This window comes from Listeria rocourtiae FSL F6-920 (assembly GCF_000525975.1).
In the GTDB taxonomy this organism is placed as follows: Bacteria; Bacillota; Bacilli; order Lactobacillales; family Listeriaceae; genus Listeria_A; species Listeria_A rocourtiae.
Window position 1 is genome coordinate 1 of sequence record NZ_AODK01000015.1, and the last position, 57,671, is coordinate 57,671.

At 39.4% G+C, this 57,671-nt stretch carries 49 protein-coding genes and 10 pseudogenes (1 of these 59 running past the window's edge); 39 read left to right on the top strand and 20 right to left on the bottom strand.

The genetic code is table 11. The annotated features are described in order from the left end of the window. Nucleotides 1–420: 420 nt before the first annotated feature. The 4 genes from PROCOU_RS05955 (at nt 421) to PROCOU_RS05970 (ending at nt 4,435) form a co-directional block, all read left to right on the top strand. Nucleotides 421–1,173, top strand: coding sequence for a DeoR/GlpR family DNA-binding transcription regulator (locus tag PROCOU_RS05955; protein ID WP_036070457.1), 753 nt, complete (start codon nt 421–423; stop codon nt 1,171–1,173). Further along, on the top strand, nt 1,170–2,081 hold the full coding sequence (pfkB, locus tag PROCOU_RS05960) for a 1-phosphofructokinase (RefSeq protein ID WP_036070459.1): 912 nt from the start codon (nt 1,170–1,172) through the stop codon (nt 2,079–2,081). Before PROCOU_RS05955 ends, pfkB begins: the two co-directional genes overlap by 4 nt. Before the next feature lie 19 nt (nt 2,082–2,100). Continuing rightward, nucleotides 2,101–3,978: a PTS fructose transporter subunit IIABC gene (locus tag PROCOU_RS05965; protein ID WP_036070461.1), complete on the top strand. Its 1,878-nt coding sequence runs from the start codon at nt 2,101–2,103 to the stop codon at nt 3,976–3,978. 106 nt (nt 3,979–4,084) lie between these two features. After that, nucleotides 4,085–4,435 (top strand): helix-turn-helix domain-containing protein, encoded by a 351-nt coding sequence (locus PROCOU_RS05970; protein WP_036070463.1) that lies wholly within the window; start codon nt 4,085–4,087, stop codon nt 4,433–4,435. A gap of 44 nt (nt 4,436–4,479) precedes the next feature. On the opposite strand, the gene PROCOU_RS05975 is transcribed toward PROCOU_RS05970, so the two are convergent. Beyond that, a complete protein-coding gene (locus PROCOU_RS05975) occupies nt 4,480–5,130 on the bottom strand; it encodes a competence protein ComK (RefSeq protein WP_376700388.1) in 651 nt (216 codons plus the stop codon). A 261-nt stretch (nt 5,131–5,391) separates the two neighbouring features. On the opposite strand from PROCOU_RS05975, the gene PROCOU_RS05980 reads away from it, so the two are divergent. From PROCOU_RS05980 to PROCOU_RS06030, 15 genes and pseudogenes are all read left to right on the top strand, one after another. Continuing rightward, nucleotides 5,392–5,625 (top strand): IDEAL domain-containing protein, encoded by a 234-nt coding sequence (locus PROCOU_RS05980; RefSeq protein ID WP_036070469.1) that lies wholly within the window; start codon nt 5,392–5,394, stop codon nt 5,623–5,625. A gap of 161 nt (nt 5,626–5,786) precedes the next feature. Then, a complete protein-coding gene (locus tag PROCOU_RS19240; RefSeq protein WP_279625170.1) occupies nt 5,787–5,951 on the top strand; it encodes a hypothetical protein in 165 nt (54 codons plus the stop codon). Then, a complete protein-coding gene (locus PROCOU_RS19245) occupies nt 5,914–6,390 on the top strand; it encodes a hypothetical protein (protein ID WP_279625171.1) in 477 nt (158 codons plus the stop codon). The genes PROCOU_RS19240 and PROCOU_RS19245 overlap by 38 nt, the downstream gene beginning before the upstream one ends. Beyond that, a complete protein-coding gene (gene addB / locus PROCOU_RS05985; protein ID WP_279625172.1) occupies nt 6,374–9,265 on the top strand; it encodes a helicase-exonuclease AddAB subunit AddB in 2,892 nt (963 codons plus the stop codon). The genes PROCOU_RS19245 and addB overlap by 17 nt, the downstream gene beginning before the upstream one ends. Next, nucleotides 9,262–12,989, top strand: a pseudogene (gene addA, locus PROCOU_RS05990) (helicase-exonuclease AddAB subunit AddA). Before addB ends, addA begins: the two are co-directional and overlap by 4 nt. A gap of 2 nt (nt 12,990–12,991) precedes the next feature. Beyond that, on the top strand, nt 12,992–13,852 hold the full coding sequence (locus PROCOU_RS05995; protein ID WP_036070473.1) for a fumarylacetoacetate hydrolase family protein: 861 nt from the start codon (nt 12,992–12,994) through the stop codon (nt 13,850–13,852). 23 nt (nt 13,853–13,875) lie between these two features. Beyond that, nucleotides 13,876–14,235, top strand: a complete 360-nt coding sequence (locus PROCOU_RS06000) for a YisL family protein (protein ID WP_036070476.1) — start codon at nt 13,876–13,878, stop codon at nt 14,233–14,235. 34 nt (nt 14,236–14,269) lie between these two features. Beyond that, nucleotides 14,270–15,175: a YitT family protein gene (locus tag PROCOU_RS06005; protein WP_036070479.1), complete on the top strand. Its 906-nt coding sequence runs from the start codon at nt 14,270–14,272 to the stop codon at nt 15,173–15,175. Nucleotides 15,176–15,535: 360 nt separating this feature from the next. Next, complete coding sequence (locus PROCOU_RS18315; protein ID WP_244266243.1) at nt 15,536–15,796, top strand: FadR/GntR family transcriptional regulator; 261 nt, start codon at nt 15,536–15,538, stop codon at nt 15,794–15,796. 9 nt (nt 15,797–15,805) lie between these two features. Next, nucleotides 15,806–16,222 (top strand): FadR/GntR family transcriptional regulator, encoded by a 417-nt coding sequence (locus PROCOU_RS18320; RefSeq protein ID WP_244266244.1) that lies wholly within the window; start codon nt 15,806–15,808, stop codon nt 16,220–16,222. Nucleotides 16,223–16,679: 457 nt separating this feature from the next. Then, nucleotides 16,680–18,003: pseudogene (locus PROCOU_RS06015) on the top strand (PTS sugar transporter subunit IIC). A gap of 1 nt (nt 18,004) precedes the next feature. Next, nucleotides 18,005–19,425 (top strand): annotated as a pseudogene (locus tag PROCOU_RS06020) (glycoside hydrolase family 1 protein). 185 nt (nt 19,426–19,610) lie between these two features. Beyond that, entirely contained in the window at nt 19,611–19,976 is a 366-nt protein-coding gene (locus PROCOU_RS06025) for an FGGY family carbohydrate kinase (protein WP_036070482.1), read from the top strand. Between the two features lie 25 nt (nt 19,977–20,001). Next, nucleotides 20,002–20,304, top strand: a complete 303-nt coding sequence (locus tag PROCOU_RS19250) for an FGGY family carbohydrate kinase (RefSeq protein ID WP_077913344.1) — start codon at nt 20,002–20,004, stop codon at nt 20,302–20,304. Further along, nucleotides 20,231–21,040 carry an FGGY-family carbohydrate kinase gene (locus PROCOU_RS06030; RefSeq protein ID WP_036070484.1) on the top strand — a complete coding sequence of 270 codons (810 nt, stop codon included), beginning with the start codon at nt 20,231–20,233 and terminating at the stop codon, nt 21,038–21,040. The genes PROCOU_RS19250 and PROCOU_RS06030 overlap by 74 nt, the downstream gene beginning before the upstream one ends. A 107-nt stretch (nt 21,041–21,147) precedes the next feature. Here the strand turns inward: PROCOU_RS06030 and PROCOU_RS06035 are convergent. Then, nucleotides 21,148–21,944 (bottom strand): annotated as a pseudogene (locus tag PROCOU_RS06035) (Cof-type HAD-IIB family hydrolase). Nucleotides 21,945–22,121: 177 nt separating this feature from the next. Here PROCOU_RS06035 and yjfP point away from each other — a divergent pair. Next, nucleotides 22,122–22,876 (top strand): annotated as a pseudogene (gene yjfP / locus PROCOU_RS19045) (esterase). 61 nt (nt 22,877–22,937) lie between these two features. Continuing rightward, on the top strand, nt 22,938–23,246 hold the full coding sequence (locus tag PROCOU_RS06045; RefSeq protein ID WP_036070487.1) for a metal-sulfur cluster assembly factor: 309 nt from the start codon (nt 22,938–22,940) through the stop codon (nt 23,244–23,246). A gap of 65 nt (nt 23,247–23,311) precedes the next feature. On the opposite strand, the gene PROCOU_RS06050 is transcribed toward PROCOU_RS06045, so the two are convergent. Further along, on the bottom strand, nt 23,312–23,659 hold the full coding sequence (locus PROCOU_RS06050) for a PTS sugar transporter subunit IIA (protein WP_036070489.1): 348 nt from the start codon (nt 23,657–23,659) through the stop codon (nt 23,312–23,314). A gap of 149 nt (nt 23,660–23,808) precedes the next feature. Here PROCOU_RS06050 and PROCOU_RS06055 point away from each other — a divergent pair, with 149 nt between their 5' ends. Further along, nucleotides 23,809–24,006, top strand: a complete 198-nt coding sequence (locus tag PROCOU_RS06055) for a hypothetical protein (protein WP_036070491.1) — start codon at nt 23,809–23,811, stop codon at nt 24,004–24,006. A 786-nt stretch (nt 24,007–24,792) separates the two neighbouring features. Further along, complete coding sequence (locus PROCOU_RS06060; protein WP_036070494.1) at nt 24,793–25,311, top strand: type 1 glutamine amidotransferase domain-containing protein; 519 nt, start codon at nt 24,793–24,795, stop codon at nt 25,309–25,311. A gap of 415 nt (nt 25,312–25,726) precedes the next feature. Here the strand turns inward: PROCOU_RS06060 and PROCOU_RS17090 are convergent, their stop codons facing one another. Beyond that, on the bottom strand, nt 25,727–26,149 hold the full coding sequence (locus PROCOU_RS17090; protein ID WP_077913347.1) for a DUF805 domain-containing protein: 423 nt from the start codon (nt 26,147–26,149) through the stop codon (nt 25,727–25,729). A 127-nt stretch (nt 26,150–26,276) separates the two neighbouring features. Further along, the gene (locus PROCOU_RS06070; RefSeq protein WP_036070500.1) at nt 26,277–27,566 is read right to left on the bottom strand and encodes an NCS2 family permease; all 1,290 of its coding nucleotides are present in this window, start codon (nt 27,564–27,566) and stop codon (nt 26,277–26,279) included. Between the two features lie 193 nt (nt 27,567–27,759). On the opposite strand from PROCOU_RS06070, the gene PROCOU_RS06075 reads away from it, so the two are divergent. Together PROCOU_RS06075 and PROCOU_RS06080 are read left to right on the top strand one after the other, a co-directional pair. Next, entirely contained in the window at nt 27,760–28,407 is a 648-nt protein-coding gene (locus PROCOU_RS06075; protein WP_036070502.1) for an HAD family hydrolase, read from the top strand. A gap of 34 nt (nt 28,408–28,441) precedes the next feature. Beyond that, on the top strand, nt 28,442–28,732 hold the full coding sequence (locus tag PROCOU_RS06080; RefSeq protein WP_051994239.1) for a hypothetical protein: 291 nt from the start codon (nt 28,442–28,444) through the stop codon (nt 28,730–28,732). A gap of 107 nt (nt 28,733–28,839) precedes the next feature. Here the strand turns inward: PROCOU_RS06080 and PROCOU_RS06085 are convergent, their stop codons facing one another. From PROCOU_RS06085 to PROCOU_RS06095, 3 genes and pseudogenes are all read right to left on the bottom strand, one after another. Further along, a complete protein-coding gene (locus PROCOU_RS06085; RefSeq protein ID WP_036070507.1) occupies nt 28,840–29,979 on the bottom strand; it encodes a pyridoxal phosphate-dependent aminotransferase in 1,140 nt (379 codons plus the stop codon). 67 nt (nt 29,980–30,046) lie between these two features. Continuing rightward, nucleotides 30,047–30,770 (bottom strand): annotated as a pseudogene (locus PROCOU_RS06090) (amino acid ABC transporter ATP-binding protein). Next, nucleotides 30,763–32,231 (bottom strand): annotated as a pseudogene (locus PROCOU_RS06095) (ABC transporter substrate-binding protein/permease). The pseudogenes PROCOU_RS06090 and PROCOU_RS06095 overlap by 8 nt, the downstream one beginning before the upstream one ends. Nucleotides 32,232–32,479: 248 nt before the next feature. Between PROCOU_RS06095 and PROCOU_RS06100 the strand changes: the two are divergent. Continuing rightward, nucleotides 32,480–32,926: a hypothetical protein gene (locus PROCOU_RS06100; RefSeq protein WP_036070510.1), complete on the top strand. Its 447-nt coding sequence runs from the start codon at nt 32,480–32,482 to the stop codon at nt 32,924–32,926. 59 nt (nt 32,927–32,985) lie between these two features. Here the strand turns inward: PROCOU_RS06100 and PROCOU_RS06105 are convergent, their stop codons facing one another. The 3 genes and pseudogenes from PROCOU_RS06105 to PROCOU_RS06115 all read right to left on the bottom strand — a co-directional run bounded on the left by PROCOU_RS06105 (nt 32,986) and on the right by PROCOU_RS06115 (nt 35,277). Next, nucleotides 32,986–33,504 (bottom strand): hypothetical protein, encoded by a 519-nt coding sequence (locus tag PROCOU_RS06105; protein ID WP_036070512.1) that lies wholly within the window; start codon nt 33,502–33,504, stop codon nt 32,986–32,988. A gap of 137 nt (nt 33,505–33,641) precedes the next feature. Then, on the bottom strand, nt 33,642–34,643 hold the full coding sequence (locus PROCOU_RS06110; protein ID WP_036070514.1) for an inorganic phosphate transporter: 1,002 nt from the start codon (nt 34,641–34,643) through the stop codon (nt 33,642–33,644). A 12-nt stretch (nt 34,644–34,655) separates the two neighbouring features. Further along, a pseudogene (locus tag PROCOU_RS06115) lies at nt 34,656–35,277 on the bottom strand (DUF47 domain-containing protein). Nucleotides 35,278–35,746: 469 nt separating this feature from the next. On the opposite strand from PROCOU_RS06115, the gene PROCOU_RS06120 reads away from it, so the two are divergent. The 3 genes from PROCOU_RS06120 (at nt 35,747) to PROCOU_RS06130 (ending at nt 37,762) form a co-directional block, all read left to right on the top strand. Further along, on the top strand, nt 35,747–36,616 hold the full coding sequence (locus PROCOU_RS06120) for an aldo/keto reductase (protein ID WP_036070516.1): 870 nt from the start codon (nt 35,747–35,749) through the stop codon (nt 36,614–36,616). A 119-nt stretch (nt 36,617–36,735) separates the two neighbouring features. Next, a complete protein-coding gene (locus PROCOU_RS06125) occupies nt 36,736–37,362 on the top strand; it encodes a DNA alkylation repair protein (protein WP_051994240.1) in 627 nt (208 codons plus the stop codon). A 13-nt stretch (nt 37,363–37,375) separates the two neighbouring features. Further along, nucleotides 37,376–37,762: a VOC family protein gene (locus PROCOU_RS06130; protein ID WP_036070520.1), complete on the top strand. Its 387-nt coding sequence runs from the start codon at nt 37,376–37,378 to the stop codon at nt 37,760–37,762. Nucleotides 37,763–37,802: 40 nt separating this feature from the next. On the opposite strand, the gene PROCOU_RS06135 is transcribed toward PROCOU_RS06130, so the two are convergent. The 3 genes and pseudogenes from PROCOU_RS06135 to PROCOU_RS06145 form a co-directional block, all read right to left on the bottom strand. Then, nucleotides 37,803–39,125 carry a hemolysin family protein gene (locus tag PROCOU_RS06135; RefSeq protein WP_036070522.1) on the bottom strand — a complete coding sequence of 441 codons (1,323 nt, stop codon included), beginning with the start codon at nt 39,123–39,125 and terminating at the stop codon, nt 37,803–37,805. Nucleotides 39,126–39,406: 281 nt separating this feature from the next. Then, nucleotides 39,407–40,292 (bottom strand): annotated as a pseudogene (locus PROCOU_RS06140) (cation diffusion facilitator family transporter). A 91-nt stretch (nt 40,293–40,383) separates the two neighbouring features. Further along, the gene (locus PROCOU_RS06145; protein ID WP_036070525.1) at nt 40,384–40,803 is read right to left on the bottom strand and encodes a low molecular weight phosphatase family protein; all 420 of its coding nucleotides are present in this window, start codon (nt 40,801–40,803) and stop codon (nt 40,384–40,386) included. Nucleotides 40,804–41,158: 355 nt separating this feature from the next. On the opposite strand from PROCOU_RS06145, the gene PROCOU_RS06150 reads away from it, so the two are divergent. The 8 genes and pseudogenes from PROCOU_RS06150 to PROCOU_RS06185 all read left to right on the top strand — a co-directional run bounded on the left by PROCOU_RS06150 (nt 41,159) and on the right by PROCOU_RS06185 (nt 52,429). Then, entirely contained in the window at nt 41,159–43,297 is a 2,139-nt protein-coding gene (locus PROCOU_RS06150; protein ID WP_036070528.1) for a transglycosylase domain-containing protein, read from the top strand. A 95-nt stretch (nt 43,298–43,392) separates the two neighbouring features. Further along, nucleotides 43,393–44,733 carry a class II fumarate hydratase gene (gene fumC / locus PROCOU_RS06155; RefSeq protein WP_036070531.1) on the top strand — a complete coding sequence of 447 codons (1,341 nt, stop codon included), beginning with the start codon at nt 43,393–43,395 and terminating at the stop codon, nt 44,731–44,733. A 111-nt stretch (nt 44,734–44,844) separates the two neighbouring features. Next, nucleotides 44,845–45,978, top strand: a complete 1,134-nt coding sequence (locus PROCOU_RS06160; RefSeq protein WP_051994230.1) for a DUF445 domain-containing protein — start codon at nt 44,845–44,847, stop codon at nt 45,976–45,978. Nucleotides 45,979–46,050: 72 nt separating this feature from the next. Further along, nucleotides 46,051–46,404, top strand: coding sequence for a YlbF/YmcA family competence regulator (locus PROCOU_RS06165; protein WP_036070534.1), 354 nt, complete (start codon nt 46,051–46,053; stop codon nt 46,402–46,404). A gap of 455 nt (nt 46,405–46,859) precedes the next feature. Further along, nucleotides 46,860–48,098 (top strand): metallophosphoesterase family protein, encoded by a 1,239-nt coding sequence (locus PROCOU_RS06170; protein ID WP_036070536.1) that lies wholly within the window; start codon nt 46,860–46,862, stop codon nt 48,096–48,098. Continuing rightward, nucleotides 48,095–50,902, top strand: coding sequence for an ATP-binding protein (locus tag PROCOU_RS06175; protein WP_036070538.1), 2,808 nt, complete (start codon nt 48,095–48,097; stop codon nt 50,900–50,902). Before PROCOU_RS06170 ends, PROCOU_RS06175 begins: the two co-directional genes overlap by 4 nt. A 51-nt stretch (nt 50,903–50,953) precedes the next feature. Next, a pseudogene (gene yhaM / locus PROCOU_RS06180) lies at nt 50,954–51,893 on the top strand (3'-5' exoribonuclease YhaM). Between the two features lie 155 nt (nt 51,894–52,048). Beyond that, nucleotides 52,049–52,429: a VOC family protein gene (locus PROCOU_RS06185; protein ID WP_036070540.1), complete on the top strand. Its 381-nt coding sequence runs from the start codon at nt 52,049–52,051 to the stop codon at nt 52,427–52,429. Nucleotides 52,430–52,484: 55 nt separating this feature from the next. Here PROCOU_RS06185 and PROCOU_RS06190 read toward each other — a convergent pair whose 3' ends face one another. From PROCOU_RS06190 to PROCOU_RS06210, 5 genes are all read right to left on the bottom strand, one after another. Continuing rightward, nucleotides 52,485–53,363, bottom strand: a complete 879-nt coding sequence (locus tag PROCOU_RS06190; RefSeq protein ID WP_036070542.1) for a peptidylprolyl isomerase — start codon at nt 53,361–53,363, stop codon at nt 52,485–52,487. Between the two features lie 132 nt (nt 53,364–53,495). After that, nucleotides 53,496–53,684, bottom strand: coding sequence for a hypothetical protein (locus PROCOU_RS06195; protein WP_036070545.1), 189 nt, complete (start codon nt 53,682–53,684; stop codon nt 53,496–53,498). Between the two features lie 11 nt (nt 53,685–53,695). Next, nucleotides 53,696–54,238: a DUF3267 domain-containing protein gene (locus PROCOU_RS06200; protein WP_036070548.1), complete on the bottom strand. Its 543-nt coding sequence runs from the start codon at nt 54,236–54,238 to the stop codon at nt 53,696–53,698. Between the two features lie 231 nt (nt 54,239–54,469). Then, nucleotides 54,470–54,841 (bottom strand): YtxH domain-containing protein, encoded by a 372-nt coding sequence (locus PROCOU_RS06205; protein WP_036070551.1) that lies wholly within the window; start codon nt 54,839–54,841, stop codon nt 54,470–54,472. Between the two features lie 13 nt (nt 54,842–54,854). After that, nucleotides 54,855–55,274, bottom strand: coding sequence for an HIT family protein (locus PROCOU_RS06210; RefSeq protein WP_036070554.1), 420 nt, complete (start codon nt 55,272–55,274; stop codon nt 54,855–54,857). Nucleotides 55,275–55,440: 166 nt separating this feature from the next. On the opposite strand from PROCOU_RS06210, the gene PROCOU_RS06215 reads away from it, so the two are divergent. After that, nucleotides 55,441–56,190 carry an ABC transporter ATP-binding protein gene (locus PROCOU_RS06215; protein WP_036070557.1) on the top strand — a complete coding sequence of 250 codons (750 nt, stop codon included), beginning with the start codon at nt 55,441–55,443 and terminating at the stop codon, nt 56,188–56,190. Further along, the gene (locus PROCOU_RS06220; RefSeq protein WP_036070560.1) at nt 56,180–57,397 is read left to right on the top strand and encodes an ABC transporter permease; all 1,218 of its coding nucleotides are present in this window, start codon (nt 56,180–56,182) and stop codon (nt 57,395–57,397) included. Before PROCOU_RS06215 ends, PROCOU_RS06220 begins: the two co-directional genes overlap by 11 nt. A gap of 68 nt (nt 57,398–57,465) precedes the next feature. On the opposite strand, the gene PROCOU_RS06225 is transcribed toward PROCOU_RS06220, so the two are convergent. Further along, nucleotides 57,466–57,671: the final stretch of an antibiotic biosynthesis monooxygenase family protein gene (locus tag PROCOU_RS06225; protein WP_036070563.1), read on the bottom strand. Its footprint extends 298 nt past the window's final position; the window shows 206 of its 504 coding nt (coding positions 299–504); its start codon lies off the right edge, out of view — the gene reads right to left on this strand; the stop codon is at nt 57,466–57,468.

Genomic DNA, 57,671 nt, shown 5'->3' on the forward strand with positions numbered 1-57,671 from the left:
TAATTGTTTAGTAATTGACATTCCTCATACTGATATAATTAATTTTTCAAAAAAATACTATTAAGTACATATATATCCATTTTTAAAAAGAGAAAAAATACGGTATGAGTTCCTTTTATTTTAACGTGTTTTATGGAGTTGAAAATATAGTTAAAAAGTTATCTATCAAATTTATTCGCACTTAAATAATCATATGATATATTACTCTTTTTTCGCTTGAAAGTTAATTATTCAACTTGCCAATTGGTGTATTAAGAAAAAATACGAATAAAGTTATAAGTATAAATACCTTAAAAAAACTCTGTTGTGAAATAATATAGGGCTAAAGGTAAGCGCTATAAAATATATATTCACATTTGACTGAATTTGATTGACTTTGAATGTTTTTGGTGGTATTATTTTTACGAATGGAGGGTTCTTATGTTAAATATGGAGAGGCACAAAATCATAATGGGTCTTCTAAAGAGGAAAGGGACTGTTAAATTAAAAGAATTAATGGAAGTATCTAGTTCTTCTGAATCCACAATAAGGCGTGATTTGGCTGAGTTAGAAGATTTAGGAGCGTTGAAAAGGGTACATGGGGGAGCGATACTGAGTCAAGCAAGAACCATTGAAATGAGTATGGTAGAAAAATCAGTCAGAAACGTTCAAGAGAAGAAGCGGATTGCTAGACTAGCAGCATCCTTGATTATGGACGGCGATTGTGTTTTTTTAGATGCGGGTTCAACTACATTTGAGGTCATTGAATGTCTCGTTGGGCGTGATATAACGGTTGTTACTAATGGGTTGATGCATGTGGAAGAACTAGTTAGTATGGACTTAAATGCGTATATTTTGGGCGGTAAAATGAAAGCGAAAACAAAGGCTGTTATAGGTGGGATTGCCTTAGATAATATCATGAATTATCGCTTTGACAAAGCTTTTATTGGTGCTAATGGTGTTCATATAGTTGATGGATACACAACGCCAGACATGGAAGAGGCATTGCTAAAAAGGAAGGCAATGGAACTTTCTGATGAATGTTTTATCGTTGCCGATAGTTCTAAGTTACATCAGAGTCACTTTGCCAAAATGTTTAATTTAGAAGCTGCGGTGTGGATTACAGACGCTGTTGATGAGGAAGAAAAACGGAGTATTATGAAAAAGACTAGTATTATGGAGGTGTCGGTTTGATTTATACTGTGACATTAAATCCATCAATTGATTATATTGTAGAAGTAGAGGAATTTAAATTAGGTCAAGTAAATCGAATGCAAACGAGTGTGAAGTTGCCTGGTGGAAAGGGTGTTAATGTTTCTAGGATACTTAATCAGTTAAAAGTTGAGAACTGTGCGCTAGGATTTTTAGGCGGATTTACCGGTAATTTCATTCAAAAATGGTTGGATAGTGAAGGGAGTACAACACGCTTTACGCATATTGCGGATGATACACGGATTAATATTAAGTTGAAGGGTGCCGAGGAAACTGAAATAAATGGAGCAGGTCCAACTATTGATTTTACTGAAGTAGCGACCTTTTTTAAGGAATTTGATGGGATGACAAAAGGGGATATCGTCATTTTATCTGGTAGTATTCCGCCTTCTCTAGGCACTGATTTTTATAATAGGATTATTGCTAAATGTGAAGCTCAAGAAGTGGAATTTATGATTGATACGACTGGTCAAAGCCTATTAGATACTTTGGTGAGGAGGCCTTTTCTTATTAAACCAAATCACCATGAGTTGGCAGAACTATTTGGAGTTACTTTTGAGTGTATAGAAGATATTATTCCGTACGGCAAAAAGTGTTTGGCTTTAGGGGCTAAGCATGTAATTGTGTCTCTTGCAGGTGATGGTGCGCTGTTATTTGCTAATGATAGGATATATAAGTCTAACACGCCGATGGGTGATGTTAAGAATTCAGTTGGTGCTGGTGATTCGATGATTGGTGGATTTATTGGTACGTATATGATGAATAAGAATGTATTAGATGCGTTTCGAGTTGCTGTGGCTACTGGGAGTGCAACGGCATTTTCTACTGATTTGGCGACGTATGACGAGATTCAAAAATTAATTTCGGAAGTAGAAATTTCAGAGCTATAATAAAATGGGGGTTAACATTATGAAAATAACAGATATTTTGAATCAAGATACGATGATTCTTTCCTTAAAAGCTAAGACCAAAGAGGCGGTAATCGATGAAATGATTGCTAAGCTTGATGAAGTTGGAAAAATTAATGATATATCGCTGTTTAAACAAGAAATTATGAAGCGTGAAAAAGAAAGTTCGACTGGAATAGGTGATGGGATTGCAATGCCACACGCCAAAACAGCCGCTGTAAATACACCAACAGTTTTATTTGCTAAGAGTGAGACAGGGGTTGATTATGATTCGCTGGATGGACAGCCAGCGTCTTTGTTTTTTATGATTGCTGCAACAGATGGCGCTAATCAAACACATTTAGAAACATTAGCTGCATTATCTCGTTTACTTATTCATCCTGATTTTGTTGCTAAGTTACGTGATGCTAAATCTGCTAAAGAAGTGATAGATCTATTTGATGAGGCGCAGGAAGAAAATGAGTCAACAGCTGAGTCGAATCATAGTACCGATTATTATGAGAAACCTTTTGTTGTTGCGGTTACGGCTTGTCCAACGGGTATTGCTCATACCTATATGGCTGAGGATGCTTTGAAGAATAAGGCGAAAGAGATGGATGTTGAGATTCGAGTGGAAACAAATGGTTCTGATGGGGCTAAGAATAGGTTAACAACAGATGAAATAAAGCGTGCTGCGGGTGTCATTATTGCTGCAGATAAGAACGTTGAAATGGCTAGATTTGATGGAAAACATGTTCTAGAAACCCCTGTTAGTGACGGAATAAGAAAACCAGAAGAACTTATTAATAGAGCTATGTCCAACGAAGCACCAATATATCATCATAGTGGGGATCGGGATAGTGCTACTAAGGAGGGGCAACGTGTATCTGTTGGTAGCCGTATTTATAAAGACTTGATGAACGGCATTTCCCACATGCTACCGTTTGTTGTAGGTGGTGGTATTCTGCTAGCCTTTTCGTTCTTGTTAGAGCAGTATTTCCCTAGTGCGAAAGGCTTTACTGATATGCTAGGCGCGATTAGTGGTGGAGAAACAGGTGCGTTTATGTTCCTTATTCCGATTCTTTCAGGCTTCATCGCGATGAGCATTGCTGATCGTCCTGGTTTAATGCCAGGTATGGTAGGTGGTTTATTGGCAGCGACTTCAAATGCAGGATTTTTAGGTGGGCTACTTGCTGGTTTTCTAGCGGGTTATATTGTTCTAGGACTAAAAATACTCTTTTCTAAGATGCCTAAGACTCTGGAAGGTTTAAAACCTATTTTAATTTATCCAGTGCTTGGATTACTTATTACTGGTGGATTAATGTACTTTATTTTCGATCCGATTTTTGCTACCATTAATGAATTTTTAGTGGAGCAACTGCAGTCTTTAGGAACAGCAAATGCTGTTATTTTAGGAACTGTATTAGGTGGTATGATGGCAATTGATATGGGAGGACCATTTAATAAGGCGGCCTACACATTTGCAATTGGTGTATTTACAACTACGGGGAACACTGATGGTGCGTTTATGGCGGCTGTAATGGCTGGGGGTATGGTCCCACCACTTGCAATTGCGATGGCTACAACGCTATTCAAAAATAAGTTCACATCCGATGAGCGTCAGGCTGGATTAACAAATTATGTGTTGGGATTGTCATTCATCACGGAAGGTGCTATTCCTTTTGCAGCAGCAGATCCACTACGTGTTATTACATCCTGTGTTCTAGGTTCTGCAATTGCAGGAGGGTTAACACAGTTTTGGCAAATTAATGTTCCGGCGCCACATGGAGGGATATTTGTTGCTGGATTAGCGAATCATCCGATGCTGTTCCTACTTTCAATTCTTATTGGTACTGTAATTTCAGGCTTGATATACGGTTTTTGGAAGAGAGCGAAATAATAGAGAGGCTGCTCTAGTGATAGGGCAGTTTTTTTCTTTGTGCGTGCAAATTGTCGAAATAACGCCCATTCATTGCTATAATAAGAATATAGGAAGGGGTGGGGATATGGATTTTGGAGAAAAAATAATATCACTTCGAAAGAAACATCGCTTGACGCAAAAGCAGTTGGCGGAGAGAATTGGTGTAACATCGTCTACCATTAGCAAGTACGAGAATGATAATCATCGACCACCTATATTTATTCTTGCTAAATTGGCAGATGAGTTAGGAACAACGACAGACTTCTTATTGGATGATGTTGCTGGGCTTAGGGAAAAAAATTCAGTAAATGCGTTTCCATTGATTGGAAATCCTGAACTGGAGAAGTGGTATCTAGAGTTACCGTACTCCTACTCAGAAGAAGAGTTAGTGCTTTTAAAACGAATTTCTGAGGCTTTGGGAAATCGAAATATTTAATTTTAGGCAGTCACAAACCGGAAAAAGTGACTGCCTTATTGTTGTTATTCTTCTTTGTTTTCCTTATTCTTTTTTTGTTTTGACATCTCTGGATAGCTAAAGTCAACAAAATTGTCATTGGTATCGCTTACTTCTTTGGTATTATAAGGCTCTCTACTCTCTGCCGCTAAAGATACGGGTGGGAATAAGAGATTGGAATAAGGATATTCTGTTTCTACTGCTCGCATTTTTTGGGAAAATTTCATGTGTAGCATGGATACTCTAGCCATTTGATTGTTGAATGTAGCAAAAGAAACAGATATTTTTATTTTTTGTTTATTATTAAATCTAATAGTGGTGCAATTATAATTAGAATCATAGTACTCTGAGATATGCTGTGGAAAAATCCAAATGCAATCATCTCTACCAGCTGAAGTTGTTGGGAATGCGTAGGTGAAGCTGACGGGATCAATCATAATAGGCGGCTTGTGTGTGACGCCTGTTAAGAAACGTGTTCCTTCTCTACGACCTTCGTAACTAGAGCCAAAATATTGACAGCTTGTTTTAATTAGAAATAATGGGGTAAAACTAGATATACGATGATCGTTTAATTCAAAGACTTCTGATTGGACTCCTGATTTTGTTTTTAAAGGCAGGATAATCATGGTATGAGGATTGACCTCATACACTGGTTTTTTCATTTTCTTCGACATAATGTCACTCCTTTTGATGTATTTAAGTAGTGTAAATGCACCAAGTTTATGAAATGTCCGGTTTGTTTTTGAAAAAATTTTGGTACACCTACTTTGAAACTATCTGTCTATAGTTCACCTAAATTGCTAGCTTGAGTATAGCACAGCTAATTCTCGAAGTCACTATTTTTTCTAAAAATTCTATTTTTATAAAGAATATGACTTTTCGACCCCTTATTTTTACTTTTTGCCAGATAATAAAAAATTAAGAAGGAGTGATCAGTCATGGAAATGCGAGATTTTTCAAGTTCATTAGTTAATCAAGTTGGAGCTCTAAAAGGAGAAAAAGAGTTATTGAATACATTTATTGAGTGCTACATGACAATGCTCCTTGACGAACACCGATTGCAACAATTGAAAGATGAGATTGATATTGCCTTAGATAATAACGATAAAGAGAATTTCTATCTTTTGACAGAGAGGTTGAATAACATGCAACAGGAAGTGCTGACTTTCTAAATAAAGCAGGGACTAGAGTCAATTCGGCTCTAGTTTTTTCGTGGTCATTATTGTTGAAAATGGATTAAAATGATAGACTGGCAGTATGATTCAAAATAAGGCTGGTTTAGTTATATAAAATATGTTATAATAAAAACAAACATATGTTCGGTGGTGTTGAAATGAGTTTACAATTTATTATAGGGCGCGCAGGTACTGGGAAAACGACGCTAATAATGGATAAATTAGAGGAACGGATGAATAGTACCACGGAGAAGCAATCCTGTATTTTTTTTAGTTCCAGACCAAATGACATTACAAACGGAAACAGTATTTTTGGAGCGTGAAGGAGTTCCTGGTTTATTAGATACGCAGATTTTTAGCTTCAGTCGTTTAGCTTGGCGTGTTTTACAGGAAAGTGGTGGATTGGCAAGAACTTTTTTGACAGATTCTGGGTTGGAAATGGTGATTCGGAAAATTATGCTTGAGAAACAAGATGAGTTACAGTTATTCGGACGTAGCGCTTCTAAAAAAGGATTTATTAAAGAGTTGGAGCAGATTTTTAAAGAAATGAAACAATACTGCGTTGAGCAAGAGCAATTACAGCGCTTTGATGGTCAGGTTAAAGCTGATTTGAATAGTAAAATGGCGGATATAGCTGTGCTTTATGACGCGTATGAACAAGTACTATCTGGAAAATATTCGGAAAACGAGGACTATTTAAAGTTACTTGCAGAGGCTATTTCAGAGAATTCATTTTTAACAAAAAATGAAATTTTTTATTGATGGATTTTATGAGTTTTCGCCACAAGAATATCTGGTTTTAGGGGAGTTATTGTCGTCATGTAAAAATGTGACGATTGCTCTGACTTTGGATGAAGATTATGGTGTTAATAGTCTGGAAGCGTATGACTTATTTCAATTGACTGGAACGACATATGCTAAGTTGAAAGAAATAGCGCAAAATAGGGGCTGCGATGTGATGCCTGACATTATTATGAATAACAATAGACGCTTTCAAAATGATGATTTAGCCTATCTACAGGAAAATTGGACGAAGCTATCGGTAGCTAAATTTGATGGTATAGCAGTTGGTGTTCATATAGATGAGGCGAATAATCGCCGTGCCGAAATGGAAGGGGTTGCGAGGCGTGTTAGGGAATTAGCGTCAAAAGGATATCGTTATCGTGATATGGCTATTCTACTTCGGAATGCCGAGAGCTATGAAACGATTTTGAAGGCTTCTCTGGGTGCGAATGATATTCCCTACTTTATCGATAAGAAACGAACAATGGCTAACCATCCTATGATAGAGTTTCTTCGTTCTAGTTTAGATATTTTGCGTACTAACTGGCAATACGAAGCTGTTTTTCAGGCTGTCCGTACAGAGTTTCTCTTCCCATTGGATATAAGTAGCAGCGCTTATCGGGGAAAAGTTGATATTTTTGAGAACTATATATTGGAGAATGGTATTTATAATAAGCGCAGATGGTTGGAAAAGCGTCCTTGGAGTTATCGGAAAATTCGTGGGTTAGATTTGAATTACGGTGTACAAACAGATGATGAAAAGGCGAAAGAGATAATAATCAATGAAGTAAGAGAGCAAATAAAGCTCCCCTTAATGAACTTAGAGAAAAGGTTGAAAGATGCTAATACAGGTATGGAGCAAGCGGGAGCATTATTTGAATTTATGTTGGATGCACAAGTCGATACGAGGTTGGATATGTGGCGTAAACGAGCGGAGGAAATGAATGAGCTCGAGTTAGCTAAAGAGCACGAGCAGGCATGGAAATCAGTTGTGGCTTTGTTGGATGAGTTTGTTGAGGTAATGGGGGATGAGGAGCTTTCATTTGACGTATTTTTTGACATAATAAATACAGGGTTAGATGCTTTAGATTTTGCTCTGTTGCCACCGTCGTTAGATCAGTTAATTGTCGCAGATATGGATAGTTCTAGGTTGCTGAATATGAAGGTTGTTTTTGTTGTGGGGATGAATGATGGCGTGTTACCGATGAAAAAAATGGAGAGTGGTATTTTATCAGATGAAGATCGTGATTATCTAAACCAATCAGGAATTGCAGTCAGGCCTAGTGGGAAAAGTATGCTCTCTAGCGAGGAGTTTCTGGCTTATCGTTTGTTTACATTGCCCTCAGAGTATTTGTTTATTAGTTTCCCTAACGCTGATGAGAATGGGAGAGAGTTATCTGAATCAAATTATATTAGACGCATAGAGGCAGTTTTCCCAACGATTGAGAGAGGGCTTTATTTGAGCGATCCTTCTTTACTTAGTGACTCAGAGCAGGTTACCTATATTTCAACGCCTAAATCTGCGATATCGCTTTTAACAACACAAATGCAATATAAGAAAAAAGGCTATCCAATGTCTGCGGTCTGGTGGGATGTTTACGCTTTTTTTCAATCAGAAGAAGCATTGAGGGATTTGTTACTACGAATTTTAGAAAGTTTGTTTTATCAAAATAAGGCAAAGCGTATTTCTGAAGAAGCAGCAGCCTCTTTATTTGGCGAGAATATTCATGCAAGTGTCTCAAGAATGGAGCGTTTCTATAGTTGCCATTTTCAACATTTTGCGCAGCATGGTTTGAAATTAGAAGAGCGAGCGCATTTTAAATTGCAGTCTGTAGATATTGGTGAAATATTTCATGGAGCTATGGAGTGGATATCTGCAGAACTTCGGAAGAATAAGTTAGATTGGGGGCAGTTGACGACGGAGCAGTGTGTCGAGTTGGCAACACTAGCAATGAAGTATTTGGCTCCCAAGTTGCAACATGAAATTTTGTTGAGCACTAAGCGATTAGAGTATATTCAATATAAGCTTTTGAGCATCATCATGCGGGCGACGCGTGTGTTAAATGAGCAAGCCAAGATTAGTAGGTTTAGGCCGGTTGGATTAGAGGTTGATTTTGGAGTGAAAGGAGAAATCCCACCTTTAAAATTACCACTTAATGCTGGACGAGAGCTTATTTTGCAGGGAATAATTGATAGAATAGATGAAGCAGAGCAAGATGAGAGAACGTTTTTGAGAATTATCGATTACAAATCAAGTTCGCATGATTTGCCAATGACAGAGGTTTATTATGGATTAGCTTTGCAGATGCTGACGTATTTAGACATTGTCGTTGAGAACTCAGCGAAGCTTATTGGGAAAGTTGCGGAACCAGCGGGGGTATTGTATTTTCATATGCATAATCCACTCGTTAACGCAGATCAGGAATTAACAGAGGCGGAGATTGAGAAGGAGCTATTAAAGAGCTTTCGAATGAAGGGTTTAGTATTAGATGATACTTTGGCGGTATCGCTTATGGATACGGAACTTGAGGCTGGAAAAACTTCTTCGGTTATACCTACAGGGCTGAAAAAAGATGGGAAGTTTAACGCACATTCAGCCACGGCGACAAGAGCTGAGTTTGATACGATGCGAGAATATGTTCGGAGACAATATGCGAAGGCTGGAAATAAGATTATTGAAGGAGAAGTCTCGATTAATCCTTATAAATTGAAGGAGCGGACGCCGTGCCAATTATGTGCTTTTCGGTCGGTTTGTCAGTTTGATGCGTCACTTGAGAGTAACCAATATCGTAAATTAGAGAACCAAAGTAGGGCAGAAATCTTGAGAAAAATGCGGGAGGAGGGGCAAGAATGAAGAGAGAAATTCCAATAAAGCCAGAGAATACTACTTGGACGCAGGATCAATGGAAGGCAATATATGCGAGCGGTCAAAACATTCTTGTATCTGCTGCTGCTGGATCTGGAAAGACGGCGGTTTTGGTGAATCGAGTTATTGAAAAAATTGTAGATCCAGATGAACCAATTGATGTTGATCAGTTGCTTATTGTGACATTTACGAACGCTTCGGCTGCAGAAATGAAAGGGCGAATTGGTAAGGCTGTTGAGAGAGCTTTATTAGCTGATGAATCGTCTGCGCATTTGAAGCGACAGATAGCCTTGCTAAACTATGCATCGATTTCTACACTGCATTCGTTTTGCTTAGATGTAATAAAAAAAATATTATTATTTGGCAGACATTGATCCGGAGTTTCGTTTAATTGAGCCCATTGAAAGTGCGATGGTGCGAGATGAAGTGATGGATCACTTGTTAGAGGAGTACTATGGGAATGAGGAGAACATTGCCTTTTTTGAGTTAGTAGATACATTCACAGGTGATCGTTCGGATGATGACATCGGAAGAGTTATTGGGGAACTGTATGATTTTTCACGTGCGCATCCTGAACCGGCGGCTTGGCTGGACGCAATTGTCGCCAACTATGATGTTGATGGAATAACAGATGTGGTATCTTTGCCGTTCTATTCGATTATTGAAAAGCAGTTGTTGATGACGTTGCGACAGGCAGAATACACCCTGAAACATGCGATGTTCTTATGCGGTGAGTCAGCGGGACCAGAGCCTTATTTGGTAACACTTGAAAGCGATTTGGGGCAGGTTCAAAGCTTAATGGAAGACCTTCAGAGCGATTGGGATAGTGTATCCACGAATTGGAAAGCCGTTAAATTTCAACGAATTGCAACTTTGAAGGAAAAAGAGCTATATGATGAAGATTTAGTGGAACGGGTAAAAAAGTTGCGTGACCAAGCAAAGAAGGCTATAACAGACGCTGGAAGTGAATGGTTTTCAAGAATTGGAGAAAATTATATTTCTGATTTGATGAAAATGAAACCTACTATTGAAACATTAACGGAGCTTACGAAGGAGTTTGCTACTCGTTTTTACAATGAAAAAGTTTCGAGAGGAATGCTAGATTTTAATGATTTAGAACATTTAGCGCTACGTATTTTGAGTGACCCGGAACATGATGGTGCCCCGTCAAATGCTGCGTTGGGATATCGAGAGAAGTTTAAAGAAGTTTTGATTGATGAGTATCAGGATACAAATATGGTGCAGGAACGTATTTTATCTTTAGTTACAGCAGATACGGAAGCAGATGGGAACTTATTTATGGTTGGAGATGTGAAGCAGTCTATTTACCGTTTTCGTTTGGCGGAACCTGGTTTGTTTTTGGCGAAGTATAAGCGATACACGGAGGTTGGCGATGGGACTGGATTGAAAATTGATTTATCACAGAATTTTAGAAGTCGCTCGGATGTGCTTGATACAACGAATTTTATTTTTAACCAGTTGATGGACACAGAAGTTGCTGAAATCGAATACGATGAACAGGCGGAATTGGTTTTAGGAGCTTCATTTCCAAAGTCAGATAGGACGCAGACAGAATTTGTGCTGATTGATATGGAGCAAGACGGGAGGACAGATGATACAGATGATTTAGCTCCTGAACAATTGCAAAAAAGGCAGGCGGAGGCGCGTTATATTGCGAAGCGAATTGCTACTTTGATTGGCGAGAAGACACCAGTTTTTGATAAGGGATTGAAGCAGTATCGGCCGATGGAGTACAGGGATATCGTTATTTTATCGCGTGCGCTTACGAGTGCTCCTGATATGGAGGATGCGATGAAGGAACTAGATATTCCTTTCTATGCCAATAATAATTCGGGGTATTTTGAGGCTACAGAGGTTGCAACTATGGTGGCATTACTCAAAATTATTGATAACCCATACCAAGATATTCCGCTTGCTTCTGTGTTACGATCTCCTATTGTTCGTTTAGAGGAAGATTCGTTAGCTCGAATTCGGGCTGTAGGAAAAGGCAAACCTTATTTTGAAGCGCTGGAGATATATTCGGTTTCTGAAACTGGGAATTTGGCTTCTCAGATACAGTTTTTTTTACGGCAGTTAGGTAAGTGGCGGGAGCTATCTATGCGTGAGAATTTAGCCGATTTAATTGCACAAATTTTTCAGGAAACCAATTTTTATGATTTTGTTGGTGGATTGCCAGGTGGAAAGCAGAGACAAGCGAATTTGCGTGCGTTATTGGATCGTGCCGATCAGTATGAGAAGACTGCATTTAGAGGTTTATTCCGTTTTATTCGATTTGTAGAGAGGCTACAGGTAAAGGGGCAGGATTTAGGGACTGCAAAAACGCTTGGGGAGAAGGAAGATGTTGTCCGAATGATGACAATCCATGCCAGCAAAGGCTTAGAATTTCCGGTTGTATTTTTATCTGGATTAGATCGTAAATTTAATATGCGTGATATTTATAATAAATATTTGTTTGATAAGGATTTTGGCTTTGCAACACGATATACTGACCCAGTGAAGCGATTGGTCTATCCGTCGATTATACAACAAGCGATAAAGTATAAAAAAAATTGCTGAGATGGTAGCTGAGGAAATGCGTGTGTTATATGTTGCCTTAACTCGTGCAGAGGAGAAATTGATTTTGGTAGGGACAGTTCCAAGTCTTGAGAAGGCAATGGCAGAATGGGAACAGAATGTGATGCATACGGATTGGATTTTGCCAGCAAGCGTGAGATATCAGGCGAAAAATTATTTGCAGTGGATTGGTAGTGCTTTTGTGAGGCATCCGAATTACAGTGAGCTAATGGGGGCTACGGATATTGCAGGGAGAGTTCGATTGCCAACGAATATGCGGCTTCGAATTGAGAAATGTGATTATCAAGAATTTTTGACGGTAGATACGTATACTAGATTGGATTCAAGTTGGTTTGATATTGTGAAAAATGGTAAGAAACCTGTGGAACAGTCGTCTTATTTTAATGAAATCCAGGAACGGCTTTCATTTCAGTATGGTTTTAGTGAAGAAGCAAGTGTTCGTTCGAAACAGTCTGTAACAGAAGTGAAGCGCCAATTTTCGGTTGTGGATAGTTTTAGTGATACGCGGTTTACACGGAGTACGCAACCAGTATCCTTTGATAGACCGAGGTTTTTACAAGAGAGGCAGTTGACGGCAACAGAGCGAGGGACGGCTATGCATACGGTAATGCAGGCTCTCTCTTTAAAGAGTACACCAACAGCTGATAGTATCACGACTTTGCTTGATAACTTAGTTTTAAGAGAAATTATGAGTGAGGAGCAGGTAGCATCGATTCAAGTCGATTCGATATTGTCCTTTTTTGATAGTGAGTTGGGGAGATTAATGCTTGCGAATCCTGATTTCACGCTACGAGAGATTCCATTCAGTTATAAGGTACCAGCTAATCGGATTCATCCGGATGTGGATACGCGGGAGCAAATTATTGTTCAGGGGATGATTGATGTAATGATTGAGCTGGACGATCAACTTATTATTATTGATTATAAGACGGATCAAATAACTGGAAAATTTGAAAATGGCTGGCTTGGGGGAGAGGCTATTTTGAAGAAGCGGTATCAGGTTCAGATGGATATGTACAGAGAAGCGATTGAACAAATTATTGGTAGACAAGTAGATCATGTTTATTTATACTTTTTTGATGGGGATCATGTTTGTGAGCTGACAGGGGGAGATTAAGAATGAAGTGGATTAACTTTAGAATTAATGGTAGAGAATCTTTTGGTATTCTTAAGGAAGATAAAATTATTGATATTAGTGCGTTTTTTGCGGAATCAGAGTGTCCGCGTACATTAGTAGAGCTTATGTCACAATCGGAAAAGTTAGCCCATATTGAGATGCAATATAAGGTGATGCATGGGGCGATTCCGCTCAAGGATGTTCAATTCTTACCAGCGATAATACCGCCGAATAATGTGATGGCTGTTGGTAAAAATTATAGAAAACATGTGATTGAAATGGGGAGTATTGAGGATATTCCAGAGGCGCTTATGATTTTCACTAAAAGCAGTAATGCGCTGCTTGGTCATAGGGGAACGATTCCATTGCATGCGAATGTAACAAGTGAACTTGACTATGAAGGCGAGCTGGCAATTGTCATAGGCAAAGAGGTGACTAATATTTCAGAAGCAGAGGCTATGGATGCGGTGTTTGGTTATACGGTTTTGAATGATGTAACGGCGCGTGATTTGCAAGTGAAGCATAAGCAGTTCTACTTGGCAAAAAGCTTGGATGGTAGCTGTCCGATTGGCCCATATGTGGTGACAAAGGATGAGGTTGGAGATCCTAGCAAGCTAAGGGTTCAAACTTGGGTAAATGGAGAGGAGCGGCAGGATGGCACGGTAGATCAGCTTATTTTTCCAATCGCAACAATTATCTCGGAGTTGTCGAAAGGGCATACACTTGTTCCAGGAGACGTCATTGCAACGGGAACGCCAGAAGGGGTCGGTAAAGGAATGAAACCACCGCGTTTTTTAAATCAAGGAGATATTGTTACAATTACGATTGAAGGAATTGGGACATTAGAAAATCAAATTATGTAAATGGAGAGGAATGAGGGCGTTTTATGTGGTCTTATATTCATTTAATTTCATGGGTAGGGATTATTATTTTTACGCTGGTTGCACTGGGGATCTATAAGCAATCAGCAAAGGTATTTACGGTAATGCAGATGTGCAATCGAGTGCTGTATATTACGGTTATTTTTAGCGGTGTTATGATGATGAAATATAGTTTTAGTGAGCATGTTGTTGTATCGATTTTCAAAATATTGCTTGGACTCGCTACAATTGGTGTCGTGGAGATGTTGCTTTCTTATCGGAAAAAAGAGAAACCATCCAACCTTTTTCTCGTATTATTTCTTGTTTGTGTGATTGCAACGATTAGTGTTGGTTTTTATTTATCAGGGGGGAGACCGCTTTTTTAAGCGTGCTTAATTTTTTTGAAAGTGGGAAATTGGGTTGAATCAACAGCAAATTTATATTGATGGTACGAAGAAATTTTTTATTGCGGTGCTTGCGGCCTTACTGAATGCGATTGGGATGAATTTCTTCTTAATTCCGGCACATGTTTATGCAAGTGGCTTAACTGGTGTTGCTCAATTAACATCGGATTTATTACAAGATGGTATTGGTATTACATTATCTACAGGGTTACTTGTTTTATTCCTCAATATTCCAGTGGCTATTTTGGGTTGGTTTAAGGTAGGTCGGGCGTTTACGGTATTTAGTTTTGTGACTGTTGCTTTCATGTCATTGTTTTTAATTGTGATACCAGTGCAAGAGGTTTCTTCAGATATATTACTGAATGCAATTTTCGGTGGCGTTATTTCTTCGGTTGGAATCGGGCTTGCGCTCAAGTTCGGGATTTCTTCTGGGGGACTTGATATAATCGCGATGTATATTACGATTAAGACTGGACGTTCATTTGGGAAGTATTTTTTGATTATGAATGGTGTTATTATTTTGATTGCTGGTTTTACATATGAGTGGACCTTTGCGCTTTATACTCTGATTTCTCTCTATGTTTCGAGTAGGGTGATTGATACAATCCATACGAGACATCAGAAACTGACGGCGATGATTATGACGCAGAATCCGGATGATGTGATTAAAGGAATTCAAGGTAACATGTTTCGAGGGATTACAGTTGTTGATGCTATTGGGGCGTATTCGAAGGAAGATGTGGCGATGCTAGTCATTGTTATTACTCGATATGAGCTATATGATTTGACGCGTATTGTTCAAGCAGTTGATCCGAGGTGTTTCATTAATATTGTGGAGACTTCGAGTGTTTTTGGCGATTTTCGTTCGGAAGCTGACCAGAAAATGGCGATGGAAATGTATAAGGCTAGGATGCATCAGTAAAGCAAAAAGCCAAAATAAGCACGCATTGAAAATGAATGATGTACTTACTTTGGTTTTTTTTGTGGACGCTTTTATGATTGCCCAGATGGCCATGAAAGCAATGAACCAGCAGACGATGATGACAGTGACTAATATAATTAACACATCCTATGGAAAAAAGTTATGCTTTTAGTATATCACTTTTTACTTCGTCATATTCATATTTTTTGATTGTATATGAAAAAATAAAACTTATATTATAACTGGTACCATATAGGCATAAGTTTCTTGTGGGGTCTAGTTAATTAAAATTTGATACTAGTTTTTAATTGTAATGTAGAAAAAAGTTACTAATACATCAGATGATTAGGAGGAGATAAAATGCGTGAAAATTTGGTGGAAAATACAGCTGATAAACTACTTGAATACATACGCGTAAAGGAATTTAAGCTGGGAGACAAATTACCTAATGAATATGCTCTTGCTGAGGAATTACATGTAGGGCGGAGTACTATCAGAGAGGTAGTTAGAATATTAGTTGCGCGTAATATACTGCAAGTTAGGCAAGGTTCTGGAACGTATATAAGTGAGGGGAAGGGCATTGCCAAAGATCCCTTAGGGTTCTCTTTAATTAAAAAATAAAAAATAAAAATGATTAAAGATTTGTTTGTATTAAGGTGGATATTAGAGCCACCAATGGCAGCCTTAGCTGCAAAAAATGCTACAGCAGATCAAATAAGCCATATGTTTCACTTAAAAGAGGCTATAGAAGCCTCCTTCAAAAATAATACTGATGAACACGTAGAACTAGATATAGCGTTGCATACAACTATTGCCGAAGCTAGTGGGAATGTGGCCCTTTTTCATATTGTGCCTATTATTAATGAATCTATCGCCCTGTTTAATGAAAATTATAATGTGAGTAATTTAAAAACTGAAACAATAGAGCTGCACAATGACTTAGTAAATGCGATTGCAAAACATGATGAACTAAACGCATTAGATGCCATGACAGTACATATGGCAAACAATAGAAAGGAATTTAGTAAAATTAGTAAGTTAGAATAACAAAAAGTATTGACAAGTCATCTGATGTATTTTATAGTAAATACATCAGATGACTTGTTAGGGGTGATATACATAGAATTAAGCTTTGTAATTAAAAATTTAGTAAGTTTCCAAAGTGTATGAAACAAATCCCAATATACAACAAAATAGTTTGTGCTGTTTATGTTGTAGGTTTGGAGAATCAGTATCTTTAGGTTTAAGTATTGATAAATCAGAACCTTTAAAACAATTGAAAGCGTAATCATTCAGCGAGAAAATTATATATAGGTAAATAGAGATGTGAAGAAACAGTTCATGTGTAAACTGAGAATCTATAGGCAATATTTGACTGATAAAATTGCTAAGCGCATGATAAAGTATGTAAGAATGATTTATAGAGAAGAGAGATAGCAATGGGGCACTCAATAGTTCTTAATCTAGACTATATACGAGAAACACTAAATAAGGGGGAAGAATTATGGGAAGTGGATTTATGGGAAAGCTGTCAGATGTATTAGGAGGATTTGCAACAAAAGTTAATAGTTTACGCTATATCATGGTAATTAAAAATGCCTTTTCTGCACTTATTCCGGTTATTATTACAGGGGCATTCGGCACACTGTTTTCGGCGATGGTTTTCGATGCAGAAAATGGATTAGCAAAAATTGAGTTCTTGAGATTTTTAGCTGAATTGAAACCAATTGCTTCGTCGATTAGTTATGTCACCTTAAGCTTTTTAACAATTTATGCTGTATTCCTTATTGGGATAGAATTAGCCAAGCTGAATAAATTAAAAGGAGTTTTTCCAGGAATAATTGCGGTTATGTCGTACTTATCCGTTACGCCAACAATTTATCAATTCTTGTCTGATGATAAAAATATACTTGTAGAAAATGTTTTAGCCAAACAGTATACAGATACAAAAGGTTTATTTTTAGGAATGATTGTAGCGATACTATCTGTAGAGTTATATAGTTGGTTAGGTCGCCAAAAAAAAATTACAAATCAAAATGCCTGATACAGTGCCAGCGAATGTATCGGCTAGTTTTTCCGCCCTGGTTCCTACTATAATAACGATTGCAGTCATGGCTACCGCAGGATTCGTTGTCAAAGCAATTACTGGTATGTATGCCTATGATATTATCTATCATCTTGTTCAACGACCTCTAGAAGGAGTGGTTCAAGGATTACCTGGAATATTACTTCTAATGCTAATAGCGCAAATTTTCTGGGTTATCGGGATTCACGGAAACCAGATGATAAAGCCGATAAGAGAGCCTTTACTACTTGCCTCAATTGCAGTAAATACGGAAGCTTTTGAATCTGGAAAAGAAATACCTAATATTATCACTATGCCTTTTTGGGATATGTATATGAGTATAGGTGGTTCCGGAGTAACGATTGGGCTACTTGTTGCAGTTTTCTTGGTCGGTAAAAGAGAAGATATGCGTGAAATAACAAAACTTTCTTCAGCACCGGGAATTTTTAACATCAACGAACCCGTTATTTTTGGTATGCCAATCATGTTGAATCCGATTTTGGCTATCCCATTTATAATTACTCCGCTAATAACGGGTACAATAGGCTATTTCGCAACAGCAACAGGTTTAGCAGCTAAAGCAGTTGTGATGGTTCCATGGCCGATGCCACCTATTGTTAATGCTTATTTAGCAACTGCTGGAGATTTGGGAGCAGTAGTTACCCAAATTGTTTGTATTATAGTTTCAATTCTTATCTACTTACCATTTGTGAAAATATCTAATACAACACAACAAAAAAAAATTCTTAGAAAAGAGGAATAATATGAAACTATCAATTCCAGAAAATTTTATTCTTGGTGCGGCCTCATCAGCGTGGCAAACCGAGGGCTGGAGCGGAAAGAAAGAAGGACAAGACTCCTATCTTGATTCATGGTATAAAAACGAAAAATTTGTTTGGCATAATGGATATGGGCCTGCAGTTGCGACTAATTTTATGGAACAGTATCAAGAGGATATTGACTTAATGAAAGAGATTGGCCTTACTCATTATAGAACTTCTATTAATTGGTCCCGTTTTTTTACTGATTATGAGAATTTAATTGTTGATGAGGACTATGCGCAACATATTGATGATGTTGTAAACGCATTGTTAAAAGCCGGTGTTGAACCTATGTTGTGCCTGGAACACTATGAATTGCCGGTTTATTTATCTGAAAAATATGATGGGTGGTCATCGAGAAAAGTAGTAGATTTGTATTCCGGTTATGCAAAGATAGCTTTTGAGCGCTATGGAGACAGGGTGAAGCAATGGTTTACTTTCAATGAACCAATAGTTCCTCAAACACGTATCTATCTAGATGCTATCAGATGGCCTCACGAGCAAAACACCGCAAAATGGATGTTATGGAATTATCACAAAGTATTAGCGAGTGCTCAAGCAGTTAAGATATACCGCTCTTTAGGACTAACGGGAAGAGTTGGTTGTGTGTTAAATCCTGAGATGGTATATGCAAGGTCAGATTCAAAAGAAGACAAGAAAGCAGCTGAAATGTATGATTTATTTTATAATCGGGTATTTTTTGATCCTATGGTGAAAGGGAAGTATTCATCAGAGCTTATTGAGTTATGTACTAAATTCGATATTTATTTTAATCCTGCTGATGATGATTTATCGGTGATTAGAGAGAATACACTTGATTTTTTAGGGATTAATCAATATTATCCAAAAAGAGTCAAAGCCCCAAGATATGAGTGGAATAAGGCGACTCCGTTTCATCCTGAAATGTTCTTTGAGAATTTTGATTTACCCGGAAAAAAAAAATGAATGACTCACGAGGATGGGAAATATATCCAAAGATTGTTTATGACATGGCTCACTATTTAAAAGAAAATTATGGAGATATCCCGTGGCTTATCACCGAAAATGGAATGGGCAGAGAAAATGAAGAAAACTATATGAATGATGCAGGTATTGTAAATGACAACTATAGAATTGATTTTATTAAGCAACACATCCAATGGTTGCTAAAAGCTGTTGAAGAAGGATCATCGTGTGAAGGATACATGTTATGGGCATTTACAGATTGTGTTTCTCCAATGAATGCCTTTAAAAATCGATATGGGCTAATAAGAATCGAACTAGATGAAAAAAGAACTCGTTCTAAGAAGGTATCAGCTGAATGGTACAAATCAATTATTCAAAATCGGGTATTAGAGCTACCAGATGAACGCGGCTGGAAATAGTATAAGGAGCCTGATTATATTCGTGGCTAGCTAAGAAAAGTAATGCCAGATTATTAAAGTTAGAAAATATAAGCAACATAAATGGAGTCCTCATGACGAAGTATTGGAATCATGAGGACACATTAATGTATGTAGGAAGCTGTATTACAGGACATTACCTATTTGGAGGGGACGAAATTTAAAAAATGAGTGATAGTATGGAAAATTTATTATTAGCAATAGACGTTGGAACGACTTCAATTAAATTTGTCATTTTCAATGAAGAAAGAGTAATATATACTAAGTCAGCGAGGATTAAGACCTTTAAAGAAGCTGATAAAGCTACCCAAAGCCCAACAGATATTTTAACAAGTATCAAATTAAACATTAAAGAAATAACGGCTCTTTACTCAGATATAGATACTATCAGCTTTAGTACTGCTATGCATACATTAATCCCCATATCTCATGAAGCGGAGCATGATACGATGTTCCTATGGTCTGATAATAGGGCGGCAGATACAATTTTAGAATTCAAAAAAAATAGCCAACGAACTTTTTTTATTTTATAATAAAACAGGAACACCTATTCATGGTATGAGCCCTTTCGCTAAGTTATTACATTTCAAAGAGAAATCCAATAGTTGGTTCAATAATGTTTCCGTGTGGCATGACATGAAATCTTTTTTAATGAGCTATTTTGTAAATGAGTTTGTGACAGATTTTTCAATAGCTTCGGCGACGGGATTGTTCAATAGCATGGATTTTAAATGGGACGAAGATATATTATCGTTTCTTCAATTATCAGACAGCAAACTGCCACGACTTGTTCACCCGAAAACAATTTTTAACATATCAAAAAAAAGCTTCACTAGAACTGAGTTTAAAACCAAATACTAAAATTATGATAGGTGCTAGCGATGGGTGTTTAGCTTCCTTAGCTAGCTCTCAACAAAATAGTACCGCAGAAAACCTAACTCTAGGAACTAGTGGCTCAATTAGGCAACTGTCTACAACGCGATATCTAGGTTCGTATATGGAAAGTTTTTGTTATTATTTAGATACAGACAAGTGGGTAGTTGGTGGACCTACAAATAATGGAGGGATAGTACTAGAGTGGCTCAGTGATTTGTTTTATGATGACAAAGCTGAAATATTTGCTCAATTAAAGCATTTGGGCAAAGCACCTGACTTATTTTTTTTCCCGTATATGCAAGGAGAGCGTGCTCCAATTTGGAATGAAAAAGAAACAGGGAGTTTTAAAGGTCTAAACATTACCCACGGACGTCCGGAAATTATTCAGTCCGTTTTAGAAGGCATAATTTTCAATCTTAAATATATCCTCTCTTTATTACCGGTTACTCATGATAAGAATCCCTTAGTTTTGAATGGGGGAACAGTACAAAATAAAGAAATTGCGCAGATGATTGCATCTGTTTTTAATAGAGAATGCCATGTTTCCAATAGAACAGAACCAACGCAAGGGTTATTTTATTGGTGGAAAAAGGGCAAAGAAATTGAAACTACTTTGACCAACGTATATCTTCCTGTTGAATCTGAGCAGGATTACTATAATGAAAAATTTGGTAAGTTTGTTGAGGTACTTGAAACTGAAATACGTTTAGAAGGAACTTAATTTATGAAAAGCGCTAAAAAGCTCGATTGGTAGCTTTTTAGCGCTTTTTGAAACTTTGTAAGATTAGATATTAATGTTTCTGTAGCGCAAGGTTGGGATTTTCGACTTTAAACGCCGAGGTTTTCTTCTAAATATACTGCGATTCCGTCGTCTTCGTTAGTGAGTGTTACGGTGTTTGCTACGTTTTTAAGGGAATCAATCGCATTGCCCATTGCAACGCCTACGCCTGCAAAATCAAGCATTTCAAGATCATTATCTTCATCGCCAAAAGCAATAATGTCTTTTCGATCAATACCGAGGAAACGGCTGGCAGCTTGAATCCCAATCGCTTTATGCACGCCGAATTTTGTCATTTCCATTGCTGGCCATTCTGCGCCCCAATTGCGGTATGTTACGATGTTGGAAAGCCGTGAATCCATGTGGTTGCTAACTTCTTGTAACAATTCATGGCTTGCAAAGAACAGTAGGGATGTGGGATCGGTTGTGATTGTGTTTCGTAAATCACCGATAAAAACATTATCTTTACCTTGCTGAAACATGTCTGGTACACTGGCATTTCGTTCACGCAGAAACACATTGTCTTGTACTTCAGCAGCAATATTGTCTAACGCATAATTGGTTGAAAAATCAAGTAGTTCATGCGCTGTTTTTAAGTCAATGGCTTGGTGATAGGCACTACTAAAATTTATGTCACGTGGATGATGAAATACGGCACCATTAAAATTCACAATTGGTGTGTCAAGGCCGAGTTCATAATAATACATATGACTCATGCGGTAGGGGCGACCGGTAGCAATCATGATTTCGTGACCTTTCTTTCGAGCACGTTCCAGTACTTTTTTTTGTTCGATCTGAAATGGTTTGGTCACTTTTTTAGAGCAGTGCCATCGAGATCGAGAACGATTAGTTTTTTTTGTCATATATGTCTCCTCATTCTTTCCATAATTCGTATATCTAGTTCCTGTTTTGATAAAGTGATAGAATAGATAGTGTACCTTTATGATAGACGTTCGGGCGCTCTTTGTAAACGCCTAAGTGCTTTACAGAAGCTTAATAAATCATATAGAAATGAGGTTTACCAATGATTGAAGTGGAACATAAGTGGATAAAAGAAATTCCGGTTTTACACGTTTATGACGCAACACATGCGACTGAGAAATTACCAACTGTCTTTTTTTTATCACGGTTTTCAATCGCAAAAGGAGTTATATTTGCCGTACGCTTATTTATTAGCGCAACGAGGCATGCGGGTGATATTGCCAGACGCGGGAATGCATGGAGAAAGATATGCAGATGAGTCGGAAACAGAGCAGGCGATTTATTTTTGGGATACCGTTCGTGAGAATATTGATGAGTTGCCTATACTTAGAGATGCGCTAGATGCCGAGGGTTTGATTGATACATCGAGGCTTGCAGTCGGTGGATTTTCAATGGGAGCGATCACGAGCTACGGGATGTTGGCGCAGTATGACTGGTTAAAAGTAGGGGTATGTCTCGCAGGAAGTTCATACTATGGTCATTTTGCGAAGACACTTGCAGAGGGTGTCATGAAGCAGGGCGTTGAGTTTCCGTTTGATGTGGATGCACGGATTCGTGAGCTGGCACCATATGATTTGAGTGCAGCACCTACGAAATTAAAAAAACCGCCCGTTGATGATTTGGCATGGAAAAGCGGATGATGTGGTGCCATTTAAATATAGTGAGAAGCTATATGAGGTACTGGTTGAGGAGGATATGTCGGATAATGTCGCCTTTATGGTAGACGAAAAGGCGAAACACAAAATTTCGATTGAGGGAATGTTAGCCGGTGTTGGCTTTTTAGAAGAAAAATTATAATGAAAATCATTCTCAACTATGTTACAATAATGTGAGGAAATCAAAAGGAGGCTACTACTTCATGGATGCAGAACTAAAAGAGAATTTGATGGGTGCGTTAGAGCAAGTAATCGACCCAGAGCTAGGTATCGATATTGTTAATATTGGGCTAGTTTACGATGTAGACTTGGATGAGGACGGACTTTGTACAGTAACGATGACATTAACGACGATGGGATGCCCGCTTGCCGGAGTTTTGACTGATCAGGTGCGTGTAGCAATGTCGGATATTCCAGAAGTGAAAGATACGAAAGTGGACCTTGTGTGGACACCGGCTTGGACGAAAGATCGGATGTCTCGCTATGCTAAGATTGCACTCGGTATAAGATAAAAGATACGTGGATAAGTTAGCAACATCGAATAAACGGTGTGGCGGACTTATCTTCGTATCTTTTTTTAGTTATTCTCTAGCTTTGTGATGCGTGCTTCTAGTTTACTCTGCTTTTCATATTGGCGAACGATTTGTTTTGCTAAATTAAGTTCGGCCTGTGCGGTCATCAAATGATCTTGACCGTGAACCAATAAAAAAGATGGTGTTATTTCCTTATCAGAGCTACGACGAGAAACCAGCTTTGTTTGCCAAGCGTGTCCTTCTAAGAATTGTGCTTCTGCCTCTCGCAAATGAGATGTCGCCTCTTCAAAATGATAGTTTTCAGCGGCCGTTATGGCAGCATAAGCTTCTTTTCGTGTATTTCCGCCATGAAGAATTAATTTTACAATGGCTTCTTCCGTATGGATATCCATTTTTTCACCCCATTAAAGCTATTTATCTTATTGTAGCAAAGCCTGCGAGTAATTACTATTATTAGGTTAATCAGACTATGGTATGATGACATGGAGCAGAAATTTGAGATATAATAAAGCTATTAAAGCGGACGGAAAGAGGGATAGTCATGGAAGAAAGATTGTATGACCTTGAGGATAAAGTGCAAGACTTAGAACTCGAAGTATTGAGTTTACGTCAACAAGTAAATGAGCTGGAGCAAGCAAAGACAACAAAATCGCACCGAGGTAACTGGTCATGGGGATTATTTGCGTTGATTCCAATTGTAGCAATTATTTGTAATATGATTATACAATTAGCCGATTAAGAAAAAATACGCTGAGGTTTTGCGAAAATCATGTGAAGTAGTTTTTCTGCAGGCTAAAATAATTTCCCAGTCTTAGTGGGGAATTATTTTTTTTGTAATTTTGTTCGCCTCTGTTCGTATACCAAAGCGAAAAATTATACGTAAGAATTCACGCAATAACTAGATACAACCAAAAAAGTTGTTAAGTAAGCGCTTTTTTCGCGAAATGCCATATAAAAATCTATAAAACAAATTATTTTAGTCACAAAAATTACACAGTTTGTTCTCTTGCTTTTTTCGCCTATTAAAAGTAATATATATATATACCTTGCATTTGGTGTAAATTCTTATTTCGACAAAAGTATACAATGCTTGTCTATTTTTGTGGGGATAAGACCCTATCATGGTTATAATGGAATTCGGTGTATCCATCTTCCAAATGTTAAGCACTTGTGTTTATCATATGATTTCGCACCGATAACCATTATTTGTTTTCATTCATCTCATTTGCCATGTAGTTTTCGTTTGTGCCTCATCCCGTTAAGCATAAACATTCGAACATGATGGCGTGCCCAGTCAACTGACTGGGCTTTTTTTTGTTGCAGCTGTTCGAACAAAGTGAGTTACAGTTGCAACATGAGTGCGAGCGCAGCGAGCATTCGTTCATTAAAATTTCATGTCCGGCCATCTACCTGATACGGAATCTGACTCACTAGGAGCCGATGAATCCCTTCAAGCAAATTACTTCAAGCAAATCACTTCGACTGTTATACTTGGAGCAAGCAAATTTTGAAGGAGGACGATAAAATGAGATTACAAGGCAAAAAAATAATCGCTCTAATTAGTGAGGATTTTGAAGATTTAGAATTATGGTATCCTGTTTTACGTGTTCGTGAAGCTGGAGCAGAGGTTCATTTAGTTGGAGAAGAAGCTGGCACAGTATACCACGGAAAATATGGTGTTCCTGCAACAAGTGATTTGAGTTTTGAGGACATTCATGTGGAGGATTACGATGGTATTTTGGTTCCGGGAGGCTGGTCGCCAGATAAATTACGCCGTTTTGATAAAGTATTGGATTTTGTGCGTTACTTTGATGAAAAAAAGAAGCCGATTGGTCAAATTTGCCATGCTGGGTGGGTACTTATTTCGGCAGGAATTCTAGACGGTGTGAACGTTACTAGCACGCCTGGTATCAAAGATGATATGACGAATGCTGGCGCGATTTGGCATGATGAAGCAGTAGTGACAGATGGACATATTATTTCGAGCCGCCGTCCACCGGATTTACCAGAATATGTACCAGCGTTTATTGAAGCGTTTAAATAAAATGACAAAAAAGAGCCAAATTTGGCTCTTTTATCACGTGAAGTAATAACTAATTATGAAACCGATGAAGGATGGAATCGCTGCAACGGCCAGTAAGATGCTCCATCGTAATTGAATTTTGCGATTTGGATTTTCGGATCTGCCCACTGATACGAGCGCGGAACAGATGATTGACGCTAAAATTAAGACCATTAATACAAAAGAGAACAATGATGACATGCTGTACCCGGTCGTTAGTAGCGCGAAAACGATAACTAGTGCGGCAATTCCGATACCGCTAAAAAAATGCTTTCCACAAATGGCTCACTCTTTTCTATTCAATATCTCTTTCCTTTATAGCAGATATACAAGGTGAATGTCTAATAATATGGAAAAAAAACAAAAAAAGGACGATATTCACGCCCTCCTTGCTACATTAAAAGTCAAAATCATTACTAATTGCTGGTTCGCTGGGCAGGCACATGAAAATAATCATGATAATACTGCCTACAAATGGAATAAAGCCCAGCAAAACCAACCAACCACTTTTGTTAGAGTCATGCAAGCGACGAATCATTAAAGCTAATAATGGAGTGAAAGTTGCTAGCATGTATAACAATAAGAATCCAACGATAAGTAAGTTTGAGACCGATGTTAGGATAGAAGCAAAGTCTCTGATTGGTTCGTTTATTGTAGATGTTGTTGTGGCTATGATTATGAAGACTAGGATTAGTATGTAAAAAATACTGACAATAATCCCATTCCACAAAATGACATACCAATAAGCTGAACGCGATGAACGGCCAGTGAAATTCACATAATTCTTCCAAAAAGAAATATAAGCTTCAAAAAATCCCAAAATAAAACCCTCCCTTCTAAGATGTCGAATTATAGTATAGCATGGTTGGAAGTGTATTTGTTTGTCAAAATGGTGAATATTAAAAAGGACTGTATCCCAAGTTTAAATTGGAATGCAGCCCTTTTTTTTAATGTGGTAAGAACGCGACTAGAATGAAGAACAGAATCGCAATGACGATGACGAACCAGTTTAGTTCACGCCATTTCCCAGTGAAAACTTTTAATATTGGGTAAGAGATAAATCCGAAAGCTAGACCGATTGCAATACTTGATGTTAACGGCATCGCAAGGATAACTAGGAAGGCTGGGAAGGCTTCATCGAGCGTATCCCAATCGATTTCCTTAACAGCGCCAATCATCATGCTACCAACAATGATGAGCGCTGGTGCAGTGATTGCCGGAATACCAGATACTGCGCCAACAAGTGGTGCAAAAAAGGCAGAAACTAAGAATAATCCAGCAACGGTAAGCGTCGTTAAACCTGTACGACCACCTGTTGCAACCCCAGCAGAGGACTCGATGTAGGCACTTGTTGGGGTTGTACCGAACATGGAGCCGACACTTGTTGCAACGGCATCTGCAAGCAGGGCATGTTTGGCATTTGGTAAACTTTCACCTTTCATGAGACCAGCTCTTTTTGCAACTCCAATCATTGTTCCTGTTGTATCAAAAATGGTGATTAAGAGGAATGATAGGACAACGCCATAAAGGCTATACGTAATTACATCACCGAATGCATGGATTGGATTTGTGATGACTAAATCAGGCATCGATGGTACTTTAATAAAGCCGTTGAATTTCAGTTCGCCAGTGAAAAAGGCGATAATTCCGGTTGAAATCATCCCGATGAAAAGGGCACCTTTAACCCTCAATGCTAGGAAAATTAGCGTAATTAGAAGTCCTGTGATTGCTAGCAAGGCTTCTGGAGAGTGAAGATCGCCAAGTCCTACTAGATTGGAATCACTTTTTACGATAATTCCTGTCATCCGGAAACCTAGAAAAGCGATGAAAAGTCCGATACCAGCAGTAATCCCTGCTTTTAATGTATGAGGGATTGCTGTGATTAGTTTTTCGCGGAAGGGTGTTAAGGATAGTAGTAAGAAAATAATACCTGCTACGAAAACGGCGGTGAATGCGATCGCGTAGTCTAATTTTTGTGTTGTGACAACAGTGACGAAATAGGCGTTCATCCCAAGTCCAGGTGCGATTGCAATTGGGTAGTTGGCGAATAGTGCCATCCAGAGTGTTCCGATGACAGCTGAGATAATCGTTGCCATGAATACCGTGTTAAAAGGAACGCCTGCCGCTGAAAGGATTGCCGGGTTCACAACGATTATATAGACCATTGTTAAAAATGTTGTAAAACCTGAAATAACCTCTGTTTTGACGTCTGTTCCGTGAGCTTTTAGTTGAAACATGAAATTCCACTCCCTTATATAGTTAAAAAGATGATTTTTCGTCTCATTACGAACGTTTTAAATCACAATTACAATAATATTCGTTTTTCGGGTGAAATGCAAGCTTATTTTAGGAAGTCATATTCTTTTGAAGGATGAAACTATTTCGTATGGTATAATGAAGAGGTCGAAATATGAGAGTTGGAGGAATTTCATGAAAGCATTTGTTTTTGATTTTGATGGGACGATGATTGATACGGAAGCGGTTTGGTTTGATGAAACACAGAAGTATTTGCAGGAACATTATGGTATGAATTTGCCGATGGATGTGTATGAGAAAGTGGTGGGAAGCACGGATGAGCCACTTCTTCTCTACATGGCGGAGCAAACGAATGGAAAATTTGATGCGGCGGCTTTTCAGAAATACATAGATTTGCAAGTGCACAATGGCCGTGACAAATTGGAGATGCGTGATGGGTTTATGCGTTTATTCAATTATGCGAAAGATAATGGCTACAAAATTGGCTTAGCAACGAGTTCAGCGCGTGCTTGGGTTGATCCGATTTTAGAGAAGTTTGGAATCTTAGAGGATTTTGAAACGATTCAGACGGCAGATGATGTGGAGGTTATTAAGCCAGATCCAGCGCTTTATCGTCAAGCAGTGGAAGCTCTTGGCGTGAAACCAGAAGAAGCGGTTGCTGTGGAGGATTCGCGAAATGGTTCTTTATCCGCGGTTGGTGCAGGATTACACGTAATTGTTGTAAAAAATGAAGTGACAAAAGGTATTGTTTTCCCAGAAGGCACAAGCGTCTATGATTCATTTGAAGCTGTGGATTTGGATGCATTTTTAGCGGGTAAATAGAGTTAGAGGAGTGGTTGGAATGATTGAAAATACGATAAAAGAAGTCGAGTTATTTGAACAAATGAAGCATGGTGAGCCGGTGCTTTTTGTAACATCAATTGGCTATATCATTGGTATTACGGATATTCCAGATGAAATTCCGCATAGTGTTGTGAAGTTGAAAGATGTGTACATTAACTGTGTTTCGGCATCAAGAGTGAACCGCTTTTCGAAAGGCTTGACGATTTCGGTGGATCAGATTATTGGATTTAATGCATTGACGGCGGAAGAGATGGATCGGATGGTTACGAATTGGCAGGTATCCATGGCTCCTACAATAGGCTAAGTGCTTTTCGGTGTAAGTGAGAGGACCTCATTCCTATCTTTAACAGCAAAAAGTATGATTTAGTAAAAAGACAAGACCATGACATCGCGTCATGGTCTTATTAGTCATTAGAATGTTAATTTTTCTAGTCGGTCAAAGGCTTCTTTTAATACGTCCAAGTTTTGTGTTGCTGCCAGACGGACATAGTTGTCTCCGGTGTCTCCGAATGCCAAGCCAGGTATTAAGAGGACTTGGGTTTCCTTTAGGACATATTCGCAGAACGGAACGGAGGTCATGCCAGAGCCGCTGATGTTGATAAAGGCGTATATTGTGCCTTTGACGGGGTGGATTGACAGGTAAGGTATCTCGGCAACGCGTTTTCCGACGTATTCCAGCCGTTCTTGGAATGTTTTTGTGACAACGGGTATAAACTTCTCAGCGTTATTTAAAGCGTGTATGGCGGCTCTCTGAGATGGTGATGGGGCCGAGAACGTAATACCTTCATTGATTCCTTTTACGGCCTCGATAATGTAACTACCTGCAATCATATAACCAATGCGCCAACCAGTCATCGCAAAATTTTTCGAGAGACTACCGAGCGTGATAGTGTGCTCTGGTGCATATTTTGCCATCGGTGTGAATTTTTCGTAAAAACTAAAGCCATCGTAAACTTCATCGGATAGGATGTAAAAATCGTGTTTTTTTGCAATCTCAGCAATATCTTCAAAAATTTCTTTTGTGAAAACTGCACCTGTTGGGTTATTCGGTGAGTTTAGAATCAAGGCTTTTGTTTTATCGGTAATTGCGGCTTTTAAAATGTCTAGATTAATCGCAAAATCGTCTTTTTCATAGGTGGGAATAAAAATAGGTACGCCGCCAGCTGCTAAAACTTGATCTTTGTAGGGCGTAAAATAGGGCTCATGGATAATGACTTCATCGCCCGCATCAATAATTGCTTGTAGCGCCAGATACATACCATGACATGCGCCTACTGTTGCACGGATTTCGCTTGTTGGAAATTGCAAATCATACGTGCGGTCGTAAAATTCAGAGATGGCTTTGAGTAGTTCGAGATCACCAGATGCTTCGGTATATTTGGTTTGACCGTTTTTCACGTCTTGGAAGGATGCTTCGATGATTTCTTGATCGGTAATCAGATCAGGATCGCCGATGGAAAAGTCGATTAGATTAGGTGTTGTTTTCGCGATAGTCGTGATTTGAGAAAGAATATTGACAGGTGCTTGCTGGTATTTTTTCGCTAACTTCATTTAAAAACCTCCATCATATGTAGATAAAGAGGAATGCGTCTAAATCAGCATTCCTCTTTTTGATTTATTATAACACTTTTCCGAGGAAACTTTGTGTTCTTTCGTTTTGTGGGTTTGTAAAAATTTGCTCAGGTGTGCCTTGTTCTTGGATATAACCGCCGTCCATGAAGATGACGCGATCGGCCACTTCTTTGGCAAAGCCCATTTCATGCGTGACAACGACCATTGTCATACCTTCTTTGGCCAGACTCTGCATAACTTGTAATACTTCGCCGACCATTTCTGGATCAAGCGCAGATGTAGGTTCGTCAAAGAGCATCACATCTGGATTCATAGCCAAAGCACGCGCAATAGCAACCCGTTGTTTTTGTCCACCGGATAGGGACGATGGATAACTGTTTGCTTTATCTGCAAGACCTACTTTATCAAGTAAGGAGAGGGCGTGTTTTTTTTGCTTTTTCAGCCGTTTCACCTTTTACTTTTAGTGGTGCCAGAGTTAGATTTTCAAGCACTGTTTTATGGGGAAACAGGTTGAAGCTTTGGAACACCATACCCATCCGTTGACGCAATTCATTAATGTTGACGTTTTTATCAGTGAGGTTAGTGCCTTCAAATTGGATGACGCCGCCAGTCGGTTGCTCAAGCAGATTAAGGCAGCGTAAGAAGGTACTTTTTCCTGATCCTGAGGGGCCGATGACAACGACCACCTCACCTTGTTCTACCTCTATATCAATACCTTTTAAAACTTCTAATTTATCGAAATGCTTTTGTAGTTTGGTTACTTTAATCACTTGTTCTCATTCTCCTTTCAGCAACGCCTAGCAGTCTGGATAGACCGAATGTTAGGATAAAGTAAATTACGGCCGCGACTGCGTATGGTAGCACGGCATTAAAGCTAGCTCCTGCAACGACTCCGGACATAAACATCAACTCGGTGATACCAATAATGGATACAATGGATGATTCTTTAATCACGGTAATAAATTCATTGCCAAGTGCTGGTAAAATATTCTTGATTGCTTGTGGCAAAATAATATAGCGCATGCTTGCGACTTTCGTCATACCAAGACTACGTGCGGCTTCTTCTTGTCCCTTATCAACGGCCATAATTCCGGCACGAATGATTTCTGCGACATAGGCGGCACTATTTAGTGACAGGGCGATACAGCCGGCTACAATTGCTGGTAAGTTGAGTCCGCCGAATACGGCTGTTGTTCCGAAATAAACCAGGAAAATTTGAACGAGTAGTGGCGTTCCACGTACGAATTCAATGTAGCAGTTTGCTGGCCAGCGTAACCATCTTGTTTTAGCTAATTTCATTAGGGCAAGTAGCGCACCAAGAATAGAACCAAAAAGTACGCCAACAGCAGCGATTCCAATTGTATAAAGTGCTCCTTTAATGTAATAAGAACCATACTGTGTGAAGAAGTTACCATCTTTAAACATAGCTTTATTGGCTTCTTCTTGGTACTCTTTCAGTAAGTTCTTGTCCTTTATTTCTTGAAGAGAGGCATTGACACTTTTTTTGTAGCGAAGTCGTGCCTTTATTCATAGCGATTGCTGTTTGTTTCGTACCATTGACAAACTGTACATCAGATATCATCAAATCATCATATTGTGAAATATAAGCATCAGCAACCGGCCCCTCTAGTACAACGGCATCCAATTTCTTTTGCTGTAATTCAAGCATTAATGTGGTTACTTTCGATAATGATTTGACTTTCGCACCTGTGAGCTCATCTTGCGCAAGTGCTTCTTGCGTCGTTTGCTTTTGTGCTCCAACTGTTGCACCTTGAAAGTCGTTTGTTGTTTTAAATTTATCTTCATCTGCTTTCCGAATCACGACTTTTTGTTGTACGGTCATGTAGGGATCGGAGAAATCTACTTCCTTTAGACGTTCGGGGGTTGGTGACATACCAGAGATGATCATGTCAATTTTGTTTGTTTTTAAAGCAGGGAGGAGACTGTCGAAATCCATTTCTTTAATATCTAGTGTAACTCCCATATCTTTCGCAATTTTTTTTAGCGATACTAATGTCAAATCCAACAATTGTGTCCTTACCTTTTATCGTTTTATGGAATTCATATGGCGGATAATCAGCAGATAAACCAACCACCAAGCGGCCAGTTTTTTGAATATCGGCCAATGATGTGTCTTTTTCTACTGCTAAAACGGGAGAAAAGCTAGCAAATACCATCATTAGTATAAATAATATAGCGGTTAACTTGAGATAAAACTTCCCTTTAATCATGAGTACACTCCTTTATCATGTATATCATCTTGATAGTTTATGCATTTATATGAATAACTATTAAAGATGAACATATAATTTATAACTTCTTTCGATGGATATAATAATACATGTTTTTGAGTAATTATGCAATAGAATTTTTAATAAAAACATGTAGATGATTTTCGTTTGGCTAGAACACTAGTGTCATGTTATATTGAAAGCAAGTTATAGATACGATAGATTAAAAATAGGAAAGAAGGATAAATATGGGAAAAGAATTCGAGCTGGTGATGCAGGAAATGGAGTTTCCAAATGATTCTAGAGGAGTTTTTGATGGAACTCTTTTGTGTTTGGAGTTTTTTGTTGCTAAAAATAAGGTGGCTTATGATGCGGAGTCTGGAGAGCCAATGTTGCGCAGAGAAGATCGGCGTCTTGTAAATAGCTTGATTCAGGGAGAGTTTAAGGTGTTTGAGCAGAGAATGGAAGAGGAACAGAATATTAGGCCGTTACATCATTTGGATGCGCTTTTTAAGGCTTTGGAAGCAGGGTTGATTCATTTGTTTTCGCCGGAACAAGAGATTGAATTTGCCAATGTGGGGATTGAGGGCTTTATTCAGGTGTATAATGATCCAGATGTGCAGTCGAAACATGCCGATGCGATACTTGCAAAGATGTTGGGGAGCTTGGATGGAGAAATGGACGAGGAATATTGATAGATGAGATAGAAAATGCGGATGCAACCATTCTTTTAGCTGGTTGCATCCGCATTTTCTTAGAATTCTTCTTTTATAAGGCGCACAATGAAGGAAGTAAGTAAAAAGAAGGCGGGAGGTAGATAATCATTTTCTTGGTATTCGATAGATACAGCACTCCCTGATAAGGAACGGTCGATGATGATATGGCATGTGTCGGTATGATCAACCAAGACTTTGATGAACCCTTTTGGTTCGGGCTGGATAATATCTATACGGTGGTCTTCTTTTAAACCGCGAATATGCAAACTATGGTCACTACCGGCGATTTCCTTAAGCGAGATATCAAAATTTGGTTCAATATTGTGGTACACAACGGAAGATCCGTCTTCTCCGAGCCATCCAATTTCGATTGTTAGTGTTGCCGATTCTTGTTTTGTTTCATCGATGGAATAGCTGTACAGTGGTTGGTTGTTTTGAAAAGAGATGCGTGATGAAATTTTTTCGATGGTTCCGATAATCTCTTCATTTTCATTTTTAACTTCGATTGGGTTGCCTTTTCTTAGGACGAGTGGTTTTTGGAAGTGAAAGCTCGGCATAATATTATTCATCTCCTGACGTAGTATACAATTTTTAAGTCAATTATTTTTAACAGTCTTACATTAAAACTATTCCCTTTATTTAATAGAGAAAACATAAAAAAACCCGCTTCTACTTGAGAAACGAGTTTTGAGAATTAAGCAAGTATTAATTTTAGTAGGAAGTAGACGGCTGCAGCTAGTGCGGCTGAGATTGGTAGCGTGATAATCCATGTGGTAATCATGCGTTGTGCTGTATCCCATTTCACGCCTTTCACACGATGAGCTGTTCCAACACCTAAGATGGAGGAGCTGATAACGTGTGTTGTACTTACTGGTAAATGAATGAAAGTAGCCCCAAAGATGATGAATACGGAACTTAAATCTGCCGCTACACCGCTCACTGGTTTAATTTTCATGATTTTACCGCCGACTGTTTTGATGATTTTCCAACCACCAATCGATGTACCAACAGCCATCGCAATCGCACAGGATACTTGAACCCAAAGTTGAACGTCATCGGTATGTTGGAATCCATTGGCGATTAGGGCAAGCGTGATGATACCCATTGATTTTTGAGCGTCATTTGTACCGTGTGTGTATGATTGGAGTGCTGCTGTTCCGACTTGAATGTAGCGGAAACGACGGTTTGTTGATGTTAGATTTAAATTTTTCAGGAACACTTTGAATAGACTATAAAGTAGGAAACCAACCCCGAATGCGATGAATGGAGACGCGATAAGGCCAATGATAATTGTTAAAAAGCCTTTATATTCGAGTGCGCCAAATCCCGCTGCGGCAATAGCACCACCCGCGATAGAGCCAATCAAAGCATGGGAGGAACTACTCGGGATACCGAAGTACCAGGTGACTAAGTTCCAGGTTATTGCTGATATAAGTGCTGCAAGAATAACAAGGTCGCCATGTGGTAAGGAGAATGGATCAACAATGTCTTTTGTAATTGTTTTGGCAACTCCTGTGAAGGAAATCGCACCGACAAAGTTCATCACCGCAGCTAATATAATTGCATGTTTTGGTTTTAATGCTTTCGTTGAGACACTGGTTGCAATCGCATTGGCTGTGTCATGAAATCCGTTGATAAGGTCAAAAGCTAGCGCTGCAATAACAATGACAACCGTTATAAATAACATACCTTCCATTTAGCCGACCCCTTACGCGTTTTTCATAACAATTGATTCAAGCGTATTGGCTACACTTTGACAACTGTCTGCGATTTCTTCAAAATTCTCATACACTTCTTTCATCCGGATTAGGCGGATTGGGTTTTCTTCGTTTTGGAACAATTGAATGAGAGATTCACGATATACTTCATCACAAATGGATTCGTAGTTTTTTTATTTTAATAGCTAGTGTGCGTACGTCTTTTAATTTCTTATCGAAAACGAGATCTACTGCTTTTTCAATTTCAACAGTACTTGCTTCAATTGCATCGATGAATTTTTGCATGTAATCGTCAAATCGTTTGATATGACAGATTTCGAATGTGAAGGCAATCTGTTCAAAGCCATCCATTACGTCATCTAATCGGTTTGTTAATTCTAACATGTCTTCGCGCTCGATTGGTGTAATGAAAGCATCGTTTAGTTCTAAAATCATTTTGTGAACTAGTGAATCACCGTGCGTTTCATATTCCTTCATCTTCTCCGAAAAAGTATGTAAGTCTTCCCCAGTTTCGATGTTGTAAGAAGCGAAGTAATTGGCGCCCTCACGTAGATTTACTGCCATGTCATGTAATAATGATGCAAAACGGTCCTTTTTGTTTTTAAAAGCCATTTTTTAATTCCCCCGATCTTTTTTGTGTGATTTTTCCCAGTATAATAGGGCTCACTTTTCGCTGATGTATCGTGAGCGGATGTTTACAAAAAATATACGTAAAAAAATCATTACAAGGATAGAAATTTACTACATATTCATACTAACATAGGATGGAGTCAATAGGTATCTTTTTTTTGAGTATAAATAGGCAAAATCTAGTTGAAATCGGTTACAATTGCTATTTGGTGGGTTTTCAAGGTGACCGGGTATTTGTTAATTTATTTGGTGTGGTTGGCTGATTTTTGTTTAGGAAGAGGGCGAATGTTTTTAGGAAGAAAATGCTGCAGTTTTTTCACCTAGTTATGTAAGAATGAAAGTTGCATTTTGATGGATAAGGTGAGCGGTTTTCTGTATACTGAATTTTAAGTATTAATGAAAGAAAAGGTGGAAAGTATCGATTAAACTATAAATGCAGGAGGTTTTATCAATGGTCAATTCCTTTCAATCACGTTATCGCTTAAACAATGGTGTGATGATTCCTTATCTTGGTATGGGCGTTTTTCAAGTAACAGATCAGCAACATGTGGCTGGTGCGATTGAAAAAGCGCTTGAATTCGGTTACCGGTCGTTTGATACAGGAGCTGTTTATAACAATGAAAAATTGGTTGGACAAGCTATCGGTCATAGTGATGTACCGCGTGACGAGTTATTTATTAGTTCGAAAATTTGGAATGGGGATCAAGGCTATGATAAGGTTCTAACTGCTTTTGAGCATACATTAGCAAATCTGGGTGTAGATTATTTAGATATGTATTTGATTCATTGGCCATTGGCGGAGATGTATACAAAGACGTGGCGGGCGATGGAGCGTTTATATGAGGAAAAAATGGTACGCGCGATTGGTGTGGCCAATTTTAAAGAGCATCATTTGGCGAATCTGGCTGTGAAGGCGAATGTGAAACCGGCGATTAATCAAGTAGAAACGCATCCGCTATTGCCACAAAATGAGTTGCGAACTTATTTAGCGGAGCAGGACATTGCTCATGGAGCTTGGTCACCGCTCGCGAAAGGTGCGTTATTTCAAAACCCAGTGATTGGGGAAATTGCGCGAAAGCACGATGTTCACGTGGATCAGGTGATTTTACGGTGGCATATGGAACGAGAAACGATTACGATGTCACGATCTATCAGTGCAAAGCGGACACTTGAGAATACGCAATTGTTTAATTTTCGTTTGGATGCGGATGATATGAAGCGGATTGGGCAATTGGAGAGTGGGAAACGTGTGGGGCCAGACCCAGATGATATGGATTTCATGATAGCCAGTATGGAGAAAGAACGCGCGATGTTTTCTTAGACAAAATTGCTGGATAGGTGGAGTGATCAGAGCACTTAGGTACTGATATTCTTGGCTTAGATTAAACTGTTGAGAGAGGGAGTCAAATGGATAATTACACGAAGCAGTTGGTTTTATATATGAGAGAACATGCGAATTCTGAGCAGAAACAGGCAATGGAGCAATATATGCGAAATCAGTTTGTTTTTCTTGGCTTACGAAGTCCTAAGCGACGCGTGCTTTATCGGAATTTTATAGCGGAGTGTGGGAAGCCACAGGATACAATTTCCGTGGCAAAGAAATTGTATGAGCAGGAGGAACGGGAATTTTGTTATATCGCAATTGATATTTTGACGAAAAGTGTGAAGAAACAATCGATGGATGTGATTGATTTTTATGAGCAGTTGATTCAAACGGAGCCTTGGTGGGATACGGTGGATTTATTAGCAAGTACGCTTGTTGGTGGTCATTTTGCTGTGTACCCAGAGTTGATTTCTACGTATAATGCGAAATGGATTGATGGTAACGATATTTGGTTGGCTCGCACGGCGATTTTGTTTCAATTGAAGTATAAGGAAAAAACAGATGCGATGTTACTATTTACGAATTGTGAAAAATGGCTGGGTTCAGAGGAGTTTTTCATTCAAAAGGCAATTGGTTGGGCGTTGCGTCAATATGCTAAATTTGATTCAGAAGCGGTGATTGATTTTGTAGAGACACATGATTTGGCGCCGCTGAGTCGAAGAGAGGCGCTGAAGCATTTATAGGGGGAGAGAGTATATGTTGCATCATGTGGAGGTAAATGTTTCGAATTTGGAAGAAGCTCGATTGTTTTGGGATGATTTGTTGGAAGGGCTTGGTTATTCGCTTTACTCGGAGTGGGGAAAAGGCGTCAGTTGGATGTATGGAGAGACGTATTTGGTTTTTGTACAGACAGAGGCACGATTTCTGGATGCTGGATATCACCGTGGTCAAACCGGATTGAATCACCTGGCGTTTCATGTGGAGACGCGTGCGGATGTTGATGCTTGGACAGAACGGTTCCGCGTGCAAGGTATTCCAATTTTGTATGAAGATCGTCATCCTTTTGCTGGCGGGCCGAATTATTATGCCGTATTTGCAGAGGGACCAGATCGAATGAAGATAGAATTAGTTGCTAAAAATTAAAAAATCCCGAAATCCGTTTGTGTTGGATTTCGGGATTTTCTTATGCTTCGGGTGTTTCTTGATGCTTTTCTTTTTTGAAAACTTCGATGTAGGAAATGTGATGTGGTTCAGCCTCTTTCACGCGGAAAGTATAGCCGTTATTTTCAATCTCATCACCAACTTCAACTTCGTAATTATGTGTCAGGAACCAGCCTCCGATTGTATCGACCTCTTCTTCTTCGATATTCGTGCCAAGCATGTTGTTAACTTGGTCAATCAACACTTTAGCATCAATAATGAAGTGACCGTCCTTAATTTTACGGATTTCTGGGATTTCATCAGCATCAAATTCATCACGAATGTCACCAACGATCTCCTCGACAATATCCTCAACTGTTACGAGTCCAGATGTTCCACCATATTCATCTAATAGAATCGCGATATGCGAACGTTCGCGTTGCATTCGGATGAGTAATTCTTTAATTGGAATCGTTTCAATCACGCGTATAATTGGTTTAACATAAGGGTCAATACTGAATGCCGCATCAGAGCCATTTTCGACATATGCCGAAAGAATTTCTTTCAAGTTTAGTACGCCAATAATGTGGTCTTTGTCGCCTTCAATAACTGGATAGCGTGTGTAGCGCTCGTATTTCATGATGTCAGATAAATCGGCAATCGTGCCACCAGTATCTACAGTAACAATTTCTGTACGCGGAATCATAATTTCTTTCGCCATGCGTTCATCGAAATCGAAAATCTTATTAACATAGCTAAATTCAGATTGGTTGATTTCACCACTCTTGTAACTTTCGCCAACGATAATCCGTAATTCTTCTTCCGTATGGGCGATTTCATGATCTGTAGCTGGTTCTAATCCGAACATTTTCGCGATAACCACCGCTGATTCATTTAAAAGCCAGATGAATGGAAACATAACTTTATAGAAGATATGAAGCGGGCGCGCAACAGCAAGTGCGACAGCTTCTGTTTTGTCGATAGCTAATGTTTTTGGAACGAGTTCTCCAACAACCACATGCAAGAAGGTAATTAGGATAAATGCAATGGTGAAAGAAAGTACAGACGTTACAGAGCTTGGCAATTCAAACATCACAAAAAGTGGATGTAGTGCTGCCTCCACTGTTGATTCTCCTAACCAACCAAGTCCAAGAGAGCTAATTGTAATACCTAATTGACAGGCAGAGAGATATGCGTTCATATGTGCATATATATGTTTTGCTAAATTCGCACGTTTGTTACCTTCTGAAATCAGTTGGTCCAAACGGCTTGGGCGCATTTTTACGATGGCGAACTCGGTCGCGACAAAAAATGCGGAAATTGCAATTAGTAAAGCAATAATTAAAAATTTAGTGGTTAATATCAATGAATGGCCATTCCTGGTAAAGCACCAGAAATGGCGAACACCTCCTATGGGTTCTAAAGTTTTTGTGCTGTGTTTGTGTTTGTCCAAGAAGGTTTATCCATTCAGCAAGGAAACACGAGACAGCAACAATTTATATTATTGTTTCGTTTTGTATATATTTTTAGTTTGTCTGCCCCACCGTGTTTTTCCCTCCCAACGAGTATACTTAATCTAAATTATAAGTCAAATGTGAGAATAAAACAAGCGAACAAGAACTTATATTTACTCTAAATTTTTACAGTTTATTTAGTTATATGGTTATCGAAATAAGGCTCGATATGAACGAGGGTGTAAGCGTTTGGATAGGTTTCTCGGATTGCAGTTTCAATTTTTTCTGTGATAGTGTGGCTTTCGGCAACGCTTAAATCAGCTTTGACAGAAATCGTTGCGTCAATCCAGATTCTATTGCCGTTCATGCGTGCTTTAATATCTAAAACTTGGTGGACTTGAGAGACGTTTGCGATGATAGTGTGGATGGACTCTATTTTACCAATATCAAAGCCATCGGTGAGCGTGTGTGCCGCATCGTAAAATATTTTCCAAGCGGTGTAGATGATGAGTATGCCTACGAGAAATGCAGTGATATTATCTAGCCATGTAATCCCAATTATGGCGCCAGTTATACCGATACACGTTCCAAAACTGACGTACGCATCTGAACGATTATCGTAGGCTGCTGCTTTGACGGCTAAACTATCTATTTTTTTTCGCGAGTTTACTGTTAATTAAGTATACGATATACATGACAATGCCTGAAAATAGAGCCATAATTGCTGTGAGAGAAGAGGGAGTGGCAAATTCTTGATGAATGAATGCGAGAAATGCTTGCCATATAACTTGAATACCCACAAGAAACATAATGAAGGAAGCGATTAAGGAACTAATCGTTTCTGTGCGCCGGTGACCGTATAGATGATCTTCATCTGGTGGGATACGTGAAATTTTTAAGCCGATAAGCAAGGCTACAGAGGCGATTATATCGGTTGTGTTATTTAGTCCATCGGCTTGTAGCGCATCAGAATGACCTAGAAATCCAATGACAATTTTGAGTGTTGCCAAGAAAATGTAAACAATGATACTAAGCCATGCGCCCCGTTCGCCTTTTTTTAGGTCCTCATAATTATCCATCAGATTTCACCTCTTCCTTTCATTATACGTTGGATAATAAAAATCCCGCTAGCAAGCGTATCAGAATACGGTGGCTAGTGAGATTAGCAATTTAGAGCAATGATTTTTCTAAACCTTTAACGGATGCCGCGATACTGTCGCATACCTCCTGATAATATGCCCATTTTACAGGTGCATCTGGGCTTAGTTCTGGGTCTTTGATGTCCCAGTAAACAATTTTATCACTCAGTTCTTCTGGAAATCCTGGGGCAAGTTCAGTGGCGGAGTCGTAGATTGTGACAATTAAGTCAGCCTCGGTTAATAATTTTTGGCTAGGAGTTACGGGCATTGTTGCAGGTGGTTCCATGGCATACTCTAGAAGGGCATCTGCGACAAATGGCGATGTCTGTGTGTGACACCAAGAGCCGCTAATAAATTGAGCATTGCTGATGGTGAGTTTTGAGGCCCAAGCTTCTGCTATGGAACTGCGAATGTGTCTTTGTGATAGGAAGTAAATAAGTTTCTTCTTCATGCTCCAAATCCTTTCTTGCTCTTTAGACTGAAAAAATGCGAATGTGCGTTATTTCAACTAGGTCTAAATGAAAGCAGGTAATAACGCCTTTTATGGAAGACGTGGTGATATATACGATTCATTCGTTTAGCCTTTCCCGTTAACAGTAGGTAAATACCCCGTATGAAAAGACAAAAACCTCATTTCGAAAATAAAATTAAAAAAGCGTAAATATTGTTACGAAATTGTGTATAATTAGAATGAGGTTGTGGAAATCGGTCTAAAGTTGGTGGCGCGATTCGGTCTTTTGCCGTAAAATGGGTGTATACAACTGAGTTTAACTAACAAAACTAATGTAGAAAGCTAGGAGATATGCGTGAATAATGAGAACAAAACTATCTTGACCTATTTAAAAAGCTTCTTGCTCTTTCTAAAGAAGTGGTTGGGGATCGGTTGGCGTAAATTCCGCCGTTTTTGGAAAAATAAGCATATCGGAAAATTTATAACACTTATTGGTTTGACATGTATACTGATTTTTATTGTATCGCTGGTCATTGTGGCCAAGTCAGCCGACATCGATGCCTTAAAAAAGGGACTTGAAACGACGACAGTTATTTATGATAAGGATAATGATAAAGCGGGTGAACTCTCTGCGTCGGATGCTACATTTATTAGTATCAAAGACATGTCACCGAATCTACAAAATGCTGTTATTTCAATTGAAGATAAACGATTTTATGAACATGGTGGTTTCGATATAAAGGGGATTTTCCGATCTGTTTGGGGACTTGCCACGACAGGAAGCATTACGGGTGGTGGTAGTACAATTACCCAGCAGGTAGCAAAAAATGCGCTCTTGACGCAGGATCAGACTTTTACGCGAAAAGCGAAAGAGCTATTTATGGCGCGCGAAATCGAAAAGACGTATACGAAGGATGAAATTTTAGAGATGTATTTAAATACGTCCTACTTTGGCAATAATGAGTGGGGTGTGGAAAATGCTGCGCTGAAATATTTTGGAACGAGTGCTTCTGAGTTAACGATTCCACAGGCTGCGACAATTGCTGGGCTTCTGCAAGCGCCGTCTGCCTATGACCCGTATACGCACGCAGATAAGGCAATAAATAGACGCAATATCGTGCTAGGTGCGATGTACACAAATGGTAAGATTACGAAGGAACAAATGAAAGAATACCAAGCGACGAAGCTCGTATTGACGGATAAATCGAAGGATCCAGATAACTATCACTACCCGTGGTATACCGATGCTGTCATTAATGAAGCTTTGAAAGAAACCGACCTGACGCAAGATGATATCATGAAAAAAGGCTATCAAATCTATACAGAGCTCGATCAGAATTATCAAGCGGCACTCGAAAGCACGTTTGAAAATGATAGTTTATTCCCATCAAACTCGGCTGACGGCACCCTTGTACAAGGCGGAGCTGTCCTGATGGACCCAGAGAGTGGTGGAGTTCGTGCACTTGTTGGTGGTCGTGGCAAACATGTTTTCCGTGGATTTAACCGTGCCACACAGATGAAAGCTCAGCCGGGTTCAACGATGAAACCCCTTGCGAGCTATGTTCCAGCGCTTGAAGAAGGTTGGAAAGTAGACGATATGTTGCAGGATGAGAAGACGACGTATGGCAAATATACGCCGACTAATGTAGGTGGTGTTTATCGCGGTGAAGTTCCAATGTATACAGCAGTAGCAAAGTCGATTAACGCGCCAGCAGTATGGCTTCTTGATAAAATTGGCTTACAAAAAGGTGTCGACTCGGTAAAACGCTTTGGGATTCAGTTGACGAAAGAAGATGAGTATCTTGGTTTGACGCTCGGTGGTTTAAATAAAGGCGTATCACCAATGGAATTAGCGACAGCGTATGCAACATTTGCCAATGATGGCGCAAAACCAGAATCTCATATTATTCGTAAAATTGTTGATCCTACGGGGAAAGTAGTGTATGAGAACGAGGCATCAACGAAACAAATTATTTCTAAGAAAGTTTCGACAGATATGACTTCGATGCTAATTGATGTTATTAATAATGGTGGTACTGGTGAAAATGCTGGCGTTTCTGGCTATGAAATGGCTGGTAAAACGGGGTCGACACAAGTACCATTTACGACGGATGGCACGAAGGATCAGTGGTTCGTTGGTTATACACCAAACTTAGTCGGCTCTGTCTGGATTGGCTTTGATAAAACGGACGAAGCGCACTATTTGAAAACGACAAGTTCTGATGGTGTGGCTTCACTTGCGCACTATGTGATGAAGAGCGGGTTGAAGTATCAAAAACCTGTTGATTTTGGAACAAAGAGCGCATCGGTAAAAACGGAAGAAAAGAATAAGGAGAATGCTGTATCTGAGCAAGCGGGTGATTTCTGGGGATCTATTAAGGATTCGGCGAAAGGTGCCGGTGAAACTATCAAAAAAGGCGCTGAGAAAGCGAGAGAAATTGGTGGTCAGATTGCAGATGGATTTAACAATATCCTTGATTCGTTTGGCAACTAAATAATTACTAAGGACTCAAAGCGGATTGTTGCTTTGGGTCTTTTTTGTTGGTAGGATGGAGGAAGATACATAATTTTGAAGGGGGACTTTTTACTATGGTGAGAATGGAACGGGATACGATTGGTGAGATTGCTGTTGCTGAGGATAAATTTTGGGGGGCGCAAACGGAGCGGAGCCGGCAGAATTTTAAAATTGGTGAGGAGCGGATGCCGAGTGAGATTGTGCGGGCTTTTGCTAGGTTGAAGAAGGCGGCAGCTTGGAGTAATGCTGATCTTGGAAAACTTAGTGAGGAGAAAGCGCGTGCGATTTCAGGTGTGTGTGACGAAATAGTCGCTGGGAATCTGGATGAGCATTTTCCGCTTGTGGTTTGGCAAACTGGGAGTGGTACGCAGTCAAATATGAATGTAAATGAGGTTGTGGCGCATATTGCTGGGGAGTCGGTGCATCCGAATGATGATGTGAATATGTCGCAGAGTTCAAATGATACGTTCCCGACGGCAATGCATATTGCGGCATATGAGGCAATTGTTGAGCAGCTGGTGCCAGAGCTAAATGCGATGCGACAAGTACTTACGGAGAAGAAAGAGAAATATTGGCGAATGGTCAAAATTGGTCGGACGCATTTACAGGATGCAACGCCGCTTACGCTAGGTCAAGAGATTAGTGGCTGGGAGAGTATGATTGTGCATGCAGAGAAATTTATCGCGCAAAGTAGTGATCATTTGTTGGAATTGGCAATTGGCGGTACGGCGGTTGGGACTGGACTCAATGCAACGGCGGACTTTGGAGATCGTGTAGCTAAACACTTGGAGGCTGATACAGGACACAAGTTTCGTTCGGCATCGAATAAATTTTACGCATTAACAAGTCATAGTGAGATTAGTTTTGTGCATGGTGCTGTACGCGCTTTGGCGGCTGATTTGATGAAGATTGCGAATGATGTTAGATTTTTGGCGAGTGGGCCGCGTAGTGGAATCGGTGAGTTGACAATTCCAGCGAATGAACCTGGGAGTTCAATTATGCCTGGAAAAGTGAACCCAACGCAATGTGAGGCATTGACGATGGTTGCGGTACAGGTGATGGGCAATGATACGACGATTAATGTAGCAGCGAGCCAAGGGAATTTTGAGTTAAATGTATATAAGCCGGTTATTATTTATAATTTCTTGCAATCAGTGCGATTGCTAACCGATGGAATGCGTTCGTTTAGAGTGCACTGTTTGGAAGGATTAGAGGCTAACGAAGCAGTGATGCAGGAGTTGGTTGATCGCTCATTGATGCTTGTGACAGCGCTCAATCCACATATAGGCTATGAGAAAGCGGCGAAAATTGCCAAGACGGCGTTTGCAGAAAATTTATCGCTAAAAGAGGCGGCGAATCGGTCGGGATTTGTCACGGAAGAGCAGTTTGACATGTGGATTAATCCATTAAAATGACGAATTTGGAGTAATCATACTTTAGGCTGAAATTGCAGTGAAACCATTGTATAGCGGGCAAAAATGCCGTAAGATGATAACACGACATGGAAATTAGAAGGTGACGCTATTTTGAGCGATTGGATGACGATTATATTTATGGTGATTGTTGGAGTATTTATTGGTGCTGCGACGAATTTTATTGCGATTCGAATGCTTTTTAGACCGTTTGAGGCAAAATATATTGGGAAATGGCGAATTCCGTTTACACCGGGTGTTATTCCGAAGCGACGTGAGGAATTGGCGGTAAAAATCGGCGAAGTGGTCGCAAAACATTTGTTGACGAATGAGGCGGTGCAGGAAAAGCTTGCAAGTGAAGATTTGCGCACGGAGCTTGTGACAACGGCTAATGCGCTGGTTAGGGAGCAACTTGCGGTTCGTACGACACCGAGAGAGCTCTTGACGCAGTGGGATATGACGGCTATTGGAGATACAGCGAATGATAAAATCGCGATGGTTCTGAAGGGGCAACTGACCCAGTTTTTTGCCAAGCGAAATGAGTTGGCGGTGAAAAAAGTGTTACCAGATGTGGTACACGCAGAGCTAGCTCGAAAAATTCCTGCTATTTCTGCCCAAACGCTGCAAAAGATTAGTATGTTTACGGCGAGTGATGCTGGGAAATTCCAGATTAAGTCGATGATTGAGCGAATTTTGGCGGATCGTGGCAAAGTTGGCGGGATGGTTGGACTTTTCTTGAATAATGATACATTTGTGACACGGATGCAAAAAGAGGTTTTAAAATTTCTTGGTAAATCTGAGACAGAGGCTGTTTTGGAAGCATTGATTGTATCAGAATGGCAACAGTTTTCGGAGCGTGCATTGGTGGATGTGATGCCAGTCGACAAGCAGGAGCAGTTTTCAGAGCAGTTGATTGCGGAAATTATGCGCACAGTGCAGCTGGAGAAGTGGCTGGATATGCCAGTTCAAGATTGGATTCGTCCGTATGAGCAGGATATTTTGGACAAAGTGGTGCCGTTTTTGATAGATACGGTGTTACATTTTGCTAGTGAACACAGTGCAGAAGTGATGAAGCGTCTTGAGATTGGAACCATGGTACAACATCAGATTGAGGCTTTTTCATTGCGTGAAATGGAACAGATTGTGCTTGATATCTCGGGAAAAGAGCTAAAAATGATTACTTATTTAGGAGGCTTTTTAGGCGGATTTATCGGAGTACTTCAAGGCATTATTGCCATTTGGTTTTAACCTTTGCCCTTACTTGCGAAATTTGATATAGTGAGGATGGAAGAAAAATTCGGATATATGGAGGAACGTAAGATGACTATCAATATTTATGACATTGCAAACGATTTAGAGCGTGGTATTCGCGAAACAGAACAATTTACAAATTTGAAGCAAGCGTATGCGGATGTAAACGCAGATGCTGAGGCAAAAGTGAAATTTGATCGTTTTCGCGAAGTACAGGTAACAATTCAAGAGAAACAAATGAGTGGCCAAGAAATTGATGATGAGACAATTGATTTAGCGCAAGAAGTTGCTGAGGAAGTTCAAAGCAATGCTGCTATCACGAATTTAATGGAAAAAGAGCAAGCAATGAGCTTGATTATTAATGATTTAAACCGCATTATTATGACTCCGCTACAAGAATTATATGATGTGAAAGAAAAATAAGTAGACAAAAAATGCCGTACATGAGCTTCTAGTTAAGAGCTTTGTACGGCTTTTTTTTATTTTTGAAGGATTTCAGCGGCTTTCAGGGCGGCTGGTGTAGCATTGTTGGGACTGTTCGAAATGGAATGAGTTACAGTCCCAATATGCATGAGAGCAAAGCGAGCATGTAATCCTTCCAAATCCCTTGAATACAAACGCTTTCGATCGATTTATGTGAAGCAATGTATACGTCTTACCCGAAAAAAGAATCCGTGATATCTTGCTTATTTTTGGTTAGAAATATATTTTGTCCCAGGCCCGTTACCTCCTGTGGGTTTAATACGTTTAGAATATCATGTTTTCTTAACAATTGGGAGACTTTTGTAAAAATTTATTTCTGTTAAGTGGGATTTCGTTGTGTGATAAGGGATTTCAGGTTATAATAGAACGTATATTCGTAAATTAGGAGGGCTATAATGAAAGAGGTAAGGTTTGTACATATGGCTGATCTACATTTGGATAGCCCGTTTTTAGGTTTAAAGCAGTTACCGGATGTGGTTTTTAGACAGTTAAAGGACAGCACTTTTGTATCGTTTACTAAAAGTGTCGATGTGGCGATAGAAGAAATGGTTGATTTTGTGATTATTGCTGGTGATATATATGATGAAGAAGATCAGAGTATCAAGGCACAGGCTCGGTTTTATCGGGAAATGGAGCGATTGAATAAAAGTGGAATTCCTGTTTATATGATACATGGAAATCATGATTATATAGCGAAGTATCAGGACCGACTGAAATTACCTGATAATGTAACGGTTTTTGATACAGAGCTAGAGTGTTATCAGTTTACGAGTTCACGTGGAAGTACAGCGAATTTATATGGCTTTAGTTATGGTGAACGTCATGTTCGAGAAGCGGTTTACAAGAACTATGAACGTATGGGTGAGGCTGATTTTCATATCGGTTTGTTACATGGTTCGGAGATGACCGGGAATCCAATGCAGGATGTTTATGCTCCATTTCGAGTGAATGATATGAAACAAATGGATTATTGGGCACTGGGACATATCCATTTACGGCAAGTTTTAGCAGAGGAGCCAATGATTTATTTCCCGGGAAATATTCAAGGGCGGCATCGTAAAGAAGCTGGAGAAAAAGGTGTTACGCTTGTCTCACTACGTGAAACTGGCACAGAGTTGACTTTTGTCGATACAGCACCAATTATTTGGGAAGAGAGAAGACTTGAAATTCGAACAGAAGTAGATTTTTCGGGGCTTTTTCAATTGCTGATGCAGGCGGTGAAAGAAGCTAAGAGGGCGGATAAGGCAGTTTTACTATCACTCGTTGTGAAATCGGAGGTTGCGCTTAGTAGTGACGTGAAGCAGCGTATGGATAGTGGTGAATGGCTAGATACGTTACAGGAGCTATGGATAGATGAGCCGAATTTTGTTTGGGTGATGCGCGTGGCTTATGAGGTAGTGAAGCAGGATACTGATTGGCTGGCCTCCTCGGGGTTGGTGGCGGAATGGGAGATGGCGAAAGAAGCTTTGAAGCAGGAAAGTGCTTTTTATCAGACAACAGAAAGTTTATTTGCAAATGGTGCAACGAGTCGCTTTTTAGAAGATCTGGATGGATTAGAGCGCGAGGCACTTGTTGAAGATTCAGCTAGTTTGTTAGAAAATATGTTGGAACAGTTAAAGGGTGACATCAAATGAGAATTAATGCATTGGAGATTATTGGATATGGTAAATGGGAAGGAAAAACAATAGAGAACTTGCAGGATTTTCAATTGTTTTTTGGATTAAATGAGGCTGGAAAGTCAACAATTATGGCTTTTATTCACAGTATCTTATTTGGTTTCCCGACAAAGCAACAAAGTTTACCGCGAATGGAGCCTAAGAATAAGGGAGCTTACGGTGGAAAATTGGTGTTGGAGGATACGGTGTTTGGCCAGGTTACTGTAGAGCGATTACGTGGTAAGGCAACAGGAGATGTGATCGTTTATTTTGAGGATGGATCGACTGGAGCAGATGCTGAATTGGAACAAATACTTGGTGGGATGGACCGAGCGCGCTATCAATCTATTTTTTCTTTTGATATCCATGGTTTACAAAATGTGCAGAACTTAAAGGAAGTAGATTTTGAGAGGTATCTATTGGCAACTGGGACGATTGGTTCGGATGTTTTGATTCGAGCAGAGGAGCGCTTGCAAAAGAGACTGGATGAACTCTTTAAGCCGAGTGGGAAAAACCCGAAGCTGAATCGGCAGTTGCAAAAGGTGAAGCAGTCATTTGCTACTTATCAAGATGGAAAGCGAAACAACCAACAGTATTTGCGCATTTTGAGTGATTTGGAAGAGGCGCAAGACGGTGTTGCTAGAGTGCATGCGCAGAGACAGGAACTTCGACTTGAAGTGGAGCAGGAAGAAACCTTACTCAAGATTTGGCCAATTTATGAAGAGTGGCAGTTCTTAAGGAAGCAAATGGCACAGTTGGGAGATTTGGACTTTCCAGCAAATGGTGTTGTTCGGCTGGAGCATTTGGTGGCGAGAGAGAAGGAACTGAATGCACAACTCATTCAGTGGCAGGAGCATTTAGTACAGCTTGTCGAACAACAGCGAACGAATGAGTTGTGGAGTGAGTCAGATGCGGAGAAAGTGGATGGATTATTGGAGGAGTGGCCGCTTTTTCAGGAATGGCAAAGACATGTTAGTGAGCTAGAGCAAGAGATTCGTTACTTGAATCAGAAGGAGGCACAACAGTTTGTATCATTGGATGCGGTGAAGGTAATTCCTGAGGATGATGATATTTTAGCGATGCAACTGGATGTTTCTATAGAGCATGACTTGGCGAATTTACAACAGGAAGCAGAACGGAATCAGCTTCAAGTTGCTGAGTTGCAACAACAGGAGTCATGGAAGAACAACGAATTGGCACAACTCCAGAAACAGTGCGAGAATTTAGAACAGGGACTATGGTCTTCGGCTAAGTTTCAAGAAGCACAACAGAGATTAGAGCGGCAAGAAACAAGGAAGAAAGCGGTATCCCCTACGCTGGCTTTGGGATTATCTGCGGTATTTTTAGTATGTTTAGTTGTAGCTGTTGTGCTACAGTGGGTTATTTTATATGGTATGGCGGCGCTATTTTTGGCTGGAGCAGTTATTGTTTGGGTTAGGTTTACTAAGAAGCTGTTGGTGAAGAGCAATTATGACCCGATGTATTATGGCGCTTTTTTGGAGCAAAAGCAAGCGAGAGTTGCACTTAAAAAGTGCTACGACGAAATGGATTATTTGACGGTACAGTTGGGACAATTGGAGGAGCGGTTGCGAGAATTGCGAATAGTTGATGCGGATTTGGACGCTAAATGGCAGGTATATCGAGAGTTATTTTTCTTGCCGAATGATTTTTCCGGGAAACGCTTGGAGAGTATTTTGTTTGTTTGGCGTGAGGTTAGGCTGGGGATAGAGAACAAGACAAAGGCTACGAATGAAGCGCGAGTTTTAGAAAAGAAAGTGGCTACATGGACGTCGAAGCTTGGAGAGTTGGAGCAAGAATTAGGACTCGAATCATTGCCTATAGATGAGCAGGTGATGCAACTTAGGACAAAGCGTAAGACGCGGAAATCGTTTGTTGCAGAAATTGCGAAGTCACAGGAAAAAGAGGAGCAATTACGAAATCAGATTGCTATTTTGGAGCGTGAAAAGGCTTCGATAGCATTGGATAAGTCGGAATTGTTAAAGGCTGCGAATGTGAAGAATGAAGAGTTTTTCCGGCAGAAAGGATTGCAAGTAGAGCAACAGTGGAAATGGCAGGAACGGGCTGTTTTGCTTCGAGCGCAAATTACGGATGTGCACTTGGAAATGTTGGCAGAGGTTCAGCATGAGAGCGAGATTAGTACGCAAGTGCTGGCGCGCAAAGACAGATTACGAATGTTGGATGCGGATTTGGATCGTTATAATAAGATGATTGTCGAGAATGAATTGGCAAGGGATGCGCTTGAGGATGGACAAAGTTTCTCGGATCGGATGCAACATTTTTATTCGGAGCAAGAGACTTTTCAAGAGCTAGCGAAGGAATGGATTCGTGTGAAGTTGGCGAAGGAAATGGTTGGCCAAATTATGCGTAAATTGCAGGAGGAGAAATTACCAAAAGTTTTAACGCGCGCGACGCATTTCTTTCATTTACTTTCAAAAGGTAATTATAAGCAAGTCCGATTTGTGGAAAATAGGTTGCAAGTGGAACGTCACGATGGGATGCGATTCTTTCCAGAGGAGCTGAGTCAAGCGACGAAGGAACAATTGTACTTGGCAATTCGGTTTGCGGTGATTCAAATGTTGCATGGTGAACAACGCTTGCCGATTATTATCGATGATAGCTTTGTAAATTTTGATGAAGCACGTTTGGAGGAAATTATGATATTGTTGCAGGACATACGGCAGGATAATCAGATTATCTTTTTTACATGTCATAAGCAACTTAGTAAATATTTTTCCAAGGAAGCGCAACACATGCTATACTAGAGTGGTAAAAGAGAGGCGAAAATGGAATAGGAGAAAGAAGGCGACCTGAAGATGGATAAGAGATTATTGGATTATGAAGTTGGAGAAGGACTAGATTTGTTTTTATTAATTAAATCGAGTACGAGGGGAATCGCGAGCAATGGTAAGCCTTTTTTATCGTTAGTTTTACAAGATAAATCGGGAGAACTAGAGGCGAAACTGTGGGACATTTCGGATAGTGATGAAGAGAATTATGCGAGTCAAAATATTGTCAATATCGTCGGTGAAGTACAGAATTACCGTGGTAGAAAGCAGTTGAAAATTCGCCAAATTAGGCAGTCATCAGGAATTGATGGTGTAAGCATTGGTCAGTTTATGGAAACGGCTCCGATTGATAAAACGGAGATGAGTGAAGAGGTTACAAAATATATTTTTGAGATGCAAAACGCGAATTTACAGCGGATTACACGGTCGCTTTTGAAGAAGTATCAGGATGATTTTTTTTGATTATCCAGCAGCGGTACGTCACCATCATGAATTTGTTTCTGGACTCAGTTTTCACGTGGTATCAATGTTACGCTTGGCAAAGTCTATTGCGGATTTGTACCCAACGGTGAATCGGGATTTATTGTATGCAGGTGTGATTTTGCATGATCTTGGAAAGGTAATTGAGCTTTCAGGTCCCATTTCTACTACGTATACATTGGAAGGAAATTTGATTGGACATATTTCGATTGTCGTAGAAGAAGTGAGTAAGATGGCTGACGAGTTAGGCATTGATGGTGAGGAAGTTGTGATATTGAAGCACGTCCTGTTGAGCCATCATGGTAAAGGTGAGTGGGGTAGTCCTAAACCTCCGCTTGTGAGAGAGGCTGAAATTCTGCATCAGATTGATTTGATGGATGCATCGATGAATATGATGGACAAAGCATTGCGTCATACGAAACCAGGCGAGTTCTCAGAGCGAGTGTTTGGCTTGGATAATCGATCGTTCTATAATCCAAATTTTTGAATGAAAAGTAGAAACGTCCGTGAAGCTGGGGCCAAAGCTAGTAGGCACGATACAGGAAGTGATTACTAGCTTCACTAATTTTATTTTTTGAATCTAGCAACAAATCTTGCTATACTAAACAGGCAATCAAAAAGCAAAGAAATGAGGAATAAGAAATGATTAATAAAATAGGTCAAGTAATGCTTTACGTCAACGATCAAGAAGCACTTGCGAAATTTTGGACAGAAAAAGTGGGCTTCGTTATTCTATCTGAAAATGCACCCGGTGCACCGGAGCGCTGGATTGAAATTGCACCAGCGAAAGATTCTGCAACGACATTTGTGTTACAAGATAAGGTTGCAGTAGGGAAGGCTCAACCTGAAATGAATCTGGGCACGCCATCAATCTTGTTATACGGTAAAAATCTAGATGCTATGTATGAGGATTTCAAAGCAAAAGGGATTACAGTCGGTGAACTGGTAGATATACCGAATTTTGGTCGCGTTTTTAATTTTGCAGATATCGAGAATAACTACTTCGCAATCCTTGAAAAATAAGCAAAAAGGTCTGAAATCCATCGCGGATTTCAGACCTTTTCAATCTCAATAGTTATTATTTAGATGATGACGCAGAACCGTCGTATTGTTTAAATGCGTCTTTCAAATCTTTATCATCAATCTTAACGTCAGCTTTTTTGTATAGTTTTTCTAGTGCGGCAGTTTTTGTTTCTGCAGTTACTTTTGATGCCAAGTAGTCTTTCTTCACTTGTTCTTTGTCTTTCTCAAAAGTAGTTTTTTCTGGGTGATCTAACATTTTGATGATGTGGTAACCAGCATCTGTTTTAACAACTGGGCTGATGTCACCTTTGTTTTTCAAAGCGTAAGCTGCTTTTTCGAATTCAGGCAACATTTTACCAGGACCGAATGGAGCAAGTTTACCACCTTGTGTAGCAGAACCAGTATCTGTAGAGTTAGCTTTGGCTAGCTCTTCAAAGTTACCGCCAGTTGTTACTTTCTTATGAAGATCGTCAGCTTTTGCTTTATCAGCAACTAAGATGTGTTCTACAGTAATATTTGGTTTCCAAGTTTTGTAGTATGCTTCTAATGCTTTATCGCTTGTATCAACAGAAGCTTCTGCTGCTTTTGTACTTAAAAGATCGAATTTCAGGTAATCGGATTTGAATGTTTTCTCCGTGTAACCACTTTGTTGTAACATGCTTGCAAGTTGATCACCATATTGGTCTTCAAAAGTCTTGTAAGCTGCATCGATTTCTTTGTCTGTCACTTTATATTTGTCCTCTAAAATCTTAGTCATTGCTAATTGCGACACGTATTGATCGCCGACTTTATCTTTCATTGCATCGTAAAGTTCTTGTTGTGTTACATCTCCAGCTTTTGTTTCAACAACGGCGTCATTTGCAGAGTTCCCACAAGCTGCTAAGCTGAATAGACCCACCATTGATACCATACCTAATACTAATTTCTTCTTCATTAACTAATACACGCTCCTCAAAATTTTAAAATAAGTTCTGGTTTAACTACACATCTATCATACCACATAATGGTTAGTAGTAGCGTAAAATGTCGAAAATCTAATCTATTTCTAATTTTGCCTAAGGTTTCTCTAAGATAGCATAATGCCCTCAAATGTTGCTGAAAAAAGAAGTAACAGTACAGCAATGTTCACAACCCGGTAAAATAATTGGCATTGTTTTGGGTTAAAATCTTGTTTTGTCGCATATCGTTCGACTAGAAAGTTAAAAGCAAATAAAGCGATGACCCCAAAAATGGCATATAATACATAAAGTAACATTGGGTTCCTCCTTACTCTTCTGACACAAGCACTGAAAAACCACGATCAGCATCTTCTACAAAAGTATGTTTTGGTGTTCCAATGATATTTCTAATATGAATGCAATCTGGATAGCACATTCCTGCATGAATCGCAATCAAAATAAGAAAAAGAGGCGAGTGGAGTACAGGTGTCACTATCATGGCAACGATTAATAACGCTGAGATTACAATAAACGGTAAAGCAAGCGATGCGATATAACGCCATTTTGGAATAACACGCTTTACTCGCATTTGTAAACATGGCAAGATGTAAAAATGACTTTTAAATCGCATTTGCAGGCCATTACGATAGGGTAATAAAGCGAGTAAGTGAAGACATTTATGAATTGGGTACAATAAAAGTAAGGCAATGAACGTAGGTAATTCAAAAATCATCACAAATTGACCAGGAAAAGCCAAATTTTCAATTAAAACTAGGACGCACATAACGGCGAGTGAAATTAAGCTGGATTTAAAAAAGACGCGGTTATATTCATCTTTTCGTTCCACATTAATTGTCTTTAAACAACGCATGGCTAACTAATCCTCCATCTACTAAGAAAATATGTGATCCAAAGCAAGAATCATTATCCAAAACATAAAGACTCACTAATCACCTTAGTATTGTAGTCCCTGTAGCATTTTTTTTCAACCTTTTTCTGAGTAATAAACAATAGGTTGTGAATAATGTATGTCAAATGTTGCTTTCTTTACGATTAAAAAAGACGTAAATGCTCTGCGGGAGAACAGTCTACGCCTTTTAAGTTATTTGGCTTCTTTTTTGTCTTTTTTTAATGTTTTTTCTAGGTCTGATATTGTTTTTTGCATATCTTTAATTTCCTCTTTTAGACGAGCTTTTTCGGGTTCCATTTCTTCATTCCAATTGGCTACCGATTCTTTGATGTCTGTTGATAAATCTTTCAATAAAGTTGTGCCTTCTGTACTTAAAACTTGAACGGATTGGAACAAGTCTGTTGCATTATAGGCTAGCTCTTTTAAGATTACACTTGCTTCGCCTGATTTAGAAGCGATGTCTTGGCGTATTTCACGACCGGATTTAGGTGCTAGAATCAGTGCTGTTGCAGCGCTTGTAATACCTCCGATAAGTACGCCGAGTAAGACAGATTTTGTATTCATAGTTAACACTCCTTTAGACTTCTTTGGCAATTTTGTCAGCTAGTTCTTGGAAGGCTTCTTTGGAATACCAATTGGCATTGTCCGCCCATTTTAAGCCGAAATCATCTTTATTTTTATAGCGGGGAATAAGGTGAATATGAAAATGAAAGACGCTTTGTGATGCGATTTCTTCATTGTTATTCAAAATATTAAGTCCTTTTAAGGGTAAAGCTTTTTTGAGTCCTGCTGCAATTTTTGGAACACGCTTAAATATTTCTGCTGCTGTTTCTTCTGGTAAGTCAAAAATATTACGCGCATGTTGTTTAGGGATAACGAGCGTGTGGCCTTCTGTTACTTGCCCTAAATCAAGAAAAGCATACACTTTGTCATCTTCATAAACTTTAGCTGAAGGAATCTCGCCGTTTATTATTTTGCAGAAAATACAATCATCCATAATGAAATAGACACCTCCGAATAAATTCACTCTCTCTTGTATCTAATGTACCATAAAATCGCGCAAAACGCATGTGTGAAACAAACTGGAATTAGTTAATTTATAGCGAAAATGATATTAACTATGCTATTATAGGGACAATAAGATGGATAATAGGAGTGATAATATGGCTTTAGTAGAGGTTCATAATTTAACTGGAGGCTATACGAAACGCCCAGTTTTAAAAGATATTTCCTTTACAATTGAGGAGCGCCAAATTGTTGGATTGATTGGCTTGAATGGCGCTGGTAAAAGTACGACGATTAAGCATATTACAGGATTGATGCAACAAAAGCAAGGCACAATCACGATTAATGGGCATACGTTGACAGAAAATACGGAGGAATACCGCAAGCAGTTTGCTTATATTCCGGAAACGCCGGTTCTGTATGAGGAGTTGACGCTAAAAGAACATTTGGAGCTTACAGCGATGGCTTATGGTTTAACGGAAGAGGAAATGAATACTCGGATGGTACCTTTGTTAAAAGAATTTCGTTTAGAGAAGAAACTGAACTGGTTTCCTGCCCATTTTTCAAAAGGAATGAAGCAGAAGGTGATGATTATGTCGGCGTTTTTAATTGAGCCGAATTTGTATATTATCGATGAGCCATTCGTAGGGCTTGATCCACTCGGTATTCAGTCACTTTTGCATTGGATTGAAGAGATGAAGGATACAGGCGCAAGCATTTTGATGTCGACGCATATTTTAGCGACGGCCGAGAAGTATTGTGATAGCTTTATTATTTTACATGACGGAATTATTCGCGCGCAGGGAACACTTGCTGATTTGCAGGCGGATTTTGAAATGCCAGGAGCTTCGTTAGACGAGATTTACGTACAATTAACTAGGGAAGAAGAGCAGGCCGATGAAGTTTGATGCGGTAGATTTATTTAAGAAGCGTTTTGGTAGTTATATGGAAGAAGTCAGCCGATATATGCGCTATATGTTAAATGATCACTTGCTTTTCGTACTGATTATTGGTGTAGGAGCGTTTGTTTACTCGTATTCTGGCTGGGTGAAGACGCTGACGCCGGTTTTCCCAGCGATTCCTTTGATGGTGATTTTGCTGACAGCGGCAATTGCGGTGACAACGATTACCACATTACTTAAACGGCCGGATGCGGTTTATTTGATTGTTCAGGAAAAAGCGATGGATCAGTATTTCAAAAAGGCGAATGTGGCTAGTTTTTGGATGCAGATTTATATCTTTATTTTAGTTTTAGCTGCATGTATGCCAATGTATGCTGTTGTAACTGGGTTTAGTTTTTCGCGATTTTTTCCGTTGTTGCTCGTAATGCTTTTGATTAAGTTGTGGAATGTGTATTTTCAATGGGAATCTATGAAGCTTGAAAATGCGGATACGACGTGGCTGTTTACGCGAATTGTGGTGAGTGCAGCGCTGATTTATTTGGTGCTAGCATTTCATTTGATTTGGTCGATACCGGTGACGCTAGTCGTACTTCTAGTGAGTTATATGTGGATGAAGCGCAAAACGGTGGGGCTGACGATTCGATGGGAATATTTGATTGATAAGGAAGAAGCGCGGATGAATAGGTTCTACCGTCTGGCTAACTTGTTTACGGATGTTCCACATTTAAAAGGAACAGTGCGTCGTCGTGCGTACCTAGATTTCTTGTATCGCCCGATTCCGTATGCAAAAGAGAAGTCATTTGCATATTTGTGGAGCCGAACTTTTGTAAGAACAAATGAATTTATGGGGCTCTATGTACGCTTGACGGTTATTGCATTCTTATTGCTCGTCTTTGTGCAAGGATTTTATCTCAATATTATTTTTTCGCTCTTGTTTATTTATTTAACCGGATTTCAGTTTATTCCGATGTTACGCCATTTCGATGGACAGGTGATGTTGAGGCTTTATCCCGTTGATGACCATTTTAGGCGGCGCTCGTTTATTCATTTCTTGCGGATTTTGCTTTTGGCTCAGGCATTACTGTTTGGAATTGTGGGAATTGCGCAGAATGGTTCAATTGGTGGCGTGATTATATTGGCGGTAAACTTAGCTTTTGTGGCAGTGTTTACATTCGTATATGTGCCATATCGGGTGAAAAGGATTTATCAATAAGCTTAAAAATACGTTGTTGAAAACGGGTTTCAACAACGTATTTTTTAATGTTTAGTTGTAAACGATTATTATTTTTCATCATGGAAATATTCAGGGAAATGGTAGACATCAACATGTGAGAAACCGCTTTGTGAGCTATTGCTACGAATATGCTCCATGATTTTATTGTGTTCGCGACCGGTTTTCCAATGTTGATAGTCGTCACCACTGTCCCAAAAGGTGATGATGAGGTATTTGTTTTCGGTTCTAGATTGTAGTAGTTGCATACATTGTA

Coding starts and splice junctions, on each gene's coding strand:
- PROCOU_RS06060 (WP_036070494.1), top strand. CDS start 24,793: ATGAGATTACAAGGCAAAAAAATAATCGCTCTAATTAGTGAGGATTTT.
- PROCOU_RS06085 (WP_036070507.1), bottom strand. CDS start 29,979: ATGAAGTTAGCGAAAAAATACCAGCAAGCACCTGTCAATATTCTTTCT.
- PROCOU_RS06070 (WP_036070500.1), bottom strand. CDS start 27,566: ATGTTTCAACTAAAAGCTCACGGAACAGACGTCAAAACAGAGGTTATT.
- PROCOU_RS06190 (WP_036070542.1), bottom strand. CDS start 53,363: ATGAAGAAGAAATTAGTATTAGGTATGGTATCAATGGTGGGTCTATTC.
- PROCOU_RS06145 (WP_036070525.1), bottom strand. CDS start 40,803: ATGAAGAAGAAACTTATTTACTTCCTATCACAAAGACACATTCGCAGT.
- PROCOU_RS05995 (WP_036070473.1), top strand. CDS start 12,992: ATGAAGTGGATTAACTTTAGAATTAATGGTAGAGAATCTTTTGGTATT.
- PROCOU_RS06175 (WP_036070538.1), top strand. CDS start 48,095: ATGAGAATTAATGCATTGGAGATTATTGGATATGGTAAATGGGAAGGA.
- PROCOU_RS06220 (WP_036070560.1), top strand. CDS start 56,180: ATGAAGTTTGATGCGGTAGATTTATTTAAGAAGCGTTTTGGTAGTTAT.
- PROCOU_RS05965 (WP_036070461.1), top strand. CDS start 2,101: ATGAAAATAACAGATATTTTGAATCAAGATACGATGATTCTTTCCTTA.
- PROCOU_RS05980 (WP_036070469.1), top strand. CDS start 5,392: ATGGAAATGCGAGATTTTTCAAGTTCATTAGTTAATCAAGTTGGAGCT.
- PROCOU_RS19240 (WP_279625170.1), top strand. CDS start 5,787: ATGAGTTTACAATTTATTATAGGGCGCGCAGGTACTGGGAAAACGACG.
- PROCOU_RS05955 (WP_036070457.1), top strand. CDS start 421: ATGTTAAATATGGAGAGGCACAAAATCATAATGGGTCTTCTAAAGAGG.
- PROCOU_RS06025 (WP_036070482.1), top strand. CDS start 19,611: ATGAGTGATAGTATGGAAAATTTATTATTAGCAATAGACGTTGGAACG.
- PROCOU_RS06000 (WP_036070476.1), top strand. CDS start 13,876: ATGTGGTCTTATATTCATTTAATTTCATGGGTAGGGATTATTATTTTT.
- PROCOU_RS06075 (WP_036070502.1), top strand. CDS start 27,760: ATGAAAGCATTTGTTTTTGATTTTGATGGGACGATGATTGATACGGAA.
- PROCOU_RS06105 (WP_036070512.1), bottom strand. CDS start 33,504: ATGCCGAGCTTTCACTTCCAAAAACCACTCGTCCTAAGAAAAGGCAAC.
- PROCOU_RS19250 (WP_077913344.1), top strand. CDS start 20,002: ATGAGCCCTTTCGCTAAGTTATTACATTTCAAAGAGAAATCCAATAGT.
- fumC (WP_036070531.1), top strand. CDS start 43,393: ATGGTGAGAATGGAACGGGATACGATTGGTGAGATTGCTGTTGCTGAG.
- PROCOU_RS06045 (WP_036070487.1), top strand. CDS start 22,938: ATGGATGCAGAACTAAAAGAGAATTTGATGGGTGCGTTAGAGCAAGTA.
- PROCOU_RS06200 (WP_036070548.1), bottom strand. CDS start 54,238: ATGCGTTGTTTAAAGACAATTAATGTGGAACGAAAAGATGAATATAAC.
- PROCOU_RS06185 (WP_036070540.1), top strand. CDS start 52,049: ATGATTAATAAAATAGGTCAAGTAATGCTTTACGTCAACGATCAAGAA.
- PROCOU_RS06110 (WP_036070514.1), bottom strand. CDS start 34,643: ATGGAAGGTATGTTATTTATAACGGTTGTCATTGTTATTGCAGCGCTA.
- PROCOU_RS06120 (WP_036070516.1), top strand. CDS start 35,747: ATGGTCAATTCCTTTCAATCACGTTATCGCTTAAACAATGGTGTGATG.
- PROCOU_RS19245 (WP_279625171.1), top strand. CDS start 5,914: ATGACATTACAAACGGAAACAGTATTTTTGGAGCGTGAAGGAGTTCCT.
- PROCOU_RS06195 (WP_036070545.1), bottom strand. CDS start 53,684: ATGTTACTTTATGTATTATATGCCATTTTTGGGGTCATCGCTTTATTT.
- PROCOU_RS06205 (WP_036070551.1), bottom strand. CDS start 54,841: ATGAATACAAAATCTGTCTTACTCGGCGTACTTATCGGAGGTATTACA.
- PROCOU_RS06215 (WP_036070557.1), top strand. CDS start 55,441: ATGGCTTTAGTAGAGGTTCATAATTTAACTGGAGGCTATACGAAACGC.
- PROCOU_RS06170 (WP_036070536.1), top strand. CDS start 46,860: ATGAAAGAGGTAAGGTTTGTACATATGGCTGATCTACATTTGGATAGC.
- PROCOU_RS18320 (WP_244266244.1), top strand. CDS start 15,806: ATGATTAAAGATTTGTTTGTATTAAGGTGGATATTAGAGCCACCAATG.
- PROCOU_RS06165 (WP_036070534.1), top strand. CDS start 46,051: ATGACTATCAATATTTATGACATTGCAAACGATTTAGAGCGTGGTATT.
- PROCOU_RS06055 (WP_036070491.1), top strand. CDS start 23,809: ATGGAAGAAAGATTGTATGACCTTGAGGATAAAGTGCAAGACTTAGAA.
- PROCOU_RS06125 (WP_051994240.1), top strand. CDS start 36,736: ATGAGAGAACATGCGAATTCTGAGCAGAAACAGGCAATGGAGCAATAT.
- PROCOU_RS06050 (WP_036070489.1), bottom strand. CDS start 23,659: ATGGATATCCATACGGAAGAAGCCATTGTAAAATTAATTCTTCATGGC.
- PROCOU_RS06100 (WP_036070510.1), top strand. CDS start 32,480: ATGGGAAAAGAATTCGAGCTGGTGATGCAGGAAATGGAGTTTCCAAAT.
- PROCOU_RS05970 (WP_036070463.1), top strand. CDS start 4,085: ATGGATTTTGGAGAAAAAATAATATCACTTCGAAAGAAACATCGCTTG.
- PROCOU_RS06210 (WP_036070554.1), bottom strand. CDS start 55,274: ATGGATGATTGTATTTTCTGCAAAATAATAAACGGCGAGATTCCTTCA.
- addB (WP_279625172.1), top strand. CDS start 6,374: ATGAAATTTTTTATTGATGGATTTTATGAGTTTTCGCCACAAGAATAT.
- PROCOU_RS18315 (WP_244266243.1), top strand. CDS start 15,536: ATGCGTGAAAATTTGGTGGAAAATACAGCTGATAAACTACTTGAATAC.
- PROCOU_RS06130 (WP_036070520.1), top strand. CDS start 37,376: ATGTTGCATCATGTGGAGGTAAATGTTTCGAATTTGGAAGAAGCTCGA.